42 protein-coding genes (1 of these 42 only partly in view) are annotated in these 57,671 nt (G+C 71.8%); 10 read left to right on the plus strand and 32 right to left on the minus strand.

Features of this window, described 5'->3' with window-relative positions:
- The 10 genes from AB0O15_RS37395 to AB0O15_RS37440 form a co-directional block, all read right to left on the minus strand.
- Positions 1-2,741, minus strand: partial view of a glycosyl hydrolase gene (locus AB0O15_RS37395; protein ID WP_364329178.1) — the 5' portion only. It extends 1,327 nt beyond the left edge of the window; 2,741 of the gene's 4,068 nt are visible here — the first part of the coding sequence; the start codon lies at positions 2,739-2,741; the stop codon falls past the left edge of the window.
- Between the two features lie 119 nt (positions 2,742-2,860).
- Positions 2,861-3,076 carry a helix-turn-helix domain-containing protein gene (locus AB0O15_RS37400; RefSeq protein ID WP_364329181.1) on the minus strand — a complete coding sequence of 72 codons (216 nt, stop codon included), beginning with the start codon at positions 3,074-3,076 and terminating at the stop codon, positions 2,861-2,863.
- Between the two features lie 85 nt (positions 3,077-3,161).
- Complete coding sequence (locus tag AB0O15_RS37405) at positions 3,162-7,073, minus strand: family 78 glycoside hydrolase catalytic domain (RefSeq protein WP_364329184.1); 3,912 nt, start codon at positions 7,071-7,073, stop codon at positions 3,162-3,164.
- The gene (locus tag AB0O15_RS37410) at positions 7,070-9,787 is read right to left on the minus strand and encodes a discoidin domain-containing protein (RefSeq protein WP_364329187.1); all 2,718 of its coding nucleotides are present in this window, start codon (positions 9,785-9,787) and stop codon (positions 7,070-7,072) included. Before AB0O15_RS37410 ends, AB0O15_RS37405 begins: the two co-directional genes overlap by 4 nt.
- 2 nt (positions 9,788-9,789) lie before the next feature.
- Positions 9,790-12,294: an alpha-L-rhamnosidase C-terminal domain-containing protein gene (locus tag AB0O15_RS37415; RefSeq protein WP_364329190.1), complete on the minus strand. Its 2,505-nt coding sequence runs from the start codon at positions 12,292-12,294 to the stop codon at positions 9,790-9,792.
- Positions 12,295-12,411: 117 nt separating this feature from the next.
- Positions 12,412-14,535, minus strand: a complete 2,124-nt coding sequence (locus AB0O15_RS37420) for a tachylectin-related carbohydrate-binding protein (protein WP_364329193.1) — start codon at positions 14,533-14,535, stop codon at positions 12,412-12,414.
- A 264-nt stretch (positions 14,536-14,799) separates the two neighbouring features.
- Positions 14,800-17,160, minus strand: coding sequence for an AbfB domain-containing protein (locus AB0O15_RS37425; protein ID WP_364329196.1), 2,361 nt, complete (start codon positions 17,158-17,160; stop codon positions 14,800-14,802).
- Positions 17,161-17,421: 261 nt separating this feature from the next.
- Complete coding sequence (locus AB0O15_RS37430; RefSeq protein ID WP_364329199.1) at positions 17,422-17,661, minus strand: hypothetical protein; 240 nt, start codon at positions 17,659-17,661, stop codon at positions 17,422-17,424.
- 4 nt (positions 17,662-17,665) lie between these two features.
- Positions 17,666-21,424, minus strand: a complete 3,759-nt coding sequence (locus AB0O15_RS37435) for a hypothetical protein (protein ID WP_364329202.1) — start codon at positions 21,422-21,424, stop codon at positions 17,666-17,668.
- 81 nt (positions 21,425-21,505) lie between these two features.
- Complete coding sequence (locus tag AB0O15_RS37440) at positions 21,506-22,582, minus strand: hypothetical protein (protein WP_364329205.1); 1,077 nt, start codon at positions 22,580-22,582, stop codon at positions 21,506-21,508.
- Between the two features lie 268 nt (positions 22,583-22,850).
- Between AB0O15_RS37440 and AB0O15_RS37445 the strand changes: the two genes are divergently transcribed.
- Complete coding sequence (locus tag AB0O15_RS37445) at positions 22,851-23,390, plus strand: LuxR C-terminal-related transcriptional regulator (protein WP_364329208.1); 540 nt, start codon at positions 22,851-22,853, stop codon at positions 23,388-23,390.
- A gap of 6 nt (positions 23,391-23,396) precedes the next feature.
- Here AB0O15_RS37445 and AB0O15_RS37450 read toward each other — a convergent pair whose 3' ends face one another.
- The 3 genes from AB0O15_RS37450 to AB0O15_RS37460 all read right to left on the minus strand — a co-directional run bounded on the left by AB0O15_RS37450 (position 23,397) and on the right by AB0O15_RS37460 (position 26,374).
- Entirely contained in the window at positions 23,397-24,890 is a 1,494-nt protein-coding gene (locus tag AB0O15_RS37450; RefSeq protein WP_364329211.1) for an RtcB family protein, read from the minus strand.
- Between the two features lie 126 nt (positions 24,891-25,016).
- Positions 25,017-25,709 (minus strand): FAD-dependent oxidoreductase, encoded by a 693-nt coding sequence (locus tag AB0O15_RS37455; protein ID WP_364329213.1) that lies wholly within the window; start codon positions 25,707-25,709, stop codon positions 25,017-25,019.
- Complete coding sequence (locus tag AB0O15_RS37460; protein WP_364329216.1) at positions 25,706-26,374, minus strand: FAD-dependent oxidoreductase; 669 nt, start codon at positions 26,372-26,374, stop codon at positions 25,706-25,708. The genes AB0O15_RS37455 and AB0O15_RS37460 overlap by 4 nt, the downstream gene beginning before the upstream one ends.
- Before the next feature lie 170 nt (positions 26,375-26,544).
- Between AB0O15_RS37460 and AB0O15_RS37465 the strand changes: the two genes are divergently transcribed.
- Complete coding sequence (locus AB0O15_RS37465; RefSeq protein WP_364329218.1) at positions 26,545-27,069, plus strand: hypothetical protein; 525 nt, start codon at positions 26,545-26,547, stop codon at positions 27,067-27,069.
- A 22-nt stretch (positions 27,070-27,091) separates the two neighbouring features.
- Here the strand turns inward: AB0O15_RS37465 and AB0O15_RS37470 are convergent, their stop codons facing one another.
- Positions 27,092-28,324 (minus strand): PP2C family protein-serine/threonine phosphatase, encoded by a 1,233-nt coding sequence (locus AB0O15_RS37470; RefSeq protein ID WP_364329334.1) that lies wholly within the window; start codon positions 28,322-28,324, stop codon positions 27,092-27,094.
- Positions 28,325-28,445: 121 nt separating this feature from the next.
- Here AB0O15_RS37470 and AB0O15_RS37475 point away from each other — a divergent pair, with 121 nt between their 5' ends.
- Entirely contained in the window at positions 28,446-29,312 is an 867-nt protein-coding gene (locus AB0O15_RS37475) for an alpha/beta hydrolase (protein ID WP_364329221.1), read from the plus strand.
- A gap of 4 nt (positions 29,313-29,316) precedes the next feature.
- On the opposite strand, the gene AB0O15_RS37480 is transcribed toward AB0O15_RS37475, so the two are convergent.
- The 8 genes from AB0O15_RS37480 to AB0O15_RS37515 all read right to left on the minus strand — a co-directional run bounded on the left by AB0O15_RS37480 (position 29,317) and on the right by AB0O15_RS37515 (position 37,953).
- Positions 29,317-29,988 (minus strand): hypothetical protein, encoded by a 672-nt coding sequence (locus AB0O15_RS37480; protein WP_364329224.1) that lies wholly within the window; start codon positions 29,986-29,988, stop codon positions 29,317-29,319.
- Positions 29,989-30,105: 117 nt separating this feature from the next.
- Entirely contained in the window at positions 30,106-32,400 is a 2,295-nt protein-coding gene (locus AB0O15_RS37485; RefSeq protein WP_364329227.1) for an IPT/TIG domain-containing protein, read from the minus strand.
- 550 nt (positions 32,401-32,950) lie between these two features.
- On the minus strand, positions 32,951-33,559 hold the full coding sequence (locus AB0O15_RS37490; RefSeq protein ID WP_364329230.1) for a DUF1345 domain-containing protein: 609 nt from the start codon (positions 33,557-33,559) through the stop codon (positions 32,951-32,953).
- A gap of 12 nt (positions 33,560-33,571) precedes the next feature.
- Positions 33,572-34,516, minus strand: a complete 945-nt coding sequence (locus AB0O15_RS37495; RefSeq protein ID WP_364329233.1) for a branched-chain amino acid ABC transporter permease — start codon at positions 34,514-34,516, stop codon at positions 33,572-33,574.
- A complete protein-coding gene (locus tag AB0O15_RS37500) occupies positions 34,513-35,373 on the minus strand; it encodes a branched-chain amino acid ABC transporter permease (RefSeq protein WP_364329236.1) in 861 nt (286 codons plus the stop codon). Before AB0O15_RS37500 ends, AB0O15_RS37495 begins: the two co-directional genes overlap by 4 nt.
- Positions 35,370-36,041 carry an ABC transporter ATP-binding protein gene (locus tag AB0O15_RS37505; protein WP_364329239.1) on the minus strand — a complete coding sequence of 224 codons (672 nt, stop codon included), beginning with the start codon at positions 36,039-36,041 and terminating at the stop codon, positions 35,370-35,372. The genes AB0O15_RS37500 and AB0O15_RS37505 overlap by 4 nt, the downstream gene beginning before the upstream one ends.
- The gene (locus tag AB0O15_RS37510) at positions 36,038-36,814 is read right to left on the minus strand and encodes an ABC transporter ATP-binding protein (RefSeq protein ID WP_364329242.1); all 777 of its coding nucleotides are present in this window, start codon (positions 36,812-36,814) and stop codon (positions 36,038-36,040) included. The genes AB0O15_RS37505 and AB0O15_RS37510 overlap by 4 nt, the downstream gene beginning before the upstream one ends.
- The gene (locus AB0O15_RS37515; RefSeq protein ID WP_364329245.1) at positions 36,811-37,953 is read right to left on the minus strand and encodes an ABC transporter substrate-binding protein; all 1,143 of its coding nucleotides are present in this window, start codon (positions 37,951-37,953) and stop codon (positions 36,811-36,813) included. Before AB0O15_RS37515 ends, AB0O15_RS37510 begins: the two co-directional genes overlap by 4 nt.
- A gap of 129 nt (positions 37,954-38,082) precedes the next feature.
- On the opposite strand from AB0O15_RS37515, the gene AB0O15_RS37520 reads away from it, so the two are divergent.
- Positions 38,083-38,862 (plus strand): PaaX family transcriptional regulator C-terminal domain-containing protein, encoded by a 780-nt coding sequence (locus AB0O15_RS37520; RefSeq protein WP_364329248.1) that lies wholly within the window; start codon positions 38,083-38,085, stop codon positions 38,860-38,862.
- An 11-nt stretch (positions 38,863-38,873) separates the two neighbouring features.
- On the opposite strand, the gene AB0O15_RS37525 is transcribed toward AB0O15_RS37520, so the two are convergent.
- The gene (locus tag AB0O15_RS37525; protein WP_364329251.1) at positions 38,874-40,370 is read right to left on the minus strand and encodes an alpha/beta hydrolase; all 1,497 of its coding nucleotides are present in this window, start codon (positions 40,368-40,370) and stop codon (positions 38,874-38,876) included.
- Positions 40,371-40,656: 286 nt separating this feature from the next.
- Here AB0O15_RS37525 and AB0O15_RS37530 point away from each other — a divergent pair, with 286 nt between their 5' ends.
- Positions 40,657-41,808, plus strand: a complete 1,152-nt coding sequence (locus tag AB0O15_RS37530) for an endonuclease (protein WP_364329254.1) — start codon at positions 40,657-40,659, stop codon at positions 41,806-41,808.
- Between the two features lie 64 nt (positions 41,809-41,872).
- On the opposite strand, the gene AB0O15_RS37535 is transcribed toward AB0O15_RS37530, so the two are convergent.
- From AB0O15_RS37535 to AB0O15_RS37570, 8 genes are all read right to left on the minus strand, one after another.
- Positions 41,873-43,045: an acyltransferase gene (locus tag AB0O15_RS37535; protein ID WP_364329257.1), complete on the minus strand. Its 1,173-nt coding sequence runs from the start codon at positions 43,043-43,045 to the stop codon at positions 41,873-41,875.
- A 45-nt stretch (positions 43,046-43,090) separates the two neighbouring features.
- A complete protein-coding gene (locus AB0O15_RS37540; protein WP_364329260.1) occupies positions 43,091-44,266 on the minus strand; it encodes an MFS transporter in 1,176 nt (391 codons plus the stop codon).
- Positions 44,267-44,283: 17 nt separating this feature from the next.
- Positions 44,284-45,000, minus strand: a complete 717-nt coding sequence (locus AB0O15_RS37545; RefSeq protein ID WP_364329262.1) for a hypothetical protein — start codon at positions 44,998-45,000, stop codon at positions 44,284-44,286.
- A gap of 74 nt (positions 45,001-45,074) precedes the next feature.
- On the minus strand, positions 45,075-46,316 hold the full coding sequence (locus AB0O15_RS37550) for a VCBS repeat-containing protein (RefSeq protein ID WP_364329265.1): 1,242 nt from the start codon (positions 46,314-46,316) through the stop codon (positions 45,075-45,077).
- A gap of 25 nt (positions 46,317-46,341) precedes the next feature.
- Positions 46,342-47,532: a UDP-N-acetylglucosamine 2-epimerase (non-hydrolyzing) gene (wecB, locus tag AB0O15_RS37555; protein ID WP_364329268.1), complete on the minus strand. Its 1,191-nt coding sequence runs from the start codon at positions 47,530-47,532 to the stop codon at positions 46,342-46,344.
- A gap of 109 nt (positions 47,533-47,641) precedes the next feature.
- Positions 47,642-49,291 carry an FAD-binding protein gene (locus AB0O15_RS37560; RefSeq protein WP_364329271.1) on the minus strand — a complete coding sequence of 550 codons (1,650 nt, stop codon included), beginning with the start codon at positions 49,289-49,291 and terminating at the stop codon, positions 47,642-47,644.
- A gap of 363 nt (positions 49,292-49,654) precedes the next feature.
- Positions 49,655-50,143, minus strand: coding sequence for an SDR family NAD(P)-dependent oxidoreductase (locus tag AB0O15_RS37565; RefSeq protein WP_364329337.1), 489 nt, complete (start codon positions 50,141-50,143; stop codon positions 49,655-49,657).
- A complete protein-coding gene (locus AB0O15_RS37570; RefSeq protein ID WP_364329274.1) occupies positions 50,140-51,093 on the minus strand; it encodes a helix-turn-helix transcriptional regulator in 954 nt (317 codons plus the stop codon). The genes AB0O15_RS37565 and AB0O15_RS37570 overlap by 4 nt, the downstream gene beginning before the upstream one ends.
- Positions 51,094-51,264: 171 nt before the next feature.
- Here AB0O15_RS37570 and AB0O15_RS37575 point away from each other — a divergent pair, with 171 nt between their 5' ends.
- Genes AB0O15_RS37575 through AB0O15_RS37595 form a run of 5 tightly spaced genes read left to right on the plus strand, consistent with a single transcriptional unit; the run spans position 51,265 to position 54,753 of the window.
- Positions 51,265-52,725 (plus strand): MFS transporter, encoded by a 1,461-nt coding sequence (locus AB0O15_RS37575; protein WP_364329277.1) that lies wholly within the window; start codon positions 51,265-51,267, stop codon positions 52,723-52,725.
- A gap of 9 nt (positions 52,726-52,734) precedes the next feature.
- Positions 52,735-53,181, plus strand: a complete 447-nt coding sequence (locus tag AB0O15_RS37580) for an alpha/beta hydrolase fold domain-containing protein (protein ID WP_364329280.1) — start codon at positions 52,735-52,737, stop codon at positions 53,179-53,181.
- 5 nt (positions 53,182-53,186) lie between these two features.
- Positions 53,187-53,399 carry an alpha/beta hydrolase fold domain-containing protein gene (locus AB0O15_RS37585; RefSeq protein WP_364329283.1) on the plus strand — a complete coding sequence of 71 codons (213 nt, stop codon included), beginning with the start codon at positions 53,187-53,189 and terminating at the stop codon, positions 53,397-53,399.
- Positions 53,396-53,854 (plus strand): hypothetical protein, encoded by a 459-nt coding sequence (locus tag AB0O15_RS37590; protein WP_364329286.1) that lies wholly within the window; start codon positions 53,396-53,398, stop codon positions 53,852-53,854. The genes AB0O15_RS37585 and AB0O15_RS37590 overlap by 4 nt, the downstream gene beginning before the upstream one ends.
- The gene (locus tag AB0O15_RS37595; protein WP_364329289.1) at positions 53,851-54,753 is read left to right on the plus strand and encodes an MsnO8 family LLM class oxidoreductase; all 903 of its coding nucleotides are present in this window, start codon (positions 53,851-53,853) and stop codon (positions 54,751-54,753) included. The genes AB0O15_RS37590 and AB0O15_RS37595 overlap by 4 nt, the downstream gene beginning before the upstream one ends.
- 14 nt (positions 54,754-54,767) lie before the next feature.
- Here AB0O15_RS37595 and AB0O15_RS37600 read toward each other — a convergent pair whose 3' ends face one another.
- Positions 54,768-57,563 (minus strand): BTAD domain-containing putative transcriptional regulator, encoded by a 2,796-nt coding sequence (locus AB0O15_RS37600; protein ID WP_364329292.1) that lies wholly within the window; start codon positions 57,561-57,563, stop codon positions 54,768-54,770.
- Positions 57,564-57,671: the final 108 nt, after the last annotated feature.

Consider the following 57,671-nt stretch of genomic DNA (forward strand, 5'->3'; position numbering starts at 1 on the left):
TTGGTCACGTGCGGTCCCGGCGTGCCGCTCAGCGTGACGCCGAGCGGCGCCCGCGGGTCGAGCGTCATCGGCACCACGGTGCTGTTGCCGGTCGTGCGGTACGTGGTCGCCTCGGTGACGGCACCGGTCTCGGGGTCCCAGACGGCCGGCACGCCCTTGGCCGGGAAGGTGACGTCGACCGTGACGGGGGCGCCGCCCTCGTTGAGCAGCAGGTAGCCGTCGGTGCCCGCCTCGGCGAACCGCAGCGCACGGATACCGGTGTTCGGCGTCGACAGCGTGACGGCGGCCTGGCCGAGACCCGACGCGGCCGAGCCGGCCTGGGCGGGCCCGGCGACCGTGACAACCCGGTTGCCGCCGAGCTTGCGGATCTGCGCCATCAGCGCGCCCAGCTCGGCGTCGCGCCCGTCGACCTCCATCGCCGGCGCGGGTCCGGCGAAGACCACCTCACCACCCGAGGCGACGAACTTCCGCAGCGTCCTGGCCGCCTCGAGCGACAGGTACGCCGCCTTCGGCACGACGACGGTCGTGTACTTCATCCGTCCGACGCGGAGGGTGCCGCCGGCCACCGACGCCGGGGTCAGCACCTGCGGGTCGCCGGTGAGGGCGCCCTCGTCGAGCTGGTCGAAGTCGACCTGGGAGTCCTCGAGCGAGTTCATCGTGGCGATCCAGTCCTGGTCGGGCCCGAACCCGGCCGCGGAGCGCTGCGTCGCCTCGTTGGAGCGCTGCGTCTGCAGCAGCGCGGTCGGTGCGGCGGTGCGGTGCCGGCCGAACTCCATCAGCCGGCCGGTCCAGGTGTTCACCTGGCCCATCCACGGCCACCAGGTGTTCTCCCTCATGAAGACCGGCGGGTACGGGATGCCGTCGATCCCGTCGTACGTCGTGTGGTAGAGCGCCTTGTTGATCCCCCGCAGCGCCGAGATGGCGGCGCCCTCGCGCAGGTCGTCGAGCGACCTCTCCCAGCCGGTCGCGCCCATCAGCTCGTCGTACACCAGGGGCTTGCCCATCTGGTGGGCGACGCTGGCCGCGGTGCGCGGCAGGAAGCGGGCCGCGCCGTTCCCGACGTCGTTGAAGATCAGATCGGTGCCCGGGATCTGCGACCACTGATGCGCCGTCAGGAGGTTGCCCGAGTGCCGCAGCTCCTCGAGCGGACCGTGCTCGTCCCACAGCGGGTTGGAGATGATGGCGATGCCGTGGGCCTTGGTCCACTCGTACTTCGGCTTCCAGTAGGTGTCGACCCACTGGTCGGACGCCGCCCGGTAGAAGCGGCCCTTGGCCGAGGCCCCCGCTCGTCCCATGTCGTTGAAGACCGACACCATCGCGCGGGCGACGGTGGTTCCGCCGTCCTCGACCCGGTCGGCCAGCGACGGCGTCCACGGCACGGCGCTCTCGGTCGGCCGGTCACTCAGCGACGGCTCGTCGTCGGCGAAGCCCAGCAGCACCGTGCCGAAGGCCCAGCCGAACCGCTCGTGGTACTCGTCCATGATGATCTTGTCGTAGAGCGCCATCGCCTCGGCGTCGAGCGTGTCGGCGTAGTTGTCGCCGCGGAAGCGGTAGGTGAACGCCTCGACGCGCCAGTCGCCGGCGGGGGCGTCCCAGGTGCCGTCGCCGCCGAGGTGGCCGGTGAGGTCGACGACCCGGTCGAGGTCGGTCGAGCCGGTGCCGGTCGCGGGGCGGGCGGTGACGGCGATGACGTTCTCGAGCGGCCGGACGGCGACGTCGAAGTCGCCGACCGACGCCGGGTCGGTGAAGTCGTTGCGGTAGAGCGGGGATCCGCCGGGGACCCGGGTCACCGCCAGGTCGTCGAGGCGCCACTTCTGCGGTCCGTCGACGCGCATGCCGACCCCGCCGGTCGCGAACGCCGGGTCGGTGACCGGGGCGACCTCCATCCCGTCGAGGGTCGCGGAGAGCTGGTTGCCGACGGCCCGGATGCTGATCGTGTGCCGGCCGTCGGGGTTCCAGCCGGCGGGTGTGGCCGAGCCCAGCCTCAGCTGCGAGAAGCTGCCGTCGACCTGCTTCCAGAAGTCGACGATGCCGGCCTTGCGGACGTCGACGAGATAGCCGTTGCGCCGATCAGGTGACCGCACCATGAACCCGGCCGTGCCCGATTCGATGGTGAAGTTCGCCTCGACGGTGTAGTCGGACCAGGTGGCGCCGTCCCGCAGCAGCGTGATGCCCGGGTAGACGGCGGCGTCGGCGACGAGTTCGCCGCCCACGTGCTGGATGCTCCCCCCGAACAGACCGGCGAGGCCGACCCGGCGGCCGCCGGGCACGACGACGTCGCCGGCCCGGACGGCGGTCTTGACGCCGAGGTCCGGTCGCGGCGGGTAGGTCTTGCCGCCGACGGTGCCGCCGTTGACGATCAGTCCGCCGGCCGCGCCGCTCGGGAACTGCGAGTCGTTGTCGAGCCAGACCTTCATGCCGAGGTCCCGGGACTTCTCCAGGACGTGTTCGACCCGCGCGAACCAGGCCGGGCTGAAGAACGGCTCGGCGTCCATCCGGAAGATGACGGTCTCGGTGAACCCGGCGTCGTGCATGTCCTGGAGCGTCCGGTCGACCTGCGCCTCGGTCTGCACCCGGTTCCAGAACCAGAGCACCGCGGGCTTCTGGACGGTCGGCGTGGCGAAGGCGCCCACGTCGAACCCCGGGATGTCGATGTCCGGCTGAGCGGCCAGCCGGGCCGCCGCGTCAACCGCCGGGGTCGCGGTCGCCGCGCCGACGGCCGGGGTCGCGGTCGCCGGCACGGTGGCTCCAGTGACGGCGAGGAGGAGAGCGACGACGAATGTGGTACCGCGGCGCAAGCGCATGGGCCGAATCCGATCAGGACGGGTAACTCGGGGCTGTAACGTTTCATCGCTAGCGGTCAGAGGAGACCGCGTTTGGCGGCCCAGGCGACCGCCGTGATCACTGCCGGGACCTCCAGGGCGTCGCAGATCGCCCGGGTCCGCCGGCGGAGCGTCCGTTCCGACATCCCCAACCGGCGGGCCACCGTGCCGACCGGCAGGCCCTGCGCCAGCAGGGCCAGGACGGCCACGTCGTCGTCGTCGAGGAGGCGGGGACGTTCGGCCGTGGTCGACATCCTGCCCCCTCACGAACCGCCCCGGGATCGATGTGAATCGTTTCATGGCAACGTAGCTGGATGTTTCCGCCGTGTCAACAACTCGTCACGGGGTCAGTTCCGCGACGCGGCTGTAGAGGTTCTGTGAACCGTTCACCACGACCCGGACCTGGGTGGTGGTCACCGGGGCACGGAACGGGATCCAGCGGTTCGTGGCCGTGTTCCCGGTGATCGTCGCCTGGGTCGTCCACGTCGCACCGTCCCAGGTCTGCACGTCGAAGGCGGTCAGGACGCCGTCGCGGTGCGAGCTCAGGCCCACCCCGGTCAGGGGCACGGCCGTCGCCGCGGTGATCGTCAGGGTGTCCGGGTACTGGTTCTCGGTGTTGTCGTTCCAGAAGGTCGCCGGGTCGGCGTCGAGCGCGTTCCGGGGCTCGTAGGTACGGGTGGCGCCGTCGACCATGTTGGGTTCGTGGAAGCTGGAGGCCGCCGCGGTGGCGCCGGCCGGCCAGGCGCCGAAGACGATGACGTTGATCGTGGCGGTGGCCCGGGTGCCGTCGGGCGCCCGCGCGGTGACGGTCACCGGGTAGGTGCCGCCCGGCGTTCCGGCCGGGACGGTGAGGCGCAGCGAGGCCAGCGTGGCCGTGGTGGACGGTCGGAGCGGGACGGCCGCCGGGGCGGGCTCGGCCGTCCAGCCGGCCGGGACCTCGGCCGAGAGGCGTGCGTTGCCGCCGCCGGTGGAGCTGCCCTCGACCAGGACCGAGACGTCGCCGCGGTGACCGGCCGTGATCGGGGACGGGTTGTCGCCGGCCGAGGTCACGGTCAGTGCCGTCACCGGGGTGGCCGGCGGCGTCACCGTGAAGGTGTAGTCGCCGGAGCCCGCGGTCATCGTCAGGACCTTGCCGGCCGCCCCGCCGACGGTCAGGCCCGGGACGGTGCCGGCCGGGCGGCCGGCCCGCCAGATCACCCGGTCACCCTCGCGTACCGTCGAATTCGGGCCGCCGAGCAGCGGCAGTTCGATCGTCGCGGTGCTGCCGACCGGGACGACCGCGTGGTAGGTCAGCGTGCTGCCCGACCGGCGCCAGGAGCTGACCACCTTTCCCCGGACCGTGTCCTGCGAGCCGTTCACCCGGGTCAGGTCGCCGACCACGCTGGGCGCGAGGGTGAGCGTGCGCCAGCCGGCCGACTCGCGGCGGATCCCGGCCAGCTGCTCGTAGTACCACTGGCCGATCGAGCCGGCCAGGCCGATGTGGTCCTTGGACGAGGTGCCGTCCGCCGCCGACGAGTTGGTCCACTTCTCCCAGATGGTGCCGGGGCCGTTGGCCAGCATGTAGCCGAAGCTCGGGAAGTCGGTGCGCTGCGAGATGGCCAGGGCGATGTCGTTACGGTCGTACTTGCCCAGCGCCTGGTAGACGAAGGTGGTGCCGACGAAGCCGGTGGTGACGTGGTTGCCGTGAGCGACGATGTCCTGCACCAGCTTGCGCAGCACCGCCTGCTCGTGGCCGGCCGGGACGATGCCGATGGCCAGCGGCATCGCGTACGCCAGCTGGGTGCCCGCGCCGTACGTGTCGGTGGCGGGGTCGAAGAACTCGGCGGTGAAGCCCGCGGTGATCTCCCCGGCCAGCCGGCGGTAGTTCGCCGCATCGTCGGCGTGGCCCAGAACCGTGGCCATGTCGGCCAGCCGGCGGCTGTCGAGCAGGTAGAACAGCGTCTGGAAGTAGACGTGCGGGGTGCTCACGGTCGACAGCCAGTCGTCACCCCACGAGCCCGGCGCGTTGCGCACGATGTGCCGGCTGTCGCTGATCGTGGCCAGGTAGTCGACCCAGCGCTTGACGCTGTCGTAGTTGTCGCGCAGCACCGTCGGGTCGCCGTACTGCTGGTAGCTGTCCCAGACGATCTGCGGGTAGGCCGTGGCCCAGGCGGGATCGGTGAAGAAGCGGTCGCCCTCACCCTGGTCCGGTGAGACGGACGGGATGCTGCCGTTGCTGTTGGCGCTGGTCCGGATGTCGGCCAGCCATTTGGCGTACAGGGATTGCATGTCGAGGTTGGCCATCGCCTCGGCCTCGGTGTCGCCGGCGTCGCCGAGCCAGCCGCGCTTCTCCCGGGTGGGGCAGTCCAGCGGCATGCCCTGCAAATTGTTGAGCTGGGTCCGGACCAGCGCGTCCTGGATCCGGTTGAGCAGCGGGTCGGAGGTGCTGAACGTCCCGGCCGGCGCGACGTCGGTGTGGATCACCGCCGCGGTGACGGTGAGGCCGGTGCCGGCGGGCAGCCCGGTCACCTCGGCGTAGCGGAAGCCCGCGTAGTTGAGGCGGGGCATCCAAGTCTGCTCGCCCGAGCCGTCGAAGATGTACCGGTCCTGCTGACGGGGCGGCTCGCCGTCGTTGAAGCTGATGTTCGACGTGGTCACCCGCCCGGCGCTGTCCAGCAGCTCACCCTTGGTGATGACGGCCGTGGTGCCGGCCGGCGCCGACGCCCGCAGGGTCACCTGGCCGGTGTAGTTCTGGCCGAAGTCGTAGACCTGGACACCGGCCGCCGGGGTGGTGACCCGGACCGGCTCCAGCGTGGAGACGATCCGGGTGGGCGGGCTGACGTCGGCCTCGAGCCGGCTCAGCCCGAAGGTGAGCGCCGGGTTCGCGCCGTAGAGGCTCAGCTCGGCCAGGCGGAACGTGCAGGACGTGTCGCGGCAGGGCAGCTTGGTGGCGGTGACGCGGACGTACCGGCCCTGGCCGTCGACCGGGATCGACACCGGCGTGACGCCCGGGTTGGGCTGGTCGGCGGCGGTGCGGTCGACGAGGGTACGCGCGTTCGTGAAGTCGGCGTCGTCGCTGATCTGCACCGCGTACCGGACCGGGAAGCCGGCGCCGGGGAAGTCCCCGGCCGGATCGTTGGTGGGCCGGGCCGGGAACAGGGTGAGGCTCTTGACCGCCTGGCTCGTGCCCAGGTCGACCTGGACCCACTTGGTGCTGTCGGCGGAGGCGGCGGTGGCCGAGTGATAGCCCTGGCTGCCGTCGACCGACCGGTCGATGCCGTCCACCAGCGCGGCCCGCGACCAGCCGCAGCAGGCGGTCTCGTCGGCGGCGGTGACCGGCCGGCCCTGGGCCAGGCTCGCCGGCTTGGCCACCGGGGCGTACTCGGCGACGGCGGCCCAGCCGGACGCGTCGAACGACGGGGTGTCCCAGCCGGCGATCTGCTTGCGGGCGTCCCAGGTCTCGCCGTAGTAGAAGTCGGCGCGGACGACCGGGCCGGCCGCGCTGCGCCAGGAGCCGTCGGTGCCGATCACGGCCCGGGAGCCGTCGGCGTAGGTCAGCGACAGCTGGGCCAGGAAGGTCGGCGGGGCGTAGAACTGGCCCTGGCTCGCCATCACGCCGAGCGCGTTCGACCCGCGCCGGATCTGGCCGGTGACGTCGAAGGAGCGGTAGAGGACCCGCTTGGCGTAGTCGGTGACGGACGAGTCGAGCAGCCGCTCGGGCGCGACCACGGCGCCGTTGAGGTGCGGCTCGGCCAGGCCCTGGGCGGCGAGGTAGAGCCGGGCCCGGGCAACCGTCTTGGTGACGTCGAACGTGCGGCGGGCCAGGGCGCCGTCGGGGACCCGCAGCCAGGAGGCCGACCAGTCCCCCACCGCCATCGGCCCGACGTCGAAGCGCTGCTGCCGTGACCACGGCGAGGCCTGTCCCCGCCGGTTCCAGGTGCGCACCGACCAGGAGTAGGTGTGGTCGGCGAGCAGCGCCGGTCCGGCGTACGCGACGCCGGTCGAGGCGTCCGAGGCGACGCGGCCGGAATCCCAGACCAGGCCGTGGTCGGAGACCTTGATCTGGTAGGCGCTCTGCGCCTCGCCGCGCCGGGAGTCCCGGGGCGCCCAGGACAGGGCCGGATGCGGCGAGCCGACCAGGGCGTCGGCGGCCTGCCCGGCCACCTTCAGGGCGTTCGGGGCGGCAGCGGTGCCGGCCGGCGCCGCGGCGGCCGGTGTCGCGCCCGCGAGGACGGTGAGCAGGGCGAGAGCGGCGATGACCGGACGTCTCACGGGGTTACCTCGGCAATCCGGCTGAAGGCGCCGTTCTGGGATTGGGAAGCGGCGACGACCACGCGTACCTGGCTGGTCGAGACCGGGTCGAAGGGGATCCAGCGGTACAGGGCGGTATTGCCGGTCACCGTGGCCCGGGTCGTCCAGGTGGCGCCGTCCCAGGTCTGCACGGTGAAGTCGGTCGGCACGCCGTCGACCAGCGAGGCGAAGCCGACGCCGTCGAGCCGCACCGGCTGCGGGGCGGTGACGGTGAGCGTGTCCGGATAGCCGCCGGACGTGTCGTCGTTCCAGAAGGTGGCCAGGGTGGCGTCGACCGCGTTGCCCGGCTCGTACGTGCGGGTCTGGCCGTTGTGCACGTTCGGCGCGTGGAAGCTGGACGCGGTCGCGGTGGTGCCGGCCGGCCAGGCGCCGAACACGAGCAGCGGCACGGTGGCGCTCGCGGTCGTCCCGGCGCCGGTCGCGGTGATGGCGGCTGACGCCGTACCCCCACGGGTGCCGGCCGGCGGCCGGACACCGACCTGGACCACCGTGCTGCCCGGGCCGTTGCGGGTGTCGAGGGCGAACGGGGCCGGGGTGACGGTCCAGCCCTGGGGCACGGTCGCGGTCACCGTGCCGCTGACCACGCGGTCGCCGGTGGCGCTGACGGTGACCGGGACGGACAGCTGCTGCCCGGCGATCACCGGGGTGGTCCCGGCCGAGGTCACCGCGACCGCCAGCGTCTCGGGGACGTTGCCGATCGCCGTGCTGACGACGCTCGCCCGCCGCGGGGCGCCGGTGAGCACGACGTACCCGTTCTCGAGCCGGGCGCCGAAGGCGTGCCCCTTCCGGCCGTCCCAGGCCAGCCGCCCGTTGACGGTGACGTTGGTGCGGGCCCCGAACGTCGGGACGTCGACCCGGGTGACCGCCCCGGCGGGCGCGTCGACCTCGGCGGTGAACGTCCGGGCCGGCTTGTCGTGCCGCCAGGCCAGCGCGATGTCCCCGAACGGCGTCCGCAGCGAGCCCTCGGTGCTCTTCAGGTCGCCGGGCTCGGGATGGATCACATACCCGCCGTCCACGGTGGTCGGGCGGATGCCGAGAACGTAGAAGGTCAGCGCCGAGGTCGGCCCGGTGGCCCAGCCGTGCGCCGCGCTCATGTACGCCCCGCCGTAGCCGAACTGCCCGTTGACCAGGTAGCCCTCCCAGAAGGTGCTGCCGGTGCCGAGCGGCGAGTTGAGCATGTAGCCCCACTCGCGGCGGATCAGCTCCAGGGCCCGGGTGGCGTCCCCGGCGACCAGGTGAGCCTGCACCTCCAGCGAGCCCGGGAAGGTGGAGATCTGGCCGCCGTTCTCCGGGGTCGTGGCGCCGAAGGTGTTCCAGTTGGTGGTGAGCGCGGCACTGACCCGCGCGGCCCGGTCGGCGGGCGCGAGGCCGTACCAGACGGCCAGAGCATTGCCGTCCTGCGGGTGCAGGTCGCTGTCCGGGTTGTCGCGGTACCGGCCGGCGGCCTCGTCCCACAGGACGTCGTTCACCGCGGCCTTCAGCCGGACTGCGGTGGTGGTCCAGGTGGCGGCAAGGGCGGTGTCCCCGCGTACGGTCGCCAGCTCGGCCCCGGTCACCAGCGTCTGGTGCAGCAGGGCGTTGGCCGCGATGTTCCGGCCGCCCTGGTTGCCACGCGCCCAGTCGGCGGTGCCGCGCACGGTGAGCAGGCCGTCCGCGCCGACCTGGGCCAGGATGTAGTCGACCGCGCGCCGGTAGCCGGACCACTCGGTGTCGAGCCAGGGCCGGTCGTGGGTGTACTGGTAGTAGGTGGCCGTGCCGATCAGCGACCACAGGTGGTAGGTGTCGGAGCCGTAGAAGTTGACCTGCGGCCCGGCGTACGGCAACTGGCCCGCCGCGGTCTGGTGGTCGTAGAGGGTGGTCAGCGCGTTGCGGGTCGGCACCAGGTCGCCCAGTGAGGCGAAGGCGGTGGGTACGGAGACGCCGAGGTCGCCGGGCCACACCGTACGGTCACGCTTGGCCCCGTCGACCAGGATCTCGCTGCCCGCGCCGACCGTGGCGCTGTTGTCCCAGCCGGTGGCCGGCGGCCCCCAGACCCGGCCGGTGTCCGGCGCGATCGTGTTGGTCTGCACGGTGTACGCCCCGGCGTACCAGATCTTGTTGAGCAGTGGATCGCTGGAGTGGAAGTGGTTGGCGTAGTCGCGCAGGTCGGTCATGGACGGCGTGAACGAGATCTCCAGCGACACCCGGTTGAGATGGATCGAGCCGGCCGACTCCGCGAACAGCGTCAGGTACCGGAAGCCGCCGCGCAGTGACGCCCGCGGCATCGTCCAGGTGCCGCCCGGGGTGACGTCGGTGTGCAGGGACAGGTCGGCCCCGCTGCCGCCGTTGCTGGCGTCGCTGGTGGTGCCCACGTACTGCGACGACTCGGTGAAGGCGAGGCCGAGCCGTTGACCCGGGTCACCGCCGGTGCCGAAGCGCAGGGTGACGAGCCCGCCGACCTCCCGGCCGAAGTCGTAGGTGATCGAGGAGCCGGCGCCGGTGAGCACGGCCGCGCCGGGACGCGGCTGGAGCACGGTCCCGGTGGTCCGGAACACCTGCTTCGGGGTGACCGTACGGCTCGCCGGGGCGAAGTTGTTGTGCTCCCACGGGCGGTCCGGATCCGCGGCGGCGGCCGGCGCGGGCGCCACCGCCGCGACCAGGAGCGAGGTCCCGGCCAGCAGGGCGAGGAACTTCATGGTCAGGATCCGATCTTCGTGACGGTGATGGTGTGCCGGCCGGTGAGCCCGCGCAGGGTGGCGCCGGGCACCGGGCGGCCGTCGAGGAAGACCTTGACCGCCTGGCCGCCGGTGGGCACGGTGACGTCGCCCGAGGTGCCGCGCGGCGCCGAGACGGTCAGCGTGAAGGCGACCCGGCCCTTACCGGTGGCCCAGGAGACGCGCAGCGGGCCGTGCGGGGTCGGCAGCTGGCCGTTGGCCCACTTCACCGTGCCCGGGTGCGGGGTCACCGACCAGGTCGAGAAGCCCACGCCGGTCGGGGTGGCGCCGAGCAGCTCGTTGGTGAGGGCGGGCAGCACGCCGGTCGACCAGCCGTGCGCGGCCGAGGTGTACGGGCCCTGGTAGTGCGAGCCGCCGGCGCCGATGCCCTCCCAGCCGGTGATGCCGGGGTCGTGGGCGGCCATCCAGCCGTACAGCCGCTTGATCTCGTCGATGGCGGACTCGGCCTGGCCGGCGCGGAAGCGGGCCTGGATCTCGGGGTAGGACGTGAAGGCGTAGACGCGGTCGCGGCCGTCCGGCACCAGGGTGTTGTTGTCCATGAACGAGTTGCCGTACGGGGTGGCCGTGCTGGTGGCCAGGTAGCCCAGGGCGCTGGTGGCCCGCGCCGGGTCGGCGATGCCGGTCAGGACCGCGTACCCGTTGCCGTCCTGGCCGTGCCGCACGGGCCCGACCTTGGAGTCGAGGTAGGCGCCCGCGGTCGCGTCCCACAGGTGGGTGTTGACGGCGGCGGCGACGGTCCCGGCGCGGGCCTGCCAGCGGGCGGCGTCATCGGCGTGGCCGAGCGCCTCGGCCAGCTCCGCGGCGTTCTGCAGCGCCATGACGTAGAGCGCGTTGTAGTAGGTGACCTCGCCGGTGCGTCCGAGGAAGGCGTAGTCGCCGTACCCGCCGGTGCCGTTGAGGCCCTTCTCCAGCAGGCCCCGGCTGTTGGTCAGCGTCGGGTACCAGGTGTCGAGCACCTTGAGCAGGTGCGGGTAGTAGGTGGTGGCGTAGCCGGTGTCGCCGGTGTAGAGCACGTAGTCCCAGCTGCTCGTGACCCAGTAGAGCGGGTAGTCGAACAGCGGGAGCGTGTAGTTGTTGATCGAGGCGGGCGGGATCCAGCCGTCCGGGCGCTGGTGGTCGGCCAGGTCGGCGAGCACGTTCTTCGCGGCCTCCGCGACCTGGTGGTGGGTCAGGTAGGCGGTGCGGCCCGAGACCGCGACGTCACCGACGTACGGGTCCCGGTCGCGCTTCGGCCCGTCGTGCAGCACCAGCTTGCCGCGCAGGGTGGGCGAGTCGGCGCCGCGCGGGTCAACGTCGTCGGAGCGGAAGGTGTCGGTGTTCAGCTCGTTGGTGTACGAGGCGTCGTACCAGTACTTGTTGAGCTGCTTGTCCGACGACTCGAACCATCCCGTGTAGCTCGACGGCGTGCCCAGGAACGGCGTGAAGTCCAGCGACACCCCGTCGATCTTGACCTTGCCGTACGGCTGGGTCAGCGGCGCGTCGGCGGCCAGCGCGTCCAGGCTGATCTTCAGGTAGCGGAAGCCGTGCAGGCCGTCGGCGCAGACCTTGGTCCCCTCGGCGCAACCGTGCGTGTCCGTCCAGGTGTACGGCTCGGTCTTCACCGCGACCTGGTCGGTGCCCGGCGTGATCCGGTCCCCGTTGTACGACCGGGTGAAGTCGGAGACGTCGGTGAGGTACTGCTTCGTCTCCGAGAAGGCCAGCCGCAGTCCCGGGTTCCCGGCCGAGGCGCCGGCCAGCCGCAGCACCGGGTAGCCGGCGACGACCTGGCCGAAGTCCACGGTGACGCTGGGTACGGGCTCGTCGGCGACCAGCCCCGGGTAGACCTCGTTGACCCGGGTGAAGTCGCCCCTCCCGGACGACTGGACCCCGGTGACGGTGATCCGCACCTGGGTGGTCGGCACCGGCGCGGTGAACGGCACCCGCACCTGGATGGCGGTGTTGCCGGCGACCGTCGCGGCGGGCTGCCAGGCGCTGCCGCTCCACGTCTCGACGGTGAAGTCCTTGATCACCCCGTCGGGGTTCGACAGCAGCGTGATGCCCGGCAGCGCCACCGCCGCCGGCGTGGTGATGGTCAGGACGTCCGGGAACGCGGCGATCGTGTCGTCGTTCCAGAACGTGTCGGTGACGCCGTCGATCGCGTTGCCGGGCTCGTACGTACGCGGCTGCCCGTCGTTGCCGTTGTTGGGCGCGTGGAACGAGGACGCGGTCGCGGTGGCGCCGGCGGCCCAGGCCGGACGGGGCGCCGGCTGCGGGCGGGACAGGGTCGTCACCCCCTGGCCGAGCAGGCCGTGCGGGTTGGTCACGGCGCCGGTGGTGGCGACGATCCGGACCGGCTTGACGGCGCGTGAGGACGGCGCGACCACGTACCGCGCCCAGGACGGACCGGAGCCGGCCACGGCCGGGGTGGCCGTGGCGGCCAGGAGGGTGGCGACGATCGCGCCGATGGCGGTGGCGCTGCGGATCCGCATTTCCTGAACCTAGGAGCGCGCTTTCCCAGTTGCAACGTTTCACAGTGGCCGATCCCGGCCATCCCACGATCGGCCCGGCACCTCACCACGATGCCGGGCCGATCGGTCGTCACCAGGTCAGTTCAGCCGGCAGGCGTCCGGAGCCGCGGTGAGGTTGTACTCGCCGTACCAGCCGGTGCCGACCACCCGGCCGGTGCCGCTGCCGGTGTCCGCCCAGGTCTCGGTGGCGGGCAGATAGCGGTACCAGAGCAGCTCTCCCCCGTTGCCGCCGTGCGCGCCGTACAGGATGTCCGCGCCGGCGGAGAACATCGAGGAGAACATCTGCCAGCCGTACCCGGCCGGTTTGGCCTGCTGGGCCCACTGGTTGCGGGCCGCGTCGTAGTGATGGCGGAACAGGGCTCCGGCCGGCGTACGCGCGTAGATCACGCCGGTGCCGGCGGCGACGATGAGGTCGTACCCTGACCAGTCGCCGTCGAGCGTCCGGTGCTCCCACGACCCGGTGGCGGGCTGGTACGAGCGCCAGTGCAGCCGGCCGTCCGGCTCGACCGTGTAGATGTCGCCCCGGGTGTCGACGGTGATGCGGTTGCGGTACGCGGCGGTGGCGTAGCGTTCCCAGCCGCGGTCGATGACCTTGTACTGCGCCCCGTCGGTGACATCCCAGCCGGTGCCGTTCCACCGGAACCGGCGAAGTTCGCCGTTGTCCACCGCCACGTACACCACACCGTCCGGCCCGGCCACGGTGCGGGCGCCGAGCCAGCCCTGGCCGATCTCCTTGCCGGCCCCGTCGACCCAGGTGAACCCGCCGTTCAACGGGTCGGCGTGCTGGTACTGGCGCAGCTGTCCATCGTTGCGGACCACATAGGTGGACACGGCCTGGGGGCACTCGGCCACGCATTCGGCGCGGACCGGATCGGGGCGTTTTGTCGCCTTCGGGTCGGGCCCGTCGACCTGCCAGGTCGTGTTGTCCTGGTAGCCGCAGGCCCGGTCGTGCGCATTGGCGCCCGAGTTGTCGGCGATCCAGAGTTCGGTGCCCAGGTGACGCAGGTACCGGCCCGGCTGGGCCTTGGCCTCCAGCGACACCCCGGGACCGCCCAGCCCCTTCTTCGCGCACCAGGTGGCGGCGTTCTTGAACTCGGTGCTGCCGTCACTCGGCTGCAACTGCACCCGGAACCCCACCGGCCGCAGGTAGTGGCCGGGATGGCCGGTCGACTCCAACGAGTGGCAGCCCTCGCCGGCCAGGCCGTCGACGACCTTCCAGGTGGCGTCGGCCACCGGCACCGACGCGGCCGAACCCGGGTCCGGGTGGTTCACCGCCGCGACGCCGGGTCCGCTCTGCACCCACCAGCCCTTGCGGTTCGGGCTCGTGGTCCGCAGCGACTGGGTGAGCGCGTCGAACTGGCCGGCCCGCAGGAACAGGTCGACGTCGCCCGGCGTGCCGGCCAGCGCCGTGGCCGCCGCCGCCGACAACGCGGGGTGCACCAGGCTGTTGTCGGCCCTGGCCTTGATCTCGGACGTCAGCCGGCGGTCGGCCGCGGCCTTCCGGTCCAGGGCGATCTGCTTGTCGCGTTCGCTCGCGGCATGGATGCCGGTCTCGATGAACGCGGCCCACACCGGCGGCTGCGGCGAGCGCAACGCGGCCAACGCCGCCCCGGCCACCTCGGAGCCGGCGGCCGCCTTCTCCTCGATCGCACGGATGAAGTTGTCGTTGGCCAGCGTGAGCTCACCCTCGCTGGGCGCCCACGCGACCACCGACGCCGCCCGCCGCTTCACGTCCTTCTGCCGCAGCGCTTCCCGCTCCGCCTCAGTTTTATCGTGCTGCTCCTGAATGTACGCATCCACATCCGCCCGATGCGCCGCGATCACGCCCGACTCGATGAACGCCTTCCACTCCGCGGCCTCACCCCGCAACGCCGCGTTCACCCCCGCCTGCACCCGAACCGCCCACGGCTGCACCATCAACGCGCCAACCCGGCGAATGAACTGATCATCCGGCAGATCCAACAACTCCGGCGTCGCCGCCAACTCCAGATACGCCAACGCCCGCTGCTTCGCCTCCCGAGCCAACTGCCGCGCCAACTGCTCCTGCCGAGTACGCGACTCGTCCTTCTCCACCGCCACAAAAATCTCCGAACGGATGAACAACGTCGCCGCGTCCGAACCCTCCACATCCAACGCCGCCCGCGCCCTCGCCCGCACCTCCACCAACGGCACCGACTTCACATCCGTCAACAACCGGCTCACCAACCCACGATCCGGCAAAATAATCCACTCACCATCAGCGACAATCCCCACCGCCGCCAACGCCCGCGCCTTCTCCACCTCCGTCGCCTCCGGCAAAGCCACCGCAGCCGACCGCCCGGCCACCGGCCGCGCCACCCCAGCCTCCGCACCCGGCACCGCCACCCCCGACAACACCAACGCGGCCACACCAACCACCACAAAACCCCGTGTTCTCACCGGGCATCCCTCTCTTCCAGCTTTGGTAACGACGTGTCAGGTACGTGATCAGCTCACCGGGCGGCCGCGACCCCAGGCCCAGTTGCCCGGACCGGAGTCCCACGCGGCCCGCGGGGCGGCATTCGTGCTACTCACAGCGTCGAAGGCCCAGAGCCGCGTCTGATCGTCGGGATAGGAGTAGAACGCCGCGAGGTCGGTCCGGCCGTCGCCGTTGAAGTCACCGGCCACCGGCTTGGCCCGGTTCGGGTCCCACTGGCCGGCACCCGAGTCCCAGGTCACGTGGTTGTACGGCTCGCTGCCGGGGGTGGACACCCGGTCGAACAGGAAGAGCCGGGTATGCCCACCGCCATAGTTGTAGAACACCGCGATGTCATCCTTGCCGTCACCGTCGAAGTCGCCGGCCAGCGGCGTGCTCGAACTCAGAGCCCAATGCCCGACACCGGTCTCCCACACCTTGCGCGGCGCCGCCGGGCCCCGGACGTTGTCAAACAGCCACAGCGCGGTGGTGTTGCCCCCGTTGTCGTAGAACGCGCCGATGTCCAGCCGGCCGTCGCCGTTGAAGTCACCGGCCACCGGCTTGGCCCGGTTCGGGTCCCACTGGCCGGCACCCGAGTCCCAGGTCACGTGGTTGTACGGCTCGCTGCCGGGGGTGGACACCCGGTCGAACAGGAAGAGCCGGGTATGCCCACCGCCATAGTTGTAGAACACCGCGATGTCATCCTTGCCGTCACCGTCGAAGTCGCCGGCCAGCGGCGTGCTCGAACTCAGAGCCCAATGCCCGACACCGGTCTCCCACACCTTGCGCGGCGCCGCCGGGCCCCGGACGTTGTCGAACAGCCACAGCGCGGTGGTGTTGCCCCCGTTGTCGTAGAACGCGCCGATGTCGAGTTTGCCGTCGCCGTTGAAGTCACCGGCCACCGGCTTGGCCCGGTTGGCGTCCCACTGACCGGCCCCGGGGCGCCACGCCAGCTTGGTCGACACGGTGCCGCCGCCGACGCCGTTGAACAGCCACAGCCCGGTGTCGGCGTTGCTGTAGTCGTAGAACGAGGCCACGTCGGAGCACGGGTCCTTGACCGGAGCCGGCTTCGGCGCGGTCTGCGGGCCGGGGGCGTCGATCAGCCAGGTCGCGTTCTCGTTGAAGCCGCAGGCCCGGTCGGACGCGTTGGCGCCCGAGTTGTCGGCGATCCAGAGTTCGGCGCCCAGGTGACGCAGGTACCGGCCCGGCTGGGCCTTGGCCTCCAGCGACACCCCGGGACCGCCCAGCCCCTTCTTCGCGCACCAGGTGGCGGCGTTCTTGAACTCGGTGCTGCCGTCACTCGGCTGCAACTGCACCCGGAACCCCACCGGCCGCAGGTAGTGACCGGGACGCTGCGTCGACTCGAACGAGAAGCAGCCCTCGCCGGCCAAACCGTCGACGACCTTCCAGGTGACGTCCGCGATCGGCGCGGGCGGCGCCCCCGCGGAATCGCCCGAGGTCAGGCTCGCGTCACCGACGGCGCTCCGCACCCACCAGCCGGCCCGCTTCGGGGTGGTGCTGCGGATCGACTGCGCGAGCGCGTCGAACTGGCCCGCCCGCAGGAACAGCGCGACGTCGGCCGGGGTGCCGGCCAGCGCCGCTTTCGCCGCCGCGACGAGGGCGGGCCGGACGAGGGTCTTCTCGGCCCTGGTCTGGATCTCCAGAGCCAGTCTGCGGTTCTCGGCGATCTCCTTGTCCAGGGCGATCTGCTTGTCCCGGGCGCTGGCGGCATGGATGCCGGTCTCGATGAACGCGGCCCAGACGGCCGGTTCGGGACTGAGGATCGCGTCGAACGCCGCGGCCGACACCTCCGACCCGGTAACCGCCTTGTCCCGGATCTTGCGGATGAAGTTGTCGTTGGCCAGCGTGAGCTCGCCCTCGGTGGGCGCCCACGCGACCACCGACGCGGCCCGGCGCTTTATGTCTTTCTGCCGCAGCGCTTCCCGCTCCGCCTCGGTCTTGTCGTGCTGCTCCTGAATGAACGCATCCACATCCGCCCGATGCGCCACGATCACACCCGACTCGATAAACACCTTCCACTCCGGAGCCTCACCCCGCAACGCCGCGTTCACCCCCGCCTGCACCCGAACCGCCCACGGCTGCACCATCAACGCGCCAACCCGGCGAATGAACTGATCATCCGGCAGATCCAACAACTCCGGCGTCGCCGCCAACTCCAGATACGCCAACGCCCGCTGCTTCGCCTCCCGAGCCAACTGCCGCGCCAACTGCTCCTGCCGAATACGCGACTCGTCCTTCTCCACCGCCACAAAAATCTCCGAACGGATGAACAACGTCGCCGCGTCCGAACCCTCCACATCCAACGCCGCCCGCGCCCTCGCCCGCACCTCCACCAACGGCACCGACTTCACATCCGTCAACAACCGGCTCACCAACCCACGATCCGGCAAAATAATCCACTCACCATCAGCGACAATCCCCACCGCCGCCAACGCCCGCGCCTTCTCCACCTCCGTCGCCTCCGGCAAAGCCACCGCAGCCGACCGCCCCGCCACCGGCCGCGCCACCCCAGCCTCCGCACCCGGCACCGCCACCCCCGACAACACCAACGCGGCCACACCAACCACCACAAAACCCCGCACCACGAACCCCCGTGCTCGCACCAGAAAACCCCTTCTCGTCACGTGCCCCACTTACGAATAGGTCAGGATCTCCTCACCCACGTGATTCCGGCCCTCCGACCACCAGGCACGCAGGCTCCCGCCCAGGCCGCTCCAGATCAGCAGGCAGCCCGGCTCATGCCCGAGCTCGCCCATCTCATCGCCGGTGATCTCGACGATGATGTTCTTGCCGACCGGAAGCAGCACCTCTGTTCCGGCCGGTTCGAAGATCACACGCAAGGGCTCACCGTCGGTGGTTATCAGCAGCTTCATCGCGTCAACCTAACTGCTCGATAATCCACGCGAACATCTCGGCGCGGGGCTTGGCGCTCGGGTTCGGTTTTTCTCGCAAGACGCTGTGCTGGTCAACGGAGGCGAAGTAATTCCTGATGTACTCCAGGTCCTCTTTGGTCATTCCTTTTTGGCGTACGAGCTCCAGAACCTCCGGTGTCTTGAGGTTCTCCCCATTCCGGTTCGCGCCCTTCCAGAGATGTTGGCCGGCATCGTTGAAGCTGGCGAACCCGTACTTCTCGACGAGCAGCCGCTTGGTCTCCTCCGCCATCGCCCTGACCACATCGCTGACCTTCATGCCGGGCGTGCACCCGGCCAGCGGAATGGCGTCCTCGGGATCGGTGGCCGTACTGAGGTGACCGGCGGCGGCCCTCTTGCCGGGCACCTTGCACGCCTTGTTGCCGAGCTTCAGCAGGTCCTTGATCTTCTCGACGGCCTTCTTGGCCTTCGCCGACCGGGAGAGGAACGTGCCGATGTCCGAGGCGACCTTGAAGAAGGCCTTGGCCACCGGGCCGAGCTTCGACCACGGGATGAGGCTGGCGGCCGTCCAGAGGCAGGCCTCGATGTCGCCCTCGGTGAAGCAGGCCTTGAGGTCCTCCCAGCCGATGACCTCGAGCAGGACCTGCGCGCCGTTCTCGATGAGGAAATCGACGATGCCGCTGTTGGCGGCGGCCATGTCCGCGCGGATCTCGGTCATGCACTGCTCGGGGTCGGGCTCGCCCATGCAGACGGCCTTGATGTAGTTCTCGTCATCCGGGCTGAGGCCGATCCCGCCGGTGCCGTCCTTGGCGGCGGCCTCGTCCCGGGCCTGTCGTTCCGCCGCCCGATCCGCGGCCTCGGCCCGGTCGGCGGCCTCCTGCGCCGCGATGGCCGCGTCCATGGCGTTCTTGGCGGCCTGGGTCGCGGCGTCGGCGTTCTTCTTGGCGTTGTCGGCGGCGGTTTCCGCCCTGGTCGCGTCGGCTTCCGCCGCGCTGGCGGCGCCGCGGGCGGCGGCGGCGTCATTCTCGGCGCGGGTGGCCGCGCCGCGGGCCGCGGCGGCGTCGTTCTCGGCGGCGGCGGCACTGCGACCGGCGATCGCGGCGTCGTTGCTCGCCCGGTTGGCGGCCGTACGGGCCAGGACCGCGTCCTGGCGGGCCTGGGCGTCGGCCTGGTTCGCCCGCGCGCCGGCGTCCCGGGCGTCCGCGCCGTCGACCGCGGCGTCGGCGGCGGCGCCCTGGGCGTCCGCGGCCGAACGAGCCGCGTCGGCCGCGGACCGCGCTGCCGCGGCGGCGGCGTCATAGGCCGGCTTCACGTCCGCGTTGGCCCGCGCGGCCGCCTCGGCGGCGGCCGTCGCGGCGGCGATCGCCTCGGTGGCCCGCGTCTCGGCGGCCCGCACCTGTTCGGCGCCGACCTTGGTGGCCTGCTCGGCGACCTCGATGACAAAATCGGCGTCCAGGTCGGACCCGGTGAACGGTGCGACGATGGTGATCGCCGTGTTGGCCGGGTCGGCGATGCCGGCCGAGGCCTGCCGGGCCGCCGTAGAGGCGCGTACGGCTGTGGTGGCCTGCGTCGCGGCCGACACCGACTCGGCGGTGGCCGCCACGGCCTCGTCCCTGGTCCGACCGGCGGCCCGGAACGCCGCCGCGGCCTCCTGCGCGGCGTCCTCGGCCAGCCGGACCGCGGCCCGGGCGGCTTCCGCGGCCTTGGCCTCCTGTGCGGTGGCCTCGGCGGCGGCAGCGTTCGACCGGCTCGCCTCGTGATGGGTGGTGGCCGCCTCGCGTTCGGCGTTCGCCGCGGCGGCCCGGGCCCGGGCGGCGGCGGCTTCGGCCTCCTGCGCGGCGGCTCGGGCCCGGGCCGCGGCGCGGGTGGCCTCGGTCGCCGCGGCCCGGGCGTTGGCTGCGGCGCCGGTGGCGGTGTCCGCCGCCGATCGCGCACCGGTGGCCGCGCCGCGCGCGGTGGTCGCCTCGATGCGGGCCTGGGTGGCGGCCGCTCGCGCGTTCGCGGCGTCCGGCCCGCCGGCCTGGGCCGCGGCGCCGGCCTCCAGCGCGGCGGCCTTGGCGTCCGCCGTGCGGTGGTCCCGTTCGGCGGCCTGGGCCCGGTCGCGCGCGGTCACCGCGGTGCTCTCGGCGCCTTCGGCCCGGGATCGGGCGGTGGCGCTCAAACCTTCCTGCGCCTCGGCGTTCTCCCGCGCGGTGCGGGCCACGCCGGCCAGCTGTTCGGCTTGTCCTCGGGCGGAACTGGCGATCGCGGCCTGGGACTCGGCCCGCGCCCGCGCCGACGCCGCCGTCGCACGTTCGGCCTCGGCCCGCTGCCGCGCCGCCGCGGCCTTGGTCGCCTCGTTCTCGGCGATGATCCGCTGGTCCCGGGTCCGCTTCGCGGCCGCCCAGGCCCGTGCCTCGGCGGCTTCGGCGTCCAGCCGGGCGGCCCTCGTCCGAGCCGCCGCGTCCCTGGCCGCGTCGGCCTGCTTCGCCGCCGCCGCCGCGAGATCCGCCGCCGCCTTGGCGTGCTCCTGCGCGTACTCGCGCCACTTTCTCGCCTGCTCGGCGTGCGCGATCGCCCTTTCCTCAGCGTCACGGGCCGCACCGGTGGCGGCCGTGGCGTCGATCGCGTGCCGGGCGGTGACCGCCGCGGCCTGCGCCGCCTGCGCCGCGGCAGCCATGCCCTGTGCGATCCGCGCCCATTCGATCCCGTACGGCAGGCCCGCCTCGACCAGGATGTGCGCTTCCGCCTGGGCCCGGGCCGAGGCCTGCACGGCCGCCGCCGAGGCCTGTTCGGCGTACCCGACCTGCCGGGACACCTCGGCCTTGACCCCGTCGTAGGCGTCCGCCGGATGACGGTTGGCGGCGGTGTTGGCGGCCAGGATCTGCTCGGCCTTGCGGGCCTCGTTCCCGGCCGAGACGAGGGAGTTGGCCGACCGGCGCAGCGCCTGGACGCCTTCGCCGTGCGCCACCACCAGGTTCCGGCGGGCCGCGGAGGCTCGTGCGGCCCTCCGGGCCAGCTCGGACAGCTCCTCGGCGGCGTCCTCCCGGGCGCGTTGATCGGCCAGGTACCGCTCACGGGCGTCGGCGTCCTTCGCGGCCGCCGTCGCGTACCCACCGTTCAGGAACGCGGCGATCGCGCTGTCGCCGGACGCGATCGCCGTCCGCGCGGCCCGGGAGACCTCCGAGTCGGGCAGGTCCGCCAGCACCTGGACCCGGGCCCGGAGCTGACCCGCGCGGGCGTTCGCGTCGGCGGTCGTCTTCTCGTCCCGCGCCCGGGCCAGGTCCGCCCCGTAGATCAGGAACGACTCGCGGTCGTAGTCGGTGCCGTGGAGCACCCGCTGGACCTCGGCGTTGAAGACCGGTCCGCCCGTACCCGCCAGCTCGGTGATCTTGTCCTTGTTCTCCTTGGCGGTCTTCGCCTTACGCGCCTTGGCCAGCGCCTTCGCCGCGTCCTCGCCGGAGACCAGGAAGTCCTCGACCGCCTGCGCCGTGCCGGCCGAGAGGGCCGCGTCGGCCGCCGTGCGAACCTCGGCGTCCTCGGCGAGGCCGGCGATGTCCACCACGAGGGCGCGCATCCGCGGATCACCGATGTCGGCGACTCCGGACTCCCCGTCCCACGCTTTCTCCGGTGGCGTGAAGGTCCCCGGATCGAACGACGGGGTGTCGCCGGGCGCCGCGGGCTCACGCAGATCACGCGTCGCCGACGGCGCCTCGGTTCTGGGTGGAGGCGTGGCGGCGGCGGCATCCGCGCCGCTCACCACCAGCGCCGCGGTGACGGTAGCCACGATCAGGGCGCGTAGCCGGGTGATGTTGATGATGAACCCCCGTGAAGTCGGAACAGACGGTGCGTGGTGGTCGCCGCGGGGTCAGCCGGGCGGGTCGGTCATCTCCAGCTCGGCCGCGCGAGCCTGGTCCAGCAGCGCCGTCCAGTACCGGGCCTGCTCGGCCGCGGAGTCCCGCTCGGTGCTCCACGCGGCCGCCGTGGACACCGACGACGAGGCGATCGACTCCCAGTTCACGCTCTCGGCCGCCGCGGCGGCCAGCGCGATCGCCTGCCAGGAGGCCGCCTGGGCCGCCGCCACATCCTCGGCCTGGCGCCAGGCCGACCGGGCCGGCGTGGTCTGTTCGACCACCGTGCGCCACGCCGTCGCGGCCTGCGCCCGGGCCGCGGCGGCCGCCTCGCCGGAGGCCTCCCGCGCCGCCGTCTCGGCCGCCCGCGCGTCGGCGGTCAGCCGGTTGATCGTCGCCCGCCACCGCACGTCGTTGTCCGCGATCGCGCTCTGATGCAACTCCAGATCCAGCCTCGCCGAGCTGTTCCAGCCGTACGCGAAGAACTCCACCAGATCGGCGTCCGTCGCACCGGCACGCAACGCGTAGCCCGCGCCGACCCGCACCTGCGCGCCCGGATCGGAGTCGCGCAGCGCCGCCACGAAGTCCCGGTCGGCCTGCGCCAGCGCCGCGGCATGGGTCCCGTCGGCCTCCCGCACCTGACGGTCCCGGGCCGCGGCCTCGGCGTACCCGGTGCGGGCGAATCGTTCGCGATCCGCGGCCGATCCGTTCACCGCCCGCTTCGCCGCGGCATGGGTTTCCGGCGCGTACGCCGCGATGTGCGTCGCCAGGATCCGCTTGGCGAAGTCCAGGTCCTGCTGGTCCTGCGCCGCCGCCCGGGCCCGGGCCGGCTCGTACCCCGACGCCAGGAACTCCGCGATCGCCGCGTCCGGCGTGCTGCTCAGCAGCGCCAGCCACGCCGCCGCCCGGACTGTCGACTGTGGATGTCGAAGCGCGACGAATCGTACGAACGCCTTGTCCGCGGCCGCGTTGTCGGCGGCGTTCGCCAAGGTTTCGTACGACGTCCGGTGGTTACCGTCGGCGCTCGCGAAGCTGCCGGCGGGCAGCACCGTGGCCGCGGTGGCGAACGCGGTAGCGGCGATGAGTCGCGCCATCCGGGTCATCGTCATGCTGCCCTCTTGTCCTTTTCGGTCATGGCGAGGTGGCGACGGGATCGCCGCCCCACCGACGCTATGGATCGGGGCGGTGCCGGACATCCGGCCCTGGTCCAGTCCTGCGACCTGTACCAGGGGACAGGCTTCGACCAGAAACGAAAGGGTTGGACCGGCCGCGGGCTCCTCCGGAATCGTTGATCGTCACAACACGGGGAGAACGATGCAGTGCCAGCCGACGACCAGAGTTCTGATCGATATCGACAACGCGGTGCTGCGTGTGGGCATCGAAGCCGTCCTGCGCGACCACGAGCACCTGGTGATGGCCTTGACCGGCGACGCCGACGTGGTGTTGCGACAACAGCTGGGCCGCGCGGCCGCTCCGGCCCGGACCGTCCTGCTCGCGCCGCCCGCACCGGCCGACGACCTGCTGTGCGCGGCCGCGGCCGCCGGGGTGGGCGCGATCGTGGCCGCCGACGAGCCGATCGCCGGGCTGGTCGAGGCGATCCGGTCGGTGCACGCCGGCCACGGCTGGACCAGCAGTGACATCGGCGGCCGGCTGCTCGAACTGTGCCGGCGGCAGCCGGTGCCGCCACCCGCCCGCGGCGATCTCACGCCGCGGGAGGAGCAGGTCCTGGCCCGGATCGCCGATGGCGAGTCCAACCAGGAGATCGCCGTACGCCTGGTGGTCACCGTCCGCACGGTCAAGCACCACGTGTCGAACCTGCTGATGAAGCTGGGCGCCCGGGACCGCGCCCACGCGGTGGCGCTGGCCTACCGCAGGCAGATCCACGACCCGATCAGAGTGTGAGCCGGATCAGCCCTTGACGGTCAGGATCGGCCGGAGTTCCGCGACCGGCTGGGCCACCTCGGCCATGCGCAGGGTGTCGACGACCGGGCCGACGTCCTTGTAGGCCCAGGGCGCCTCCTGCTTGAGGTCGCGACGCCACGCCGCGATGATGTCGCGCCGACCGGCCACCGCGGGGTCGCGATGGTTGAGCGGGGTGACGACCCGGAACTCACGGAGGAAGGCGTCCAGCTCCGCGTCGCTGCCACGGGCCGTGGCGCCCCGCGGGATGCTGCGGCCCGCGCCGTGGCAGGCGCTGCCCAGGGCGCGGTCGTTGCCGAGCCCGCGCAACAGGTAGCTGGGCGCGCCCATCGACCCGGGCACGATGACCGGCTCACCCAGCTCGGCCGGGGTAGCCCCTTTCCGGTGCACCGCCGAACCGTCCGCGCCCGGCCACATCAGGTTGTGCGGCGCGTCGTAGATCAGCCGGGAACCGGGGTCGCCGGCGACGCTCGCCAGGCCGGCCCGCAGCATCATGGCCAGGAAGAACCGGTTGCCGACGGCGAAGTTGGCCGCGTTCGCGAAGGCGGTCAGATAGCGTTCCCGCCCGGCCGCGCCGCGCTCGTCGAGCAGCATCGGCAGGATCCGGTTCGCCGGCCTGGGCACCGTCCGGGGCCAGGCGGCCCGAGCCTGGTCGTGGCCCGTGGCGTTGGCCTGGTGGCCCAGCGAGAGCGAGCCGGTGTGCACCATCAGGACCACACGACCAGGAGCCAGACCCCACGCGTACGCCGCCGCGCCGTCGTGGATGGCCGAGACGTACTGCAACTCGGCGAAGTGGTTGCCACCGCCGACACTGCCGATGATGCTGTCGTAGCTCGTCCCGCCACCGCTGGTGATCCAGTCCCGGAACGCGTCCGCGGACCGGGCCGGATATCCGGCGGCGTGCAGCCGCCCGCCCAGGTCGGCGGTGTCGTCCGGGCCGACCTGCCCCCAGGCGCCGTCGGCGTCGGCCGGGACACCTTCGGCGATCAGCCCGGGCAGCCCGTCGCGGAGCAGCCCCTCGCGGTGGGCCGGGGTGAGACCGATGCGGCGGCCGCCCTCGAAGAACAGGTGCCGCAGCCGCCGTTCCAGGCGGTCCAGATGTGGCCGTACCCGATCGACGGTCAGCGAGGTGACCTCCACCCGCATCCCGCAGTTGATGTCGTTGCCGACCGCCTGCGGCACCAGGGCGCCGACGGTACGCAGCACCGTGCCGATCGGGATGCCGGCTCCCTTGTGGAAGTCGGGGGTGCACACCACCCGGTCGATGCGCGGCTCGAACTCCAGCCCCGGCGTCGCCTGGCCCAGCTCCCTGAGCGTGCGGTCCGTCTCCAGCACGGTGAGCAGCTCGTCGATCGCCGCCGACTCGATCGGAACCTCGGGGCCGGCGCAGATCTCCACCGGCACGTCGGTCGGATTGGGCAGCGTGAGCCAGGAGTCATCGGTACGCACCAGGCGCCGGTCGGGCCGCTTGGGCAGGGGCATGGACAACCTTCGGAAGTGTCGGGGAAGAGGCCACGGCCACCCTAGGGGCGAAGGTCGTCGGCGGCGATCGCTTTTCGTGCCGCCGGCCTTTTCAGGGGCGGTGCCCGCGTGGGGCCAGCAGGCCGTTCAGGGGCGGCGGCCTCGTGGGGCCAGCAGGCCTCGAGGGGCGACGGAGAGCAGCGGCCCGGGCCGGACCCCGTGGTCACCGAGGATGGCGTTGACCGCGAGGATCGCGGAGCCGGCCGCACGCTCCATCAGGCCGGCCGGGAACGGCACGCGGACCCAGTCGCCGGCGAGGTGGAGACCCTTCGCGTCGGACCGCACCCCCGGCCGGGTGGCATCGCTGCCCGGGGCGAAGGCGGGCGCGTCGTCGCCGACCCGTTCCTCGACGTCGACGATGGCCATCCGGGTGGTCTCCGGCCAGAGCGCGCCGAGCTCGGCCCACATCCGCTTGGTCAGGTCGGCGGCGCCGACACCGTCCGGCGCCGCGTACGCGTGCAGTTCGATCACGCTCCCACCGGTGCGGCGGGCCCACTGGCCGGCGGCTCGCTCGATCCGGTGGTAGAGCGTCACCGAGTCCAGGGTGGCCTCTTCGGCGACGCTGGTGAAGACGCTGCGCCGGGGCGCGCAGTCCTGGGCGGTCCAGATGCGGCTGACCGCGTAGGGCGGCGCCGTCCGTACCGTCGCCATCTGGGCGGCCAGCCGCGGCGCGACGGCCGCCAGCCCCGGCGAGCCGGCGACGATCTCCCGCGCCGAGCGGGGGTCGGTCGCGAGGACGACGTGATCGGCGGTCAGCTCGGCGCCGCCGCGCAGGGTCACGGTCCACCCCGGATCGATCCGGGGTGGACCGCCGCCCCGGTGCGGATGTCGCCGCCGAGGGCCTGCAACTGCCCGGCGAGCGGCGCCCAGATCGCCGTCTCGTAGTCCTGGGTGGGCGCGTCGAAGTCGAGCCCCTCGGGATTACGCAGGAAGTAGAAATGGAATTGCATGATCATCTCGGCCGCGGACATGTCCTCCTGGTGGTTGAAGAACGAGTGCGCGAAGACGTCGAACAGGTGCGCGCGGGCCCGGGCCGGCATGCCCAGCGTGTCGAGGAAATCCTTGGCCGAGATGTGGTCGAAGCGGCGATAGGTCTCCTCGCGGGAATAGCTCAGCAGCGGTACGGCGGCCTGGCCGTCGACCCCGCGCAGCTCCCGCAGTTTCAGGCTGGGTGACCGGGCCACCAGGGCCAGCAGGTTGGCCGGTGGCCGCCGGGGCAGCCCGGAGAAGCTCTCCTCGGGCCAATGCCGGGAGACGACCGGATACCGGCCGGCGGGCCGCAGGAACGACAGCTCGGTATCGATCCGCCGGAGCACGTTGTGCCAGTTGTAGTACTGGCGGAAGAAGCCGTGGAACCCGTGCTCCACCATCTGCCGCGAGCCGTCCGCGACGATGCGTGGCCACGCCGCGAGGCGCCCGCCCAGCTGGGCGTCACGCTCGAGCAAGGTGACCCGAACTGGCCGGTCAGGGCTTCATCACCCGGCTCGACCAGGTCTACCGCACCGGCGAGTCCTACACCGGTCGTGACGTCCGGGTCACGCTCGGCGCCGGCCCGCAGGCGCGCGACGCGTTCTTCGACTTCACCTACGAGCCGCGCCGGGACGCCGACGGCACCGTGACCGGCATCCGGGTCATCGGCATCGAGACCACCCGCGACGGCGGCCTGCTGGGCACCTTCGCCATGTACCACCGCACCCCGCGCGTCCCGCAGGACACCGACCTCGCCCTGGCCGCGGTCTTCGCCGGCACCGCCGCCCTGGCCATCGAACGTCACCACAGCGAGCAGGCACGACAGGCCGCCGAAGCCCGCGCCAAGGCCGCCCACGACGAACTGGCCAAAGTGGTGAGCGCGGAGCGGCACCTGCGCGCCGAGGCCGAGCGGCGGGCCGCCGCCGCCGCGGAACTCACCGCCCGGATGCGCACCGCCGCGGCCGCCCAGGCCGCCATGCCGCACCCCGAGCACTGCCAGCTCGGCGGCCGGCCCGGCTGCACCGCGCCCGCCGAGATCAAGATCGCCGATTCCTGGGGTGACGCGGCGTGGGGCTGCCCCGACCACGTCGAGGAAGCCATCATCAACGTGCGATCGGTGTTCATCGCCAGCGAGGAGCTCGGCGGCCTGGCCGCCTACGTCAACCGCTGACCCGGCCGCCCACGCCGTTCGGTCACGGCTCGAGCAGGTGGTCGGCGGGTACGACGATCAATTCGGTGTCGGAGTCCGCCGGGGCGGGGCTGTGCCAGTCGGCGAGCAGGATGGTGGCGTCGTCCTGCAGCCGGTCGTCCTGGTACTTCAGGATCGCGTGGACCAGCCGGCGGGCGGTTTCCGGAGCGGGAAGCTGGTCGGCCGAGGCTTTGACGGCGAAGTCGGTCAGCCGCTCGATGCCGAAGAACTCGCCCTCGGCCGAGCGTGCCTCGATGATGCCGTCGGTGTAGAGCAGGATCCGGTCGCCAGGTTCGAGAGCTTCTTCGACCATCACCGGCGGTCGCCGGTCGCCGAGGGTGACGGGCAGGGCGGTCGGCGTGGGCAGGACCTTGGCCACCCGGCCCTGCCGGATGACGATGCCGCTGGGGTGTCCGGCCGAGATCACCCGCAGGACGCCGGTGCGCTGGTCGATCTCGGCCAGGACCGCGGTGATCATGCCGAACTTGTCGTGTGCGCGGACGGCGTCGTCGATGTGGTGGTAGCTGTCGATCAGGGTCAGGCCGGCGCGACGGGCGTTGCGGTACGAGGCGAGGGCGAGCGAGGCGAGCATGACCGCGCGCATCCCGCCGGCGGAGCCGTGCCCGGCGGCGTCGAACAGCGCCAGATGCGCGGTGTCGCCGTTGACGGCGTAGTCGAAGGCGTCCCCGCCCACGTCGTAGCAGGGCTCCAGAATGCCGCTGATGACGAGGTGGCCGGTCGAGAACGACAGCGGCGGCAATTGCGCCCGCAGCATCTCGGCGGCGAGCCGCATGGGCTCCTGGCGGCGGACCCGCTCGATGGTGTCGCTGTAGAAGCTGCGCGTGATCACCAGCTCGGCCAGCAGGGTCGCCACCAGGGCGCAGTCGTCGACCGCCCGCTCATCGAGCGCCGAAGGCGAGACGATCTCGAGCACGCCCATCCGCTCGCTGCCGTTGAGCAGTGGCAACCACAACCGGGCGCCGGCCTCGTCCCCCTCGCTCACACAAGGTCTGACCAGCGAGTACGCCCGGCCGGCGAGGGTGCCGTCGACCGTGGTCGACGCGCGGTGCGGGGCCGAGCCGCCGAGCAGGGGCAGCAGCACCCGCTGCTGATGGTCCACCAGATAGATGATCATGGCGGTGGCGTTCACGGACGGGGCGGCCCGCATGGCCATCTCCGGCAGGTCCTCCGGCCGGGCATGATGCGACTGGCGCAGCAGCTGCCGGAGCGCTTCCATGGTGTTCACACGAGATCCCTCCGAGTCGGCCCGGTCGAGCATGCCTCATCCGAGCCGTTCCGACGCAATCACCGGCCCCGGTCGTGATCCGACGCCGTGGCCGGCTGCTAGCGTCTGATCGATGTTCGAGGGCTTTCGGCTGGACCATGCTGACGTCGGTGAGGTCACGCTGCGGTTCAGGCACGGCGGCGCCGGCTCACCCGTCGTTCTCCTGCACGGCCATCCCCGTACGCACACGACCTGGTTCGATGTCGCCCCGAGGCTGGCCCGGCACCATTTCGTGGTGACGCCCGACCTGCGCGGATACGGCGGGTCGACCCTGCCACCGGACGAGCCGGATCACGCGCAGTCGAGCAAGCGCGCGATGGCCGGTGACGTGGTGCGGCTGATGGCGCGCCTCGGCCACGACCGGTTCGCCGTCGTCGGTCACGACCGTGGCGCCCTGGTCGCGTTCCGCACCGCGGTGGATCACCCCGAGGCGGTGTCCCACCTGGTGGTGATGGACGGCCTGCCGATCGTCGAGCAGCTCGAGCGCACCGACGCCGCCTTCGCCCAGGCCTACTGGCACTGGTGGTTCCTCGCACAGACCGACAAGCCGGCCGAGCGGGTGATCAGCGCCGACCCGGACGCCTGGTACGGCACCGGCGACCCCGCCGCGATGGGCCACGCCCAGCACGCCGACCTCCGGGCGGCCGTCCACAACCCGGCCGTCGTCCACGGCATGTGCGAGGACTACCGGGCCGGCCTGGGCGTCGACCGCGACCACGAGGAGGCCGACCGGGCGGCCGGACGGAAGATCGGGTGCCCCACCCTGCTGCTCGAGGCCGCGCATGACGATCTGGACCTCCATGGCGACCCGGCCGCGATCTGGGCTCCCTGGATCGCCGGCGCCCTGCGCCACCGCGTCATCGACTCCGGGCACCATCAGGCCGAGGAGGCGCCCGGCCCGGTGGCCGGGGAACTGCTCGACTTCCTGTCCGCCACCTAGGCGACTAGCCCAGTCTCTTCCACTCCGCGTCGATGGCGGACACGCTCTTCTTCCTGGATGGGTGGCCGTCGAGGCTCACCGCGACCGTGTAGACGCTCTTCTTGGCGCTGGTACGCCAGCAGATCAGCAAGGTCGGCTTCCGTTCCGGCGGCATGTTGCTGAGCGTTATGGTCTGGGAGCACAACGCGTCGCCGAACCTCTCGCCGTCGTCGGCGACCCAGTCGAGTTCCCGTTGACCGGTGAGATCTCCACGCGCGGAGACCACGCGCATGGTCGCCTTGTCCTTCTGCACCGAGCCGGACTCGCGGACCGTGACCTCGTCATCGGGGATCTGGGCGACGGTGGCCTGCGGCAGCGGCCGCTTCACGGGCACGCCGTCCCTGGCGGCGGCGGCCCGCGCGTCGGCGATGCGTTCGGCGGCGTCCGCGGGCAGCGAGAGGGATGGCGTGGGCTTGGCCGATGCGTCCTTCGGCTTCGGCGTCGCGGAGGCGGAGGACCCGGCCGGCGAGGGCGAGGGCGAGGCCGTCACGTCGGCCGGCGGAGCCACTTCCACGGCCACGGTCGCGTCCTGGTGGCCGGGCCACCGGGTCGCGGCAACCGTCGCGCCACCTAGCACGACGGCCAGGCCGGCCGCACCAGCAATGGCCTGCTTGCGTCTGCGGGATGGGTTGCGCATGCCCCCATTCTCCCAAGAGACCCCGCCGATGGTGACGAAAACGCCACAAAGCGAGCGGCGGCCCGGAGCATGCGCTCCGGGCCGCCGATGGTTTGTTCTACGTGTGGTGCCGTCCGGTCAGAAGGACGAGACCGCGAACGTCGAGGTGCTGGAGACGGTGCTCTGCACGTAGTTCGGGTCGGTACTGGAAGCGTTGAGCGCACCGTTGCTGACGTAGGTCATGTTGTAGGCGCCCTCGGGAACGGGCACGTTCATCGACAGCAGGTTGGCGCTGGCGGTGCTCCCCGTCCCCCCGGAGACCGCGCTCAGCACGGCGGTGTCGCCGTCAGTGATCGAATTGAGCTTGATACCGAGGGCGATGTTGGGACCGACGATGTAGCGCTCGTCGTCGGAGGTGAGGAACGTGTCCACCGCCGGGGCGCCCAGCGCGGTACTCGCGTTGCCGGTGGTCACGGTGACCGTCCGGGCGGTCGGCGGCAGCAGCGCCAGGGTGATCCCGGTGCCGGTGGCCTGGGCCGGCGCCGAGATGACGGCCACGGTCGGGCTGATGACGTCCACGATCCGGGTGCCCGGCGCGAAGTTGGTCGGCGTGGCCTCGTAGATGGTCAGTCCTTCGTGGTCCCGGGTGAAGAGGGCCGCGGAGGACCGGATGACCCGGCTGGTGACCGTGCTGCCGATCGTGGTGACGGCCGGGGTGCCGATGGTGCCGGCCTCAGCGGGAGCCGCCGGGACCAGGTAGTCGACCCCCTCGGCGTCCAGCCGCCGCGCCAGGTTGAGGCTGCAGATCGCCTCGGTGTCCTTCAGGACCAGGACGTTCCGGCACTCCGCGACGGGCGGGTTCGCCCGCACGCCACTGGCCGCATCGCCCTCGTTGCCGGCGTAGACGCCCTCGACGAGGTAGAAGTGCGACCCCGTCAGGGTAAGGGCAGTGCCGGCCGCGTTGAAGTTCGCGCTCTGGAAACCGACGCCCTTGATGACGACGTTCACGGTGCGCGTGTTCGGCGCCGTGTTCGGGTCGACGATCAGGGCCGAGGTGAATGAGTACGCGTTGGTCAGCAGGAAGGTGCCGGCGGCGGTGGTGACCGTCAGGGCCATGTTGTTGCCCGGGGCGTGCGCCGGGGTGATCGCCTCGAACGCGGTCGGGCTGAGCACCTTGACGCCGGTCAGCGCCATGCCGCCGAGGGTGGCGGTCAGCGTGCCGTCGGTCGGAAACGCGGTGCCGCTGACGACGATCTTGGAGCCACCCAGAGCCGGGCCCGCCTTCGGCGCGACCTCGGTGGCGGTGTGCAGCGTGGTGATGGTGTACGGAATGTTCGCGACGAGGTCGGACGCGCCGTCGTCGGTGCCTCCGTAGAGACACACGTTCCATACCGGCTGTGCGGTCGGCGGCGCCGCCGGAGCGGAGCTCCTGAGCGCGGGCACGGTGAACGCGAAGCGGCTGTTGCTGATCTTGCGGACGTCGGCCACCAGGCTCGTGCCCACGGTGTCGGTCGACTCGTACTTGGCCGGACAGGCCGCGGCGGTGAGGTTCACGCCGGGAGAGTCGATGCCGGCGAGGACCTGGTTCGGCGAGGTGATGTCCAGCGAGTTGCCACCCTGCCACGGGCCGGTCCCCTGGCTCAGCACGAGCTGGGTCACGGCGTACGAGCCGATCGTGACGAGCGTGGAGGCCGCGAGGGTGCCGTTGTACACGCACAGGTTGTAGCGGGTGTTCCCGCTGGTGGATGTCAGCGTGGCCGGCACGGTGACGGTCGCGCTTGCGTCGCCGGTCCTCGTGGGTGTTCCCGTCGTGCCGGCGGCGGGCGTGCCGTAAGCGGCCGGGCACGGCTCAGTCGTGTACTGGGCGCCGAGGGCGGTGACGCCGGTGAAGACGTTTGTCGCCGCCGTGAGCGTGACAGTGTTCGCGGTGCCGGTCAGGCCAAAGGTCGGGTTCAGCGTTGGCGCCGTACCCACGTAGAAGGGGTAACCGTTCTGGTTACCTTCGCGGGCAGTGCTGCCGGTAGGCGCGTAGAAACAGGCGACGTATCGCTTGGCCAGACCATTGGCCCCCGCCACGGCAGCAGTGGGCACCTTGAACGTCACCGTCTTGCTCGTACTGATGGAGCCGGCGGTCTGTTCCGCAGCCACGATGGTCGTCGATGTCGTCGGATATGTGGCACTGCATACCGGGGTGGTCGTCCCGGGCGACGTGAGGATCACCGCCCGCGAGGCCGTGCCGTTCGTGCCGCTGGAGAAGCTGACCTCGGTGTCGGTGATGGTGACCAGGTCGCCGACGGCAACCACCGGAGGGTAAACCGTGGTGGCGGCCGACGCGGCCGCGGGAGCGACGAGCAGAGCGGCAGCGACCGCTCCGGTCGTCAGTCCGGCGGCCGTCGCCACCCGGACTTTCGATCGTGATGTTGACTTACGCATGCGAGGGTCCTCCTACGGGTCCGTTGGACCGCGTCTCTGGATTGGGTGGGGCCCGACGCGCGAAGACACCGGCGCGAGCCATCTCGCCGGAAGCGTAACCATAAGTAACTGCCTGATTTCATAGAGTCGCGATTTTGCTGGATCAAGCGCTGAGAGCAGACAATTCCGAGCGCTTCCAGTCCGCTTGGCCGGCAGCCGCTGCCGCAGACGTCTCCGTACACCGAGCGGGCGCTGATCGCCGGGCGACTCCCCCGAGGCGGCCGCGCTGAGCGCCATCCTGAGCGACGAAGCCTGCACAGCACACGTCGCCGGTTCCACGACGAGAACCGGCGGGACACCCCGGGAACGACTGAAGGGCAGCGGGTCTTGGGGCCGCTGCCCTACAGCCGGTCCACCCTTGCCCACAGCGATGATGCCACGACCCGAGGGCGCGGCGACGCAGAACGCTCGTTTTGGCCAGCAGTGCCCCCGGTCGGGACGCTGCCGCGAGATCGGGGTGACACGGTGACGTGGGTCGTTGAAGGTACACATTGGACCTCGCTGGGCGGCGTCACCGGCCGAGGTTGGTGACCAGGTTGATGGCCACCGCGATGGTGATGGTGCCGAAGGCGTAGGACAGCAGGGCGTGGGACAGGACGACCCTGCGGATCGCGGTGTTCTTGATGTCGGTGTCGGAGACCGCGAAGGACGCGCCGACCGTGAAGGCCAGATAGGCGAAGTCGCTGTACGAGGGTGGCTCGGGCTGTTTGAAGTCCATGCCGCCGTCCTCGTCCACGTAGTAGAGCCGGGCGTACTTGAAGGCGTACACCGTGTTCACCAGCGCCCAGGAGAGGATCGCGGCCAGGACGGCCAGGATCACCGCCGCGGCGGTGGACGCCCGGACCAGGACGTTGACCACCGCGGCCAGACCGGCGGCCGCGCCCGCCAGCACGAAACCGTCCATCGAGAAGGCGCTGCCCTCGTGCTCGGCCAGACGTTTCGTGCCGGCCGGGTCCTGCGGCCAGCTGATCCACCACACCCAGACCAGCAAGACCGTGGTGCCGGCCGTCCAGCCGGCGCTCGGGGCCAGCGACGCCGCCCCGGCCAGCCAGGCGATCACCCCGGCGGCGACGCCGGCGGCCAGGGAGATGAGCGTGCGCCGGACGGAGAAGAGCCTCATGACCGCAGTTTGCTACAGCGGGCCGTCCTTCTTGGTGAGGCGTCGGGTCACGGCGGGGACGATGCCGCGGGGCAGGAAGAGCACGGTCACCACCAGGAGCAGGGCGTAGACGGCGTACGAGAGCACGCTCGGCGCGTAGCCGGGCAGGCCGGGCTGGGTGCCGAGCATGGTGAGGGCCTGCACCAGCAGCACGATGACGGTGGCGCCGACCACCGGACCGGCGATCGTGCCGAGGCCGCCGACCACGGCCATCACCACGAACTCGATGGACAGCAGCACCGGGAACGAGCCCGGCGACAGATAGCCAAGGTAGAACGCGTAGACGCCGCCGGCCAGCCCGGCGAACGCGGCCGACAGGGCGAACACGGTCAGCCGGTAGCGGCCGATCGCCACTCCCCCGGCCGCCGCGGCGATCTCGCTGGTCGCGGCGGCGCGCAGCCCGCGCCCGGATCGCGAGGCGACGATGTTGCGGGAGATCACCAGCACCACCGCGAGAACGGCCCAGGCCAGGTACGCGTACCCGAGATCGCCGCCCACCGGCAGGGTCGGGATGCCCTGCAGGCCGATCGCGCCGCCCGCCCAGTCGCCCCGGCCGAGCAGCGACAGCAGGATCAGCTGCATGGCCAGCGTGGCGAAGGCCAGGTGGTGACCGCGCAACCGCAGCAGCGGAGCGCCGATCAGCACCGCCGCCGCGGCCGCGACCACCGGCGCCGCCAGCAGGCCCGCCACGGTCGGCACACCGTGCACGGTGAGCAGGCCGGCCGCGTACCCGCCGATCGCGTAGAAGGAGGCCTGACCGAGCGAGACCTGACCGGCGTACCCCATCAGCATCGACACCCCGGCCGTGACCGTCGCGGCCAGGCCGAGCAGCACGTAGGTCGCGAGGTGCCGTTCCGGCAGGAGCGGCGGCAGGGCGAGCGTGACGACGACCGCGGCGACCAGGACCCAGCGGTTCATCGGGCCGGCTCCGGCACCGCGCCGCGGCGGGCGGCCTGCACGATCATCACGGTGAGCATCAGGACCAGCGCGGCCTCCAGCTGGTAGGCGCTGCCGCCGTACCCGGCGATCATGGTCTGGGCGACGCCGAGCAGCAGGCCGCCGGCGAGCGCGACCACCGGCCGGGTCAGTCCGCCGAGGATCGCCGCCGCGAAGCCGTTGACCAGCAGGGTCACGTCACTGTCGAAGGTCACCTGCTGCACCGGCGTGGTCAGCACCCCGGCCAGGCCGCCGAGCGCGCCGCCCAGGGCGAACGCGAGCAGGCCCATCCGGCGTACGTCGATGCCCACGACCCGGGCCGCGTAGGGGTTGGACGCGCAGGCCGACAAAGCCTTGCCCACGTCCGTTCGCGCGAAGAACGCGGCCATGGCCAGGAACACCGGCACGGTCACGGCGAGGATCAGCAGGTAGTGGGCCTGCAGCCGGGCGCCGCCGATGACCGCCACGCCGGACAGCCCGGCGAAGGACCGCGGCTGGTCACCCCAGATCACGATCTCGATCGCGTACGCGAAGATGCCGAGCCCCAGCGTGACGATCAGCGACGTGCCCGGCGTGGTGCCGGGACGTCCGACGGCGACGAGGCCGACGAGCAGCCCGGTCAGCGCGGCGGTCAGCACCCCGGTCAGCTCGGCCAACCCGTGTGGCAGCCCGGCCGCCAGCAGCGAGGAGGTGAGCATGGCCGCGACCACGGCGAAGGCGCCCTGCGCGAAGTTGACCACCCGGGTGACCCGGTGGATGGCGACCAGGCCGCTGGCCACGAGCGCGTAGCCGGCGCCGATGCCCAGTCCGGTCAGCAGGTAGCCGAGGAAGTCGCTCACCGGACCGGCCCGCCCAGATAGGCGGCGGTCACCCGCGGGTTCCGGGCCAGGTCGTCGGCCGGTCCATGGAGGACCACGCGGCCGGCCTCCAGCACGTACGCGTGCCGGCAGAGCTCGAGCGCCAGGCGGGCGTTCTGCTCGATCAGCAGCACGGCCAGCCCCCGTTCGGCGTTCAGCGTGCGCAGGTGCGCGATCAGGTCGGTGACCACCAGCGGGGCCAGTCCCAGGCTGAGCTCGTCGACCACCAGCACGTCGGGGCGGGCCATCAATGCCCGGCCGATGGCCACCATCTGCTGCTCGCCGCCGGAGAGCAGGCCGGCCCGGCGGCGTCGCAGGCCGTCGAGCGCGGGCAGCAGCCGGTAGATCTCGGCGGTGTCGCGGCCCTTCCGGCCGTTGCGCCAGCCGCCGAGCCGCAGGTTGTCGTCGACGCTCAGGTCGCCGAACATCTCGCGGCCCTCGGGCACCTGCGCGAGCCGGCCCCGCACCGTGACCCGGCCCGCCGCCGGGCGCACCAGCCCGGACAACGCCTTCACCAGCGTCGTCTTACCGGCCCCGTTGGCGCCGATCAGCGCGACCAGGTCGCCCGCGCCCACCACCAGGTCGACGTCGTCGAGCGCGGTGGCGCCGGCAAAGCGCACCGTCAGCCCGGCGACCTCGACCACGTTCACGCGGCGGTGCCCAGGTAGGCGCCGACCACCCGGGGGTCGGCCCGGATCTCGGCCGCGGTCCCGTCGGCGATCACCCGGCCCAGGTCGAGCACGGTGACCCGGTCGGCGAGCCGCATCACGAAGGCCACGTCGTGCTCGACGAGCAGGATGGTCAGCCCGTCGCCGCGGAGGTCCTCGACCAGGTCGGCGAGGCGTTCACGCTCGGCCGTACGCAGCCCGGAGGCCGGCTCGTCGAGCAGCAGCAGCCGGGGCCGGCCGCAGAGCGCCCGGGCCAGCTGCAACGCCCGCTGCTGGCCGAGCGGCAGCTCCTCGGCCGGGCGATGCGCCCAGTCCTCCAGGCCGGTGCGGCGCAGGCAGTCGGCGGCGCGCTCGCGGATCTCGCGTTCCTCGCGGCGGTGGGCCGGCAGCCGGAACGCCGCCGCGAGGAACCCGGCGCGGGTGGTCGCGTGGGCGCCGACCATGACGTTCTCCAGCGTGGTCATGCCCGGGAAGACCCGGGCCGCCTGGAACACCACGCCGACGCCGAGCCGGGCCCGCCGATGCGCGGGCAGGCGATCGATGCGGAGGTCGTCGAGGAGCACCGACCCGGCGTCGGGGGCCAGCTGGCCCCCGATCAGGCCGAACAACGTGGACTTGCCGGCGCCGTTCGGCCCGATCACCGCCCGCAGCTCACCGGGCGCCACGGCGAGGTCGGCATCGCGTACGGCGAAAACACCGCCGAAGGCGCGAGACGCCCCGGACACCGTCAGCGCGGCGCCTCCCTTCCGGCTCACCGGCCACCGACCGTGGCCAGCTTGGCCTTGGAGTAGTCGGTGGGCACGAAGCCGCCGTCGCGGACCGTGGTGAGCGCTATGTAGTCGGTGGTCAGTCCGCTGTGGTCGGTCGCCGAGTACTTGTAGGCGCCGTTGGGTGTGGTCAGCGTCAGGCCCTCGAGCGCGTCGCGGACCTTGGCCCGGTCCGAGCTGCCGGCCTTGCTGATGGCCGCCGCCAGCAGCTTCACCCCGCTGTAGCCGTCCTGCGCGAACTGCGGCGGCGGGTATCCGTGCGCGGCGGTGAACGCGGTGGCGAGCTCGTCGATCGCGGCCTTCTGCGGACCGGCCGGCAGGGCGTTGCCGACCACCCCGATCGAGCTGGCGATGGTGACGCCCTCGGCCGCCGGGCCGGCCGGGTCGAGGAACAGCTTGCTGGCCTGCGAGCCGGTCATCACCAGTGGGATCTTCAGGCCGGACGCGGCGTACTGCTTGGTCAGCGCCACCGCCGGCGCGCCGGTCGCCCACACCATCAGGGCCTGCGCCGGCGACGACCGGACATGGGTGAACACGGCGCCGAACTCGGTGGCGCTGGTCTGGAACTCCTCGATCGGCGCGAGCGTCACCCCGTACGCCGCGGCCTTGTCCTTGAGGCCCTTGGCCCCGGCGTTGGCGTAGCTGCTCCGGGTGTCGAAGGCGACCGCGAGCCGGCTCACCCCGGTGGCCTTCAGGTATTGCAGGGTGGCCTCGGCGTAGGTGCCGGCCGTGGCGGGCACGACGAAGACGTACGGATGAATGGGTTTGACCTGCTCGTCGGCCGGCGTGAGCGACAGGTACGGGATCTTCTCCCGGTCGACCAGCGGGATCGTCGCCAGCGCGGAGTTGGAGAACGGCGAGCCGATGATCGCGTCGGCGTCGCCCTTGACCTCGTTGAAGGCCAGCACAGCCTGGTCGGGCAGGCTCTTGTCGTCGCGGACGGTGAGCTGGATCCGGCGCCCGCCGACCCCGCCGGCGTCGTTGATCTGCTTGACCGCGAGGGCCACGGACTTCTGGTTCTCGCTGCCCAGGGGCGAGTAGTTGCCGGTCAGCGAGACGATCTGGGCGACCCGGATCGGATCGTCGCCGTCCGCGGCGTCGCCGCCGCAGCCGGCCGTGGCAGTCACGAGGATGAGGGCGAGAAGGAGCGGCGCTGCTCGACGCACGAGTACCTCCGCGTTTCGGTCCCGTTACGGTAGGTTCCGAAGTTAGGCTCTTTCGTATCGACCGTCAACAATCTGCCTAACATCGTTGCCATGCCGTCCCCGCAGACCCTGCTCCTGATGCTGCTCGGCGACCTCGTCCTCGACCGGGACGTGTGCGTCTACTCCGGCAGCGTCATCGACACGCTGGCCCGGCTCGGCATCACGTCGCACGCCACCCGCTCGACGCTGACCCGGATGGCCCGGCGCGACCTGCTGCGCCGCCAGCGCCACGGCCGCAAGATGTACTTCGGCCTCACCCCGCGGTCGACCGCGATCCTGCGCGACGGCCGCAGCCGCATCTGGGAGACCGGCGCCGTCAACGACCGGTGGGACGGCACCTGGACCCTGCTCAGCTTCTCGCTCCCCGAGTCGTGGCAGCGCCAGCGCCACGACCTGCGGTCCCAGCTCACCTGGACCGGCTTCGGCCCGCTGCAGGGCGGGCTGTGGATCGCGCCCGGCGAGGTGAACGCCCGCGACATCGTCACCGGCCTGGGCCTGGCGTCACACGCCCGGGTCTTCCACGCCCGGGTCGACGAGATCACCGACATCAAGGGCATGATCAAGGACGCGTACGACCTGGCCGAGGTGGCCGCCCGCTACCAGCACTTCCTCGCCCGCTGGGAGACACCGTCCGAGAGCGACCCCCTGGCCGCCCGCCTGCGCCTGACCGCCGAGTGGCTCGACGCGATCCGTCGCGACCCCCGGCTCCCGGTCGAGCACCTCCCGGACGGCTGGCCGGCCGTCCGCGCGCAGAAGCTCTTCCGAGATCTGGAGGCCGCGTACGCCAAACCGCCCGCCGATCTTCTCGACCTGCAGCCGGCCCTCACCTAGATGAAGGTCGCCTAGCCGGCCGGGCACAAGCGCGGGCCCGGTGGGAGCACCCCGTGGGTCAGGAAGGCGGTGGTGGTGTCCTTGACGCAGGTGTTGTCCGTGGTCAGGTAGGCGGTGTGACCGCCCTGATCGACGCTGAGCAGCACCGCGTCCGATCCGAGCGCTCGCCGCATGCCCACGGCGCTGATCCACGGCGTCGCCGGGTCGCGCAGGTTCTGCACGATCAGGACGCTTCGTGCCCCCGTCCCGCGCACGCGCACCGCCGGCTCGATCCGCGGCGCCGGCCAGAAGGCGCAGGCCCAGATGTTGGCCGGGAAGCCGGCCGTGGCCGGGAAGACGCGCCGGTCCAGGGCAACGTTGCGCCGGTAGGTGGCGATGTCGCGGGGCCAGGCGTCGTCGTTGCAGTGGATGGCGACCTGCACCGACGGCTGGTTGTCGGCGGGAACGGTCAACGTGACGTTCCGACCGGCCGGAATCCGCGACCCGGCCACTGCGGCGGCCAGGAACTGCCAGGTCTCGGCCAGGGCGGGGAAGCCCGCGTCCTTGTAGATTCCCTCGAAGGTGACGATGCGCAACAGGTTGCCGGTGACCACGGTGCCGTCGGGCAGCGTCAGTGGGGTGGCGTCCAGAGCCGCGGTGAGCACGTCGAAACCCGACCGGACCGCGGTCGCGGTGGCGCCGAGGCCGTAACGGTCGTTGCGGGCGGCGGCCCAGCCGGTGAAGTCCGGCAGGCGGAGCGCGGCGCCCAGGCCGGCCTGCCGGAGCTGGTCGTAGCGGCTCAGGGCGGGATCGTAGGAGCTGTCGAGCACGAACCGGTCGGCCCGGTGCGGATAGAGGGTTCGGTACACCGCGCCGAGGTAGGTGCCGTAGGAGTAGCCGAGGTAGGAGATCCGGGGTTCACCCAGCGCCGCGCGGATCCGGTCCATGTCCCGCGCGGTGTTGGCGGTCGTGATGAACGGCAGGACGTCACCGGCGTTCCGGCCGCAGCGCTGGGCGAGGTCACGGGCGAAAGCGATGTTGCGGTCGATCGACCCGTCGACGGCCGGGTAGCGCTGACCGATCTCGGACGGCACGTCGGGGAAATGGCAGCTGATCGGCGCGCTGGAACCGGCCCCGCGCGGGTCGAAGCTGACCAGGTCGAAGCGGTCGGTCAGCGCTGACGGCATGAGCGGGGCGAAGAAGGAGGGCGCGTCGACGCCGATGTCGGCCGGGCCGCCGGTGTTGAGGACCAGGACCCCGCGACGCGGGCCGGGCTTCGCGCTCGCGATGCGGGAGATGACCAGATCGATGGTGCGCCCGCCGGGCGACCGGTAATCCAGCGGAACCGGCAGCGTGGCGCACTGCTGCCGTGGGTCGCGTTCGATCAGAGGCGGTGGACAGGATCCCCACGCCGGCGCCGAGACTCGGCCCTCGACCGCGGCGCGGTCACCCGCCCACCCGGGCGTCGACACCACGAGCGTGCACATCAGAACCGCGGCGGTCGCGGCGGCAAGCAGGTTCCGTCTCACGGCGTCGTCTCCCTGTTCCTGGCCACTCGCGGGCCCGCGCCGGTCGCGCGACTCCAGCGATTCCCACTGCTCGGCAGGAAGCACGGACATCGGTGACCAGGGCAACGGGCCGACCATACGCCCACCCGGCCGCGCCCGGACGAGTTCGACGCCCGCCGATGTCGGCGGATCGGCCGGCTCTGTTTCTCCGATGGACGGACCTATGACGCACTTGGTATGGCTGCGGGTGCGTCCGGTCCGTCCATACTGAGGCTGCTGTCGAAGCAGCCCGGTGAACGGAGAGCTCATGTCCGCTCGGAACCCGCGCCGACGTCTCACGGCCGTCACGATGCCGGCCCTCGTCGCCGTTCTCGCCCTGCTCGGCACGGTGCTCGGCGGCCGCGGCACGGTGCTGACGGCGGCCGAACCGCTGACCGTGGCGCAGGCGATCAGCAACCAGAGCGGCACCGGGACGGTCCGGGGGTACATCGTCGGCCAACCGACCGCCGCCAACACGGTGCTGTTCCGGAACTTCACCGGCGACACCGCCCTCGCGATCGCCGACCGCAGCGGCGAGACCGATACCGGCGACATGCTGTACGTGCAGATCACCAGCGCGTACCGGAGCGCCTTCGGCCTGCAGAGCAACCCCGGTCTGGTCGGCGGCGTCGTCACCGTGACCGGCACGCTGACCGGGTACTTCTCGCACCCCGGCCTGAAGTCCCCGACCGCGATGACGGGCGGCGGCTCCACCCCGCCGCCGAGCGACCCCGGCGGCTACTACGCGGCCGCGGCCGGCCGGACCGGGGAGGCGCTGAAGACCGCGTTGCACGGCATCATCTCCAGCGGGGTGACCACGCTGTCCTACGACGGGGTGTGGAACGCGCTCAAGGTCACCGACCAGGACCCGGCGAACTCCTCGAACGTGATCCTGCTCTACTCCGGGACCAGCCGGTCGAAGTCGCTGAACGGCGGCGACCCGGGCGACTGGAACCGCGAACACGTCTGGGCGAAGTCTCACGGCGACTTCGGCACCGCCAACGGCCCCGGCACCGACCTGCACCATCTGCGCCCGGAGGACGTACACGTCAACTCCGAACGCGACAACAAGGACTTCGACAACGGCGGGACCGCGGTCGCCGACGCGCCCGGCAACCGCACCGACGCCGACTCGTGGGAGCCCCGCGCCGCGGTCAAGGGCGACGTGGCCCGGATGATCTTCTACATGGCGGTCCGCTACGAGGGCGGCGACTCCTGGCCCGACCTCGAGGTGGACAACGCCACCAGCGGCGGCACCGCGCCCCGGCTGGGCCGGCTGTCCGCCCTCCTGACCTGGAACGCCCAGGACCCGCCGGACGCCTTCGAGCGCAACCGCAACGAGGTCATCTACGCCGGCTACCAGCACAACCGCAACCCGTTCATCGACCACCCGGAGTGGGCCGCCTCGATCTTCGGCTAGGAGCCGGCCGTAAGGGCGCGTGGAGGGCCGAAGCGGTGTCCGGTCCTCCACGCGGACCCTCCGGTCAGGCCGTGGTGGGCTCGGGCACCGGTGTCACGACAGGCGCGCCCTCGCGGCGCCGGGGACGACTCCACCGGTTCATGACCGGGCGCTCGACCAATGAGTAGAGCAGCCAGCCACCGACCAGCGTGATGGCGAGGAACATCGCGATGACGGCGATCGCCAGCGGTGTGCCGAATCCGGCCTCGTGACCGAGCAGGCGCCGGATGTAGAACACGGTGACGCCCTGGCACAGGTAGAAACCGAAGGAGATCTCGCCCAGCCAGCGGGCGTACGGCCGGGCCAGCCAGGTCGGCGTGCCGTTGAGGTCGGTGGTGGCGACGGCGCCGATCAGCGCGACGATCGGCAGAATGGTGGCCACCGTGAAGCCGTACAGGAATGGCACGACCAGCGCCGCGGCGTACCCGAGCACCATCAGCAGCAGCGCGTGCGAGATCCGCACCCGAGGCCAGACACCGGCATGGATGATGCGCGCGAGCAGCACACCGATGAGGAACTCCCAGATGCGCGACGGCGGGAAGATGTAGCCGAACCAGAACTGGAGCGTGGACACCGGCGTGATGGGCGAGCGGGGGGTGTCCGCGATCAGGAACTGGGTGATGAGCTCGACCACGACCATCGCGGCGACAGCGGCGGTCATCCACCACCACAGCCGCCGGACCGGGATGCGGCGCATCGGACCGATGAGGAAAGGAAAGGCCAGATAGAACAACAGCTCGGAACAGAGGGTCCAGCTCGGCGGATTGACCCCGACGTACGTGACGTCCTGGGGGAAGAACGAATGGATCAGGAAGATGTTGGGCAGCCACGACTGCCACGGTGTGATCGCCGCGGCGAACAGCAGCATGGCGGCGGCCCACATCACCAGGTGGTTGGGGAAGATCTTGAGGACCCGCCGGCGCCAGAAGCTGCGCACCCGCTCGCCCGGCCGCGACGACCAGGTGAGCACGAATCCGCTGAGGACGAAGAAGAACGAGACGCCGACGTAGCCGGCCTTGCTGAACAGCCAGGCCGTGGTGTCGGCGACGCCCGGATCGGCGAACGGGTTGATGGCCTTGTTGGGCGGGATGGGCGAGTTGGCCAGGGTGATGTGGAAGCAGAAGACCAGCAGCGCCGCGAAGAATCGCAGCCCGGTCAGGGACGGCAGTCGCGCGGGTCTCTTCTCGGATGGGGACATGACGAATTGCCTCCAGGTTGGCGAAGGTCAGCGGAATCGCGAGAGTCAGGCGTCGGCCGCGGCGAGGCGGATCGGGGAGGACCGGGCCCGTCGGGCGGCGCCGACGCTGGCGAGGGCCAGGCCTCCGGCGGCCAAGGCGGCACCGGCCAGATTGGGTGCGGCGTAACCGAACCCGGCGTCGATGACCAGACCGCCGAGGTACGCGCCGATCGCGTTGCCCAGGTTGAAGGCGGCGATGTTCACCGCGGCCGCGAGCGTGGTGCTGCCGCCGGCTTCCTCGATGACGCGCATCTGCAGGCCGGGCACGGTGGCGAAGCCGATGACGCCGAGCAGGAACAGGGTGATTGCCGCGCCGGCCGGTCCGGCCGCGGTGAACCGGAAAACGGTCAGCACCGCCGTGAGCAGGAGCAGCAGCACGACCAGGGTGGTGGCCGGCGACCGGTCGGCGAACCGGCCGCCGATGGCGTTGCCGGCACACAGCCCGGCGCCGAACAGGACAAGCAGCCAGGTCACCGCTCCGGCCGAGAACCCGGCCACGTCGGTCATCATGGGCGCCACATAGGTGAACGAGGCGAACAGCCCGCCGAAGCCGAGAACCGTGGTGGCTAGGGCGAGCCAGACGTCGAGGCGGCGGAGCGGGACGAGCTGGGAGCGTACGGTCTCACGGGCGCGGACGGCCTCGGCCGGCACGAACGCCAGCAGCCCGGCCAGGCTCATCAGGCCGAGCACGGTCACCGCCCAGAAGGTGGATCGCCAGCCGAAATGCTGTCCGAGCGCGGTGCCGAACGGCACGCCGAGCACGTTGGCCAGGGTCAGCCCGCTGAACATGAGCGCGATGGCGCTGGCCCGGCGCTCCACGGCCACCAGGTCGGCGGCGAGCACCGAGCCGATCCCGAAGAAGGCGCCGTGGCAGAGCGCCGCCACGATGCGGCCGGACATCAGCACCGCGTACGTCGGCGCGACCGCGGACAGCAGGTTGCCCGCGACGAAGAGCAGCATCAGGCCGACCAGGGCGCGGCGCCGGTTCACCCGGGTCGCCGCGAGGGCGAGGATCGGCGCGCCCACGACGACGCCCAGGGCGTACCCGGAAACGAGGGTTCCGGCGACGGGGATGCTGATGTCGAGGTCGGCGGACACCTCGGGCAGCAGTCCCATGATGACGAATTCGGTCGTGCCGATGCCGAACGCGCTGATTGCCAGGGCCAGAAGAGCCGGCGGCATGGTGTGTCCCCTCGACGTCAGTCGGTCAGGTGGTATTCGACGGCGAGCCAGACGCAGTCGGTGTCGGCCCGGTACTGGTGCCACGGATAGACGAAGGTGTCGTCCGGGCCGGTCGCGCAGAACGGGACCGGCGTCGCGTACCCGGGACTCATCAGGATGTCCTCGTAGAGCGACACCGTGTCCGGCTCGGTGAATTTCTGCATCCGCCCGTACCCGAGAATTTGGGCGTGGGTCTCGATGAAGTCGTGCCTGTTGTGGATGCCGCAGTCGGTGCCCGCCGCGGAGAACCAGAGCATCAGCCGGATCGCGAAAGTGCGTTCCCGGCCGGCCGGCTGTGCGGCGCCGAGCAGCGCGGCCGGGTCCAGGCGAGCGACACCGGCGCCGGCCTGCGGCGAGCGGAACAGCGAGGTGCTCCGCGGGAAGACGGTCTCGCCGGCGATGTCGGAGAAGTGCTGCCAGCCCGGCTCGTCGATGATGCCGGCGGCGGACCGGTCGGCGTCGGCCCGGAGCAGCACGACGGCGGCAGCCTGTTCGAGCGTGGCGCCGACCGCGATGGTGGACGAGAGCGCCGGGATGGGTGTGCGCGGCTCGTTGGCGAGGAAGGCGGGGGTGGTGTCGAGGTTGACGACGATTGTCCGGCCGGGCAACGGCAGGCCTTTGACGTCGGTGGCGATCTCGGCCCGCACGTGGCGGCCGGAGAACGCAAGGGGTCTGACCTGGTTGATGGATGGCACGTGTCCTTCTCCTCACGCTTGTCGCTCCCGGGGCCGGCGCGGGCTCCGGGGACCAGGAGCCCGCGCCGGCCGGATCAGCGCTGCTGCGGCTTGCCGAGCTCGTTGCGGAAGACCATGAGCTTGGCGTCCTGCGCCTCGTAGTAGTGCGGCACCTTGTAGGCGATCGAGGCGAAGTCGAGCGTCCCGTCGCCGTTGAAGTCGGCGGCGACCACGCGGGCGGCCGATTCACTCGAGACCCGCCACTTGAGGAAGGCGCCGTTCGCGGCGTCGACGGCCTTGTAGAGCATCACGCCCTGCCACGGCGCCGGACCGCGCAGTCCGATCAGGAACTCGTCGTCGCCGTCGCCGTCGAAGTCGGCGCACAGCACCGAGTGGCCGGTGCCCTCACCGTTCTCGTTCGGCTCCCCGAAGATGTCGAGCAGCACGCGACGCCAGCCCGGCGTCTCGCCCGCGGCGGCACTGTCCGGCACGTACACCACGACGCTGTTGCCGTGGTATGGCTCGATCGCGGCGACGTAGGCCATCGGGTTGTCGCCGATGCGCCCGGCGTCGACGTCGCCGCTGCCCTTGAACCCGGTCCTCTCGAAGACGCCGAGCTCGCCGGCGCCGATCAGGTGACGTTGCCAGCTCGCCGTCGTGGTGTCGTAGTACAGCCAGGTCACGCCCTCGTCCGAGGCGAGCAGCAGCGAGTCCAGGTCGGACCCGGGGATCAGCCCCGCCTTGCGGATGGCGCCGTGGATCATGCGGAAGTGGGTGTCGTCGATGACGGTCATCGGCCACTGCTCCGCGGCGCGCGGATCGCCCGGCTGGGTGAACATGACCACCGGCAGCAGCGCGTGCACGCCCTCCATGGCGACGATCGGCAGACCGACGATCTCCCACCGATCCGTACGGGTGAAGTGCCCGATCCGCAGCCGGTGCATCCCGACCGTGTTGCCGACGTAGTGCCGGGCCCACGGCACGCCCGCCGCCAGGCCATCGCCGGGGTGCTCCAGCCAGTCGATCTTCCCGCCGGACGCGTTCGGGTGGTGGATGGTGCCGCCTTCGCCGTAGAGCTCGTAGCAGGCGACGATGTCCGGTGTGCCGGTGCCGGTGATGTCGGCGACGTCCAGGCCGACCGGCATCCGCACCTTGGAGACGGCGAGGTTCCGCTGCCAGTCGTCGTTGCGGTACCAGGCGATCTCGCCCAGCGTCAGGCCGCATCCGATGAGGTCGGCGCGGCCGTCGCCGTCGACGTCGGCGGCCTCGATCCAGTAGCCGTCGCGCAGCTGCTCGGCGACGATCTCGGGAGTGAACTTCGGTTCCGGATAGGTCATGGCACGTCGCTCCTTCTCGCAGGGTTCATGCCGCGGTCACCAGCGAGGGGGCGGCCGCGCCCGGAGCGGCACGGCGAAGGCCGGGGATGAACGGCGCGGTGGCCAGGCCCAGCCCGAAGAAGTGCGCGGTCGCGTCGAGCACGCGCTCGGTCGCGTACCCGTCGCCGTACGGGTTGGTGGCTTCGGCCATCCGGCTGTAGGCCGCGGGATCGTCGAGGAGGCGGGTGACCTCACCGACGATGCCGGCCCGGGTACGCCCGACGAGGCGGGCCGTCCCGGCGCGTACCGCCTCGGGCCGCTCCGTGATGTCGCGCAGCACCAGCGTGGGTTTGCCGAGCGACGGCCCCTCCTCCTCGGCGCCGCTGCTGTCCGACAGAATGATGTCGGACAGTCGCATCAACCGGCAGAAGTCGAGGTACGGCAACGGGTCGACGACCGTGATGCGCGGGTGCGGCCCGATGATCGGTAGCATCGCGTCGCGGACCACCGGGTTGCGGTGCAGCGGCACCACGACCCGCACGTCGGGGCGGTCGGCCAGGTCGCAGAGGGCGTGAGCGATCTCCGGCATCGGTTCGCCCCAGGACTCGCGCCGGTGGGCCGAGGCCAGCACCGTCCAGCCGCCGCCCAGGTCGGCGAACCGGTCGCGGGCGTCATCCTCCGGCCGCGTCGACGCCCAGCGCAAGGCGTCGATGACGGTGTTGCCGGTGACGACGATGGTCGACTCGTCCACGCCCTCACGGATCAGGTTGGCGGCGTTGCCGGAGGTCGGCGCCAGATGGAGCGCGGCGATCTGCCCGACCAGCCGGCGGTTGGACTCCTCGGGGAACGGCGAGTGCACGTTGCCGCTCCGTAAGCCCGCCTCGACGTGGATGACCGGCACATGGTGCTGGAATCCGCCGATCGCGCCGGCCAGCGTGGTCGCGGTGTCACCGTGCACCATGACGGCGTCTGGTGTAAGCCGCGGGAGAAGACCGACCAGACCCTCGATGATCCGGTATGTGACCTCGGACAATGTCTGCCTCGGGGCCATGATGTCGAGGTCCACGTCCGGCGTGATGCCGAACACGGCCAGCGTCTCGTCGAGCATCTGCCGGTGCTGGCCGGTCGAGACGACCAGCGGCATGAATCGCGAATCGTCTTGCAGCGCACGGATCACGGGCGCCATCTTGATGGCCTCGGGCCGGGTGCCGAGGATGACGGCAATGGACTTGGGCATGGGGCCTTCTCCGGTTGGATCGGGGTTGTTCCTGGTGTGCAAGGGCCTCTGTCTCACGGCCTTCTCCTCACGGCCTTCTCCTCACGGCCTTCTCCTCACGGCCTTCTCCTCACGGCCGGATGGAGAGGGCGTGGCGGAAGGTGTCCCGTGGGTCCCAGCGCCGCTTCACCCGTTGCAGGCGGGGATAGTTGCCGCGGTAGTAAAGCAGCGGCCAGGCGACGCCTGATCGGTTGTGCGCCGGGTCGGCGACATCGTTGTCGGGATAGTTGATGTAGCAGCCGTCGTAGCTGTCACCCGGCGCCGGCACACCGCCGGTGCTGGCGAAGACGTCCTCGTAGATGCCACGCGCCCAGCCGACGTGGATGTCGTCGTCCTCGGCGTCGGCCCAGAAGGTCTGGAAGCACATCTTGAAGATCGAATCGCGCTGGGCGTTCGCGGTCGCGTCGGCGGCGACGTCGTTGACCTTGCCGCCGAACGAGAACAGGACCAGCATGGTGTCCGGATTGTGGAAGTCGTCGCCGGTCATGTGCTTGTGGAGGGTGCGGATCTGTGCGTCGGTGAAGTTCCTTCTCATGTACGCCGACTTGTGCACACCGCGCGACGTGGGATTGGTGATCGTCGGATTGTTCGTGCCGACCAGCCGGGTCGCCTGGATCCAGGGCAGCCGCCGCGGCTGGGCCAGACCGGGCAGGGCGGGCAGTTCCCCCATCGGCCGCACCGCCGGCCGCGGGGTCACGTCGACACCGGCGGTGATGGCGGCGAGATAGGAGTCGAGCAGGTCGGCCGCGCCCGGGACGCCGGCGTCGACCTGGGTGAACATGCCGAGACTGCCGTGCGCCCGATGGCTGACGTTGAAAAGACTGCTCAAGGCGACGTACGGCGAGTCCGGCGAGCTGTGGGCCGCGTGCCACTGACCGAAGTTGTGGACCAGGCGTACGAACGAACCCTCGTCGAGCTGGTCCCAGGGGAACTCCACCGCGCTGACCAGCACGTCGGACGGCGCGGCGATGAGCTGATCGGACGGCTTCCCCCCGGTCGCGCCGGGCGACCGGAACCAGTACCGGGTGACGACGCCGAAGTTGCCGCCCCCGCCCCCGGAGTGCGCCCACCACAGATCCCGGTTCGGATCGTCCGCCTCCCGGGTGGCCCGGACCGCCCGGGCCCTCCCGGCCCGGTCGACGACCACGACCTCCACGGCGTAGAGGTGATCGACGACGAGGCCGTGCGCCCGGGACAGCAGGCCGTACCCGCCGCCGGCGATGTGCCCGCCGGCGCCGACGCTGTAGCAGATGCCGCCCGGGATGGTCACGCCCCAGCCCTTGTAGAGCTGCTCGTAGACGTTCATCAGGCGTGCGCCGGGCTCGACGTAGAACGCCCGCAGACCCGGGTCGTAGCCGACACCGACCAGCTCGGACAGGTCCAGGATGGCCTCGACCTCGCTGTTGCAGACGAAGTCGGAGAAGCAGTGACCGCCGCTGCGCACCGAGATGCGCCTGCCTGCGTCCACCGCGGCCTGCACGGCGGCGACGGCGTCGGCGGTCGACCGGATCATCTTGATGTAGTCGGGGCGGGCGGCGAAACGCTGGTTGTTGCCGGTGGTCAGGGAGCCGTACCGCGGGTCGTCCGGGGTGATCACGTCACCGCGGGCCGGTGCGGCCGCGGCGGTGGCCGCTGCCGGGCCCGCCGCCATGGCGCCGGCGGTGGCCACACCGAGGGTGGCCGCTCCGGCCAGGAAACCGCGCCGATTGGATTCGATCATTGTGTTCATCCTCGTCGGTGGGTGGTTTCTCGAAGGCGCCACCCGATGACCACATCGTCCACGGGAAACGCCCGAAAATACGACGAGTGAAGATCGCGGCAAATGATGCGACCACGGTCGCTGCGATTGCCGATTTTGTCGATTCCCCCGTCGATCGAACAACCCCGACATTGACAGAGCCCATCAACTTCGGTCAATGAAAATACACCGTGATTGATGGTGACAAACTCCACAGGTGAATGGCCGGACCCCGGCCCGTTGTACGCGCGAAACGAAGATTTCATAGATGAATGAGCGGCGTCGGCTGCGGTCCTTCCGGGTGCGGGCGACGCCGTAACAATTGTCGTTTCGTGAACGGCCTGATCAGATCTGGCGTAGTGCTCCGCCGGCGATCGGCCATTCCGCGCCGGTCACCTGCCTCGTCACCGGCGAACGGACACCACTCGGTCGAAACTCAGCGGCGAGTCCCTTCGAAAGGGCGAGCATCGCGGTTTTCGCGGCGGAATAATCAGAAATCGAGGAAACCCGAAAACGCGCTGCCTCGCTGGTCAAGCGCATGATGCTGCCATCACTGCGCAGCGGCGGAAGTGCGGCCCGGGACATGCGGACGGCCGCATGCGGATTGACGGCGAACGTCGATCCCCCCTGCTGGTCGGAGATCTCGAGGAAACCGGAGCTGGATTGCCGGCCGCCTGCCCCGTTGACCAGCCCGCCCAACCGGCCGTGCCGATCGAGGACCCGATGAAACGGCGCGGCCGGGCGGTCGCCGGATCGGTCACGTCGGCCGCGATCATCTCGACCGGCCCGCAGGCCCGGAAGACGGCCCGTAGCGATCGCCGGGCCGGAAGTCAGCCCCTGGTGCGCGTGCCCGGCCTCTCGGACACGCCACCGCTCTCGGGCGAGCCCGCCCTCTTCTGTGCGGTACTGGACGACGCGTCCGGGCGTTCCGGTTCGGCGGACGCGCGGAGCAGGCGCAATGCGGCCTCGCTGCTCGATCCGGCCACCGGGGTGTACGTGAGCAGCCGGTGCCCGTCGTCCTCGGGCAGGTGCAGCGCCTCGTAGTCGAGCTCGAGGTCACCGACGACCGGGTGATGGAGGTATTTCCTCCCCGCCCCGCACACCTGCACCGGGTGCTTGGCCCAGCACGCGGCGAATTCCGGACTCTTCACGATCAGCTCGCCGACCAGCGCGGTCATGGCCGCGTCGTCGGAGAACCGGCCGGCGGCCACCCGCAGCGAGGCCGCCGCGCGGCTCGCCTCCTCATCCCAGCGCCGGTAGAGCTCCCGGGAATGCGGATCCAGGAACAACATCCTGGTCAGGTTCGGCCGGTCGGCGGGGCGACGGGGCGAGGTGCGGTCGTGGTGCCCGGCGAACAGCAGATGCCCGAGGTCGTTCCAGGCCAGGACCTCGCTGTGCCGGCCCAGCACGAGGGCCGGGACGTCGCGCATCGCCGTGATCAGCTGCACGACACCGGGCCGGGCGGCGTCGGCCCGCTGCCGGCGCCTCTTCGCCGGGCGCGGGCGGGCCAGCTCGTGCAGGTAGGCGCGCTCGTCGTCGTCGAGCGCCAGCGCCCGGGCGATCGCTTCGATCACCGAATCGGACGCGTTCGAGCTCTGCCCCTGCTCGAGCCGGGTGTAGTAGATCGGGCTGACCCCGGCCAGCTGGGCGAGTTCCTCCCGCCGCAACCCCGGCACCCGCCGGGGCCCGTGCGAGACCAGCCCGACATCCTCCGGACGGAGTCGCGCGCGCCGGCTCCGTAAGAAGTCGGCCAGCTCGCTGCGGCCCCCGTGGTCACTCTGCATGACCCCCATCTTGCCCACCGCGATCGCCGGTTGCCTGTCCTTGTCAGTACCACTCTCGCGCTGAGTAGCCGGAACAGAGGACTGGCTGGCGTTCCAGACCCAGGTCAGGGTGATGGCTGCGTCCATACGCCCCATCACGACACACCTGTAACCCAGCGGAGGTCGCTCCCGATGACCCGCACGGACTCGGTTTCCGAGGTCACCACCGATCAGGCCGGGGCCGCGACGAGCGGCCGTGACCGGCTCGTCCTCGCCGTCCTGCTGACGGCGAGCTTCACCCTCGCGGTGGACTTCTCCATCCTCAACGTCGCCCTGCCGGTGATCGGCGCCGAGGTCGGATTCGGGCTGTCCGACCTGCAGTGGATCGCCACCGCGTTCGCCCTGTGCGCGGCCGGGTTCACGCTGCTGTTCGGCCGCGTCGCCGACATCTTCGGCCGGCGCCGGATGTTCCTGATCGGCATCGCCCTGCTCGGCGTCTCCTCGCTGGCCGGCGGCCTGGCCACGAACCCGGCCATGCTGCTCACCGCCCGGGCCGCGCAGGGCCTGGCCACGGCCATCGTCACCCCGGCGGCGCTGTCGCTGCTGACCACGTCGTTCCCCGAGGGTCCGCGGCGCGAACGGGCCCTCGGGCTCAACGGCGCGCTGATGGCGGCCGGATTCACCACCGGCGCGATTCTCGGCGGCGTCGTCACCGACCTGCTGAGCTGGCGATGGGCGTTCTTCATCAACGTCGTCGTCGCGGTGGCCGTGCTGGCGGTCACCCCGGCCGTCATGACCGAGAGCCGTCCGGACGAGCGGCCCCGGCTCGACCTGCCCGGCGCGATCACGGTCACCGGCGGTCTGCTCGCTCTGGTGTTCGGGCTGACCAGCGCCGGCGAGCACGGCTGGGGCGATCCGCGGGCCTGGGGCGCGCTGCTGGCCGGCGCCCTGCTCCTGCTCGTCTTCTGGAACGTCGAGAAGCGGGTGGCGGCGCCGCTGGTTCCGGTACGCATCATGCGCCGCCGCAGCGTCGCGTGGGGCAACATCGCCGGAGCGCTCGCCTTCGCCACCGAGACGTCCCTCGTCTTCCTGCTCACCCTCTACCTGCAGGAGGTCCTCGGATTCTCGCCGCTCACCGCCGGCCTCTCGTTCGCGGTGCTCGGCCTCGGCACCGTCCTGGGCGGCATCCTCGGGCCCAAGGTGATCGGGCGGCTCGGCCACCCGCCACGGGCGCTGGCCCTCGGCATGACCGTGCAGGCCGTCGCGACGCTGGTGCTCGCCTTCCTCGGCCACTCCCAGACGTGGATGCCGCTGCTGCTGGTCGCCACGTTTGTCGGCGGTGTGGCCAACCTGGTGGCCATCGTCGGATTCATGGTCACCGCCACCTCAGGGTTGCCCGACGAGGAGCAGGGCCTGGCCGCCGGCCTGGCCACGATGAGTCAGCAGGTGGGCATCACCCTCGGCATCCCGGTGATGTCCGCGGTCGTCGGCGCGGTCGTCGCCTCGAGGAACGCCGAGAACGCCGACACGATCCTCACCGCCGTTCGCACCGCGATCGGGGTGAACACCGCCCTCTGCGTGCTCACCGCCATCGCCGTGGCCATCTTCCTGAGCGCGCCACGGTCGCGCGCTGTGACCGCGCCGGTCGAGTAGCGCTCTCCGATGCCGACAGCACCCCACTCCGGCCGCGGGATCACCCCGCACACCCGCCGGATCCGGGTCCCAGGCCATCCGGTCGCCGTGCCCGTCCGCGTTCTGGAGCCCCCTGGGGAACGCGCCGGGTGGCTGGTCTGGGCCCACGGTGGTAGCTGGCGCGGCGGCTCGGCGCGGGCGTGGCATCACGCCTGCGCCGAGCTCGCCGGGGTGGCCGGCGTGACCGTGGTCAGCGTCGACTACCGCCTGGCGCCCACCCACCGGCACCCGGCCGCGCTGCTGGACGTGCTGACCGTCCTCTCCTTTGCGCAGGAGGCCGCGGCCGCCGACGGCAGCACGCGGCCTGGAGCGCCTACCGCGGCGCCGGCCCGCACGTCTCCTCCGGGCTCGGCGGCACTCCGGCTCACGACCGCTTCCCGGCTCTCTACAGCACGCCGGCGGAGGCGGCCGACCTGACCGGCGTGGCCCCGGCCGTACTTGCCGTCGGCGCCCTCGACCCGGTCCTCGACGACGTCCGCGGCTACCGGCAGCGCCTGGCCGACGCCGGCGTGCCCGTGCACTATCGCGAACTGCCCGGCACCGCCCACGGCGCCTTTCTCGCGCCTGGGCCCTCACTGCGCGTCTTTCTCGGCCACGCCCTCGCCGGCGTCCTCCAGCAAGGAAGGGTGACATGAACCCGTTCGACGCGCTCGTGCGCCACTTCGCCGATCTGCGCGACGGCACCCACGGCACCGCCACCGACCGGGCGGGCAAGGAGACACTCTTCGCCGCCGCGGTGCGACATCTCGACCCGGTGGCCGCCGGGGTCCTGGAGGAGGTCAACCGTCATCTGCTGCTCGGCACCGGGGAGATCGCCGCAACCGGCCTGCGGAGCGACCCGGGCGGCCTGATCGCACAGTGGACCGTGAGCTGGCCCGAGCAGCGCGCCACCGGCCTTCCTCCGTTGGCCCTCATCGCGCACTACGGGCAGGGTTTTCACCACCCGCACCTGCGGGGCGTCACCGTCAAGGATTGGCCGTTCAACGTCTTCTCCGCGGAGGACGCCGCGACCCAGGCTCCGACGCTGTTCCAGCGCGACTTCCGGATAGTGCCGGTCACCGCCCGCGGCCGGTCGGAGATCCACTCGTGAGTGTCGCCCTGTCCGTCCTGGACCAATCGCCGGTCGCGCACGATCGGGACACCGCCCGGGCGGTACGGGACACGGTGCGGCTCGCCCGTGCCGTCGACGACCTCGGCTACCGCCGGTTCTGGGTGGCCGAACATCACAACAGCGCGACCTTCGCCGGCGCCGCCCCGGTCGTGCTGGCCGCCACGCTGCTGGAGAACACGAAGCAGATGCGGATCGGCACCGGCGGCGTCCTGCTGCCCCGGCACGACCCGGCCCACGTCGCCGAGACGTTCCATCTGCTGGCCGACCTGCATCCAGGACGCGTCGACCTGGGCATCGGGCGGGCCGGCGGACCGGCCGCCACCTTTCCGGCCAAGGTGGACCTGCTGCGGCGGACGCTGGCTCAGCTACGTGCCGGCCGGTCTTCGGGCAGCGGGCCCGCGTTGTGGCTGCTGGGCAGCGGCACCGTCGCCGCCGAACTGGCCGGCGAGCAGGGCATCGACTACTGCTTCGGCCACTTCCTCAGCCCTGCCGCCGCCGGTCCGGCCCTGGCCGCCTACACCGCCCGGTCGGTGCGGCGGCCCACGCTGGCCGTCCGGGTCTTCGTCAGCCCCAACGGTCGCCGGGCCGGCGTGCTGGCCGCGGACTATCTGCTGTGGCGGGCCCGCAAGGATCTGGGCGCCAACGAGCCGTTGCCGTGCGAGGGAGAAGCCGACCGGCACCCCTGGACGGCAGCCGAGCGGATCCACGCGGCTCACGACGCGGGGGCGATCGTGGTGGGTGACCCGGCCGAGGTCGGCGTACGCCTCACCGAGCTCGCGGCCGCGCACGGCGTCGAGGAGGTCGTCGTCAACACGCTCGCGCCCGACCTCGCCGACCGCATCCGCACCTACGAGCTCCTGGTCGAGGCGATGCCATGAGCCTGGCGAGAACGTCAGCCGCTGATTTTCAACCTGTGGTCGGGTGCGCCGACCCGGTCGTCGAGCCGGCGCAGCGACTCCCGGACACCGGAGACGCTCAGGTGGTCGAGCGCCGTCAGCAGTCGTTCCGCCTCCGTCCACGCGAGGCGCGCCTCGGCGGGCTGCCCGGCCGCGAGGTGGGTGTCACCGAGGTGTGCCAGCAGTTCGGCAACGAAGTAGTCGTGGTCCAGGGTGCGGGCCAACGTGATGCCGCGCTGGTAGCAGTCGATGGCCTCGGTGTGGTGGCCGAGGTGGTGGTGGGCGTATCCGAGGCTGTCCCAGGTGCTGGTGGCGCCGTGCAGGTCGCCGTCCGCCTCGAAGATCTCCAGCGCCTGCCGGCAGTGCGACAAGGTGTGCTCGAACTCGCCGAGCATCGCGTGGTACCACCCGATCGCGTTCAGCGCCTCGGCCTGGCCGGCTCGGTCGTCGGTGCCGGCGAAGAGCGCCAAGGACTGCCGGGCGTGGTCGAGGGCGATCGCCGGCTGCTCCTGCTGACCCCACAGCCACGCGAGGTGGTGCTGGGTGCGCGCCTGGCCGATGTGGTCGCCCGCGGTCGTGAAGAGCTCCAGCGCGCGCTTCAGGTTGTCGTCGGCCTCGACGTAGCGGCCGAGCTTGGTGTCGGCCTGGGACAGGTTGCGGTGCCCGTACGCGCTCGCCCGCGGCTCGCCGAGGCGGCCGGCGCACTCGATGGCGGTCTGCCAGGCCTCGAGCTGATCGTGCAGGTGGCCCTTCCGCGACGAATAGGTGTCCAGCGACCAGGCGAGCTGCCAGGCCGGCCGGTCGAGCCCCGTCGCGGCGGCCTGCCGTAACGCGGCCAGCAGGACGGCATGGTGTTCGCCGTGCCAGGCCATCGCGGCGGCGAGGTCCTCGAGCCGCTCCGGGCGCGCGCCGTCGGCCGGCTCGCCGAGCGGCAGCGCGATGGGTTCGCGGGCCGGGTTGAGCAGGCGATCCGCTGCGTACGCGGTGTGCGTGTAGTGGTCGAGCAGGCGGACCGTGGCCGACCGGCGGGCATCCTCCGCATCGTCGCGCCGGGCGAGTTCGGCGGCGTACTCGCGCAGCAGGTCGTGCAGGCTGAAGCGGCCGGGCGCGTGCTCGGTCACCAGGCTGGCCCGGGCCAGCTCGCGCACGGGCGCGCGAATGTCCCGCCCGGCCAGGCTCGCCAGCGCCGGGACGTCGATCTCGGGTCCGACGGCCAGCCCGAGCAGCCGGAACAAGCCGGCGGCGGCATCGCTCAGGGCCGCGTACGACCAGGAGAGCACCGCCCGGACGTCACCGGCCGGATCGCCGACCTCCAACGCGGTCAGCCGGTCACTGGCCTCACCGAGCTCGGCGGCGAGCGCGCTCAGCGGAAAATTCGTCTGCCGGGTACGGGCCACAGCGATGCTCAACGCCAGCGGCAGCCGGGCACACGCGGTGATGACCTGATCGAGAGCATCACGCTGCGCGACGACCCCCGGGCCGAGCCGATTGGTCAGCAGCTCCTCGGCCTCCACCCGGGACAGCAGGCCCAGAGGTACGGAGGACGCGCCGGCGGCCAGCAGCCCGGTGAGCTGAGCCCGGCTGGTCACCACGACGACAACGCTGGCCGTACCCGGTAGCAACGGGCGGACCTGCTCGACGTCGCGCGCGTTGTCCAGCACCATGAGTAACCGCCGACCGGCCACCACGCTGCGGTACAGGGCCACCTGCGCGTCGAGCGTGGCCGGCACGCGCTCGGGTGCGACGCCGAGCGCGTCGAGCAGCCCGCGGAGCGCCTCCTGCGGGGAGACGACCCGTCCGGTGGGGTCGAAGCCGCGCAGGCTCATGAAGATCTGGCCGTCCGGGAAGCGGGACCGCACCGCGTGGGACCAGTGCACGGCCAGGGCGGTCTTGCCCACCCCGGCGGTGCCGGACACCACCGCGACGGCCAGCTCCTTCTCGGCGAGCAGATTGTCCAGGGTGTGCAGCGCCAAGGTACGGCCGGCGAAGCCCGGAACATCCGCCGGCAGCTGGGCCGGCACGACAACGGGGGCCGCCACCTCGGCCGCCTCCCGCGGCGCCACCGGTTCCCCGCGCAGGATGGCCTGGTGGAGGGCCTGCAGCGTGGCGCTGGGGTCGACGCCCAGCTCGTCGGCGAGCCGGCGGCGGAACTCGGCGTAGTACGCCAGCGCGTCGGCCGGCCGACCGGCGGTCGCGTAGGCCCGAATCACCACGTCGGCCAACGGCTCCGTCAGCGGGTGATCACCCGCGAGCTCGGCCAGCGGTCCGAGCACCGCGAGCGGGTTACCGGCGCGCAGCTCGACGAGGCCCCAAGCCACCGAAGCGGCGAGGTGCTGCTCCCCGTACGCATAACGGCAGCTTTCCACCCATCGCCCGGTCAGCCCCTCGAGCGGCTCGCCCCGCCACCAGCCGCGGGCCGTGCGGAGCAGGGTCAGCGCGGTGGACGGGTCGGCGTCGCGGGCGCGGCGGATGTGGTCGGCGAACCGGTGGGCGTCGACCCGTTCGGGCGCGAGATCGAGCACGTAGCCGCTGGAGCGGCGCAGCAGATGGGCCGGTGGCGTGCCCGCGGCCGAGGCCAGCACCCGCCGAAGGTGTGTGATGTGCACCTGCAGGACCCGGGCTGCCGTCGGCGGCGGTTCGTCCCACACCCGCGCGACCAGCGTCTCGATGGTGACCGGGCGACCCGCGTCGACCGCCAGGGCCGCCAGGGTGTGCCGTCGCTGCGGTGGACCGAGCTCGACCGACCGGCCGGCGGCCCAGATCTCCACCGGGCCCAGCAGGCGGACCTCCACCGCGATCTCCCGTCCTCGAACGCACACGCGACGGCAGGCCGACGCTTTCCGCGGACCAGCCTCACATCCGCCGGCCTCGGCGACAACATTTCATTAACGGTACGGGAC

The sequence above is a fragment of the Actinoplanes sp. NPDC089786 genome (genome assembly GCF_040684855.1).
Lineage (GTDB): Bacteria > Actinomycetota > Actinomycetes > Mycobacteriales > Micromonosporaceae > Actinoplanes.

What these genes read in the sequence shown, in the direction of transcription:
- AB0O15_RS37400 (WP_364329181.1), bottom strand. Translation starts at nt 3,076, where the DNA reads ATGTCGACCACGGCCGAACGTCCCCGCCTCCTCGACGACGACGACGTG.
- AB0O15_RS37410 (WP_364329187.1), bottom strand. Translation starts at nt 9,787, where the DNA reads ATGAAGTTCCTCGCCCTGCTGGCCGGGACCTCGCTCCTGGTCGCGGCG.
- AB0O15_RS37415 (WP_364329190.1), bottom strand. Translation starts at nt 12,294, where the DNA reads ATGCGGATCCGCAGCGCCACCGCCATCGGCGCGATCGTCGCCACCCTC.
- AB0O15_RS37430 (WP_364329199.1), bottom strand. Translation starts at nt 17,661, where the DNA reads ATGAAGCTGCTGATAACCACCGACGGTGAGCCCTTGCGTGTGATCTTC.
- AB0O15_RS37440 (WP_364329205.1), bottom strand. Translation starts at nt 22,582, where the DNA reads ATGGCGCGACTCATCGCCGCTACCGCGTTCGCCACCGCGGCCACGGTG.
- AB0O15_RS37450 (WP_364329211.1), bottom strand. Translation starts at nt 24,890, where the DNA reads ATGCCCCTGCCCAAGCGGCCCGACCGGCGCCTGGTGCGTACCGATGAC.
- AB0O15_RS37470 (WP_364329334.1), bottom strand. Translation starts at nt 28,324, where the DNA reads ATGGAAGCGCTCCGGCAGCTGCTGCGCCAGTCGCATCATGCCCGGCCG.
- AB0O15_RS37475 (WP_364329221.1), top strand. Translation starts at nt 28,446, where the DNA reads ATGTTCGAGGGCTTTCGGCTGGACCATGCTGACGTCGGTGAGGTCACG.
- AB0O15_RS37480 (WP_364329224.1), bottom strand. Translation starts at nt 29,988, where the DNA reads ATGCGCAACCCATCCCGCAGACGCAAGCAGGCCATTGCTGGTGCGGCC.
- AB0O15_RS37485 (WP_364329227.1), bottom strand. Translation starts at nt 32,400, where the DNA reads ATGCGTAAGTCAACATCACGATCGAAAGTCCGGGTGGCGACGGCCGCC.
- AB0O15_RS37490 (WP_364329230.1), bottom strand. Translation starts at nt 33,559, where the DNA reads ATGAGGCTCTTCTCCGTCCGGCGCACGCTCATCTCCCTGGCCGCCGGC.
- AB0O15_RS37495 (WP_364329233.1), bottom strand. Translation starts at nt 34,516, where the DNA reads ATGAACCGCTGGGTCCTGGTCGCCGCGGTCGTCGTCACGCTCGCCCTG.
- AB0O15_RS37520 (WP_364329248.1), top strand. Translation starts at nt 38,083, where the DNA reads ATGCCGTCCCCGCAGACCCTGCTCCTGATGCTGCTCGGCGACCTCGTC.
- AB0O15_RS37530 (WP_364329254.1), top strand. Translation starts at nt 40,657, where the DNA reads ATGTCCGCTCGGAACCCGCGCCGACGTCTCACGGCCGTCACGATGCCG.
- AB0O15_RS37535 (WP_364329257.1), bottom strand. Translation starts at nt 43,045, where the DNA reads ATGTCCCCATCCGAGAAGAGACCCGCGCGACTGCCGTCCCTGACCGGG.
- AB0O15_RS37540 (WP_364329260.1), bottom strand. Translation starts at nt 44,266, where the DNA reads ATGCCGCCGGCTCTTCTGGCCCTGGCAATCAGCGCGTTCGGCATCGGC.
- AB0O15_RS37550 (WP_364329265.1), bottom strand. Translation starts at nt 46,316, where the DNA reads ATGACCTATCCGGAACCGAAGTTCACTCCCGAGATCGTCGCCGAGCAG.
- wecB (WP_364329268.1), bottom strand. Translation starts at nt 47,532, where the DNA reads ATGCCCAAGTCCATTGCCGTCATCCTCGGCACCCGGCCCGAGGCCATC.
- AB0O15_RS37560 (WP_364329271.1), bottom strand. Translation starts at nt 49,291, where the DNA reads ATGATCGAATCCAATCGGCGCGGTTTCCTGGCCGGAGCGGCCACCCTC.
- AB0O15_RS37570 (WP_364329274.1), bottom strand. Translation starts at nt 51,093, where the DNA reads ATGCAGAGTGACCACGGGGGCCGCAGCGAGCTGGCCGACTTCTTACGG.
- AB0O15_RS37575 (WP_364329277.1), top strand. Translation starts at nt 51,265, where the DNA reads ATGACCCGCACGGACTCGGTTTCCGAGGTCACCACCGATCAGGCCGGG.
- AB0O15_RS37580 (WP_364329280.1), top strand. Translation starts at nt 52,735, where the DNA reads ATGCCGACAGCACCCCACTCCGGCCGCGGGATCACCCCGCACACCCGC.
- AB0O15_RS37590 (WP_364329286.1), top strand. Translation starts at nt 53,396, where the DNA reads ATGAACCCGTTCGACGCGCTCGTGCGCCACTTCGCCGATCTGCGCGAC.